Source organism: Paenibacillus lycopersici (assembly GCF_010119935.1).
In the GTDB taxonomy this organism is placed as follows: Bacteria; Bacillota; Bacilli; order Paenibacillales; family Paenibacillaceae; genus Paenibacillus_Z; species Paenibacillus_Z lycopersici.
The window spans coordinates 6,295,001-6,350,398 of record NZ_CP048209.1 but is presented as its reverse complement, the minus strand read 5'-3'; the positions used below and the strand labels follow the sequence as shown (position 1 = coordinate 6,350,398).

Below are 55,398 nucleotides of genomic sequence, written 5' to 3'. Positions count from 1 at the left end.
CAAGGCCGCACCGATTCCGAGGTGACGCCCGAAGATATCGCGCAGGTCGTCGCAAGCTGGACCGGCATCCCGGTATCCAAGCTGGCCGAGGAAGAAACGCAGCGCCTGCTCAAGATGGAAGACATCCTGCATGACCGCGTTATCGGTCAGAGCGAGGCGGTCAAAGCGGTATCCCGCGCGATCCGCAGAGCGCGCGCAGGCTTGAAGGATCCGAAGCGCCCGATGGGCTCGTTCATCTTCCTCGGTCCGACCGGGGTCGGTAAAACCGAGCTGGCCCGCGCGCTCGCGGAAGCGATGTTCGGGGACGAGAACGCGGTCATCCGCATCGACATGTCGGAATACATGGAGAAGCATTCGACGTCCAGACTCGTCGGCGCGCCTCCGGGGTATGTCGGCTATGAAGAAGGCGGCCAGCTGACGGAGAAGGTCCGCCGCAAGCCTTACTCGGTCGTCCTGCTCGACGAAATCGAGAAGGCGCATCCGGAAGTGTTCAACATCCTGCTTCAAGTGCTCGAAGACGGCCGTCTGACGGACTCCAAGGGCCGCGTCGTCGACTTCCGCAACACGCTGATCATCATGACGTCGAACGTCGGCGCCGATCAAATCAAACGCAACTCCTCGCTTGGCTTCACCGCCGCGCAGGATGCGGGCCGCGACTTCAACATCATGAAAGAGAAAGTGCTCGCCGAGCTGAAGAAGAGCTTCCGTCCGGAGTTCCTGAACCGGATCGACGAGACGATCGTGTTCCACTCGCTGGAGCAGGAGCATATCGCGCAAATCGTCACGCTGATGTCCGACGAGCTTCGCAAACGGCTGCGCGAGCAAGAGGTCGACTTCACGCTTACGGATTCCGCGAAGGCATTCCTGGCCAAAGAAGGCTTCGACCCGCAGTACGGCGCGCGTCCGCTGCGCAGGGCGATCCAGAAGCATATCGAGGATCGTCTCTCCGAGGATTTGCTGATGGGCAAGATCTCCAAAGGCCATACGCTGCTCATCGATGAGAAGGATGGCGAGCTGACGGTCACGCATGTCGACACTGCGCCTGCCGCCGAAGAACCGGCGACCAAATAAGCCGCGTTAATAAACAAGCGTTATAAGCAAGCAAACCTTTCCCTCATCCGCTGCTTTTGCAGCGGATGAGGGTGTTTTTGTGCATGGGAAAGTGAGTCGGCGATGAATTGCGCAACATAGTAAGGAATGCGGACGGCAGCCATTTCTTTGAAGGAATTTAAGGTTTAATCGCAACGATAGAAATGGTAAACTTTGAATGATACGTCTTTTGCATAAGGAGCCGCTCATGGCAAAACTTAAAACCAAGTTCGCATGCACGGAGTGCGGCAACGAATCGCCCAAATGGATGGGAAAATGCCCGGGCTGCGGGCAATGGAATACGATGGTCGAAGAGAAGGAAACGGTCGTCAAAACGCAAGGCATTATGGGATCGCCGCTCATTCAGACGAAAGAAAAGCCGCGACCGATCATACATATAGAAAGTGGTCAGGAGAAGCGGATCGAGACAACCAATAAGGAGCTCAACCGCGTGCTGGGCGGGGGCGTCGTGCCGGGGTCGCTCATTCTGGTCGGCGGGGATCCGGGGATCGGCAAGTCGACGCTGCTGCTGCAAACGTCGCATGCGCTCGCTTCGAAACGGCTGACCGTGCTCTATATTTCCGGCGAAGAATCCGTCCGTCAGACACGGCTGCGCGCCGATCGCCTCGGCGCGTTGTCGGATACGCTGTACGTATTGTGCGAAACGAACATGGAGCAGATCAACGATGCGATCGAATCGGTCAAACCCGATTTTCTCGTCATCGACTCCATTCAGACGGTGTACGATCCGCAGGTGCAATCGGCGCCGGGGAGCGTCTCCCAGGTTCGGGAGTGCACGGCGCACTTCATGCGGGTTGCGAAGATCAAAGGCATCGCGACGGTGCTGGTCGGCCATGTTACCAAAGAAGGCGCCATCGCGGGACCGAGAATGCTGGAACATATGGTGGATTGCGTGCTCTACTTCGAAGGCGAGCGTCATCATACATACCGGCTGCTCCGGGCGGTGAAGAACCGGTTCGGCTCCACGAACGAAATCGGCATTTTCGAAATGGTGGAGGACGGCTTGCGGGAAGTGAACAACCCGTCGGAGCTGTTCTTATCGGAACGGCCGATGGGCGTCTCGGGCTCGACCGTCGTCGCCAGCATGGAAGGCACGCGCCCCGTGCTTGTCGAAATGCAGGCGCTCGTGGCGACGACGAATTTTCCTTCGCCGCGGCGGATGGCGACAGGCATCGACCATAACCGGATGACGCTCATCGTGGCGGTGCTGGAGAAGCGGATGGGCATGTTCCTGCAGACGCAGGACGCCTACCTGAACGTGGCGGGAGGCATCAGGCTCGATGAGCCGGCCGTTGATCTGGCGGCGGCGGTGAGCATCGCATCCAGCTTCAAGGATGCGCCGACAAGACCGTTCGACGTCTTCTTCGGCGAAATCGGATTAACGGGCGAGGTGCGGGCGGTTTCACGCGCGGAGCAACGGGTAAGGGAAGCGCATAAGCTCGGCTTCAAACGCGTCATTATGCCTAAAAAAAGTTTAAAAGGTTGGACCCCGCCCGCGGGGATTGAGATCATCGGCGTCGAGACGGTCGCAGAAGCGCTGTCCGCGGCATTCGCATAAAGGGGGGAAGATGATGAAAGAGACGAACCAGGCAGAAATGATCAATCAGCTTCTCCAGATGGTTGCGCCCGGAATGGCATTCCGCGAAGGGCTTGACAACGTGCTGCGGGCAAAGACGGGGGCGCTCATCGTTGTCGGCTACAGCCCCGAAGTGATGGAGGTCGTCGACGGCGGATTCTCCATCAATTGCGACTTCTCCCCGAACTACTTGTATGAGCTTGCCAAGATGGACGGCGCGATCATACTGAGCGAGGACCGCAAACGGATCTTGTACGCCAATACGCAGCTCATCCCGGACAGCTCCATTTCGTCCAGCGAGACCGGCATCCGTCACCGGACGGCGGAGCGCGTGGCCAAGCAGACGGGCAAGCTGGTCGTATCCATCTCCCAGCGGAGGAATATTATCACGCTGTATCAAGGCCAGTTCCGGTATGCGCTGAAGGAAATGGGCGTTATCCTGACGAAGGCGAACCAGGCGATTCAGACGTTGGAGAAATATAAGGTGGTGCTCGGCCAATCCTTCACGAACCTGTCGGCGCTGGAGTTCGAGGAGATGGTCACGCTGCAGGAAGTGGCGCATGTCATCAAGCGCGTGGAGATGGTCATCCGCGTTAAGATGGAAATCAAACGCTATGTCAACGAGCTTGGGACGGAAGGCCGTCTGATCAGCATGCAGATGGATGAGCTGGTCGGCGGGGTAGAAGAGGAGGCCTGGTTCCTGCTCAAGGATTACGCGAAGGAACCGACCGAGGAGCGCGTCCGCGAAATCCGCGCGAATATCCGCAAATTGACGTCCGAAGAGCTGCTCGATTTGCCGCAGATCATTAAGCTGCTGGGCTACAGCGGGTTAAGCGCCGCTTCCGAAGAGATGGTCGCTCCGCGCGGCTATCGCCTGCTAAGCCGTATTCCGCGCCTGCCGGCCGGCATCATCAATAATCTGGTCGAACGGTTCGGCACGCTGCCGCATGTCCTGATGGCCACGATCGAGGAGCTGGACGCGGTAGACGGTATCGGCGAGGTTCGCGCCCGTACGATCAAGGAAGGGCTGAAACGGATTCAAGAGCAGATGTTCATTGACAGACAAATTTAAATCCCATACAATGAGGGAATGCAGACGGGAGCTGGGCACAACTTACAATTTCACACCTTGCCGAACAAGGAGCTTCTTCAAGAAGTATTGTTCTCAAGTTTGCCCACCAATACTGCGGTTCGCGGTTTTGGGGCATAGTAAAGATGAGGTGGAGCCAAATGATCACGAAGTCGATACCGAGTCTTTTTACGGTGGCGAATTTGTTTTTAGGCATAATTGCCGTTATTCTTATTTTCCCTGACAACGCCAGACCTGAGTTGGCTGCGATGATGGTCATTATCGCAATGCTGATGGATGGCGTGGACGGTCGGGTAGCGCGCGCGCTTAACGCGCAGAGCGAGTTTGGCAAAGAATTGGATTCCCTGTCGGACGTCATCTCCTTCGGCGTGGCGCCGGCCTTCATTATGTACAGCGTTGCGTTCCAAGAGCTGAACCCGGCGCCGGCATGGATTATCACGGCACTGTTCCCGATTTGCGGCGCGCTTCGCTTGGCGCGATTCAACGTTATCTCCAGCATGCCGGGCTATTTCATCGGCCTTCCGATTCCGGCAGCGGGCGGCGTCCTTGCAACGCTTGCGTTGTTCCACAAAGATATCGCCGTTTCCGTGCTCATGGCGAGCACGCTCGTGCTCTCGTTCCTGATGGTCAGCACGATTCGTTACCCCAACTTCAAGAAGCTCGGCATTCCGAAGAACGCGATATGGGTCGTGCCCATTATCGTTGTCGTCTCGGTCGCGCTCGGGATCCTATTCCCGCATCAACTGTCCAAAATCATTTTCGTGCCGCTTGTGCTTTACGCGCTGTACGGCCTAAAAAAAAACGTTGATCGGCGCATCCCAAGCAAGAAACGGAAACGCCGGCTGGAACAACAGCTTCAGGAAGAAGCTGCGCATAACGAGCATAGCGCGTAACCGCGCGGACCTAATAAAGACCGCTTAGCGGCTCCTGCGAAGGAGCACGGTAAGCGGTCTTTGTTTCGTTGCGCAATGCAGGCGACAAGCCGCGGCGGTTGACGATGGTTAAGTTGGGTTAAAGGTTAATTAGGTTAAGTTAAACAGTCCAAGCGTGCTGCACTTGTCGGACTCCCGCTTAATGACGTCCTCCAGCTGGATATCGAGCAGATTGGCCATGGCGGACATGTAGAAGAGATTGCGGCCGAGTTCGTTCTGGATCGCTTCTTTGCAGTGCTCGCATAGCTCGCCGGTGATGTGATGATGCAGCTTCCGCTTCGCCTTCTCGAGATTGAAGTCGTCCTCGTATTGCTGCTTACGGGCATTCAATTCGATGCAGCCGCACTCGGTGACGGATTTCGCCACGGCACGATTGACGGAAGCGCCGGATTGGCCGTATTTGGACAGAACGTCCAGCAAGCTGCGATGACGCAGCAGCAATTCGGAAACCTGCTGCTGGAACTGCTCCAACGTTGGTGCGTTCATCGGTTCCACCTCATTTCAGGAATGGATTGCTTTACTTTTATTATAAGCCTCTCCGCCGATCATTTCAAAACGGATTTGCGGCTTTTGTACCGCTCGCGCCCTAAGTTAATAATTTCTAATGCAATCCCGGCCCCCATACGATTAACCCGATCACAATTGGAACATAATTGTAATGGAGGTGGATTTATATGATGAAACGAATGATTCAGGGCATCGGTGTATTGTTCGGCGGCGTTATTGGGGTACAACTATTCGGCTCCGTAAACAGCGGCTTAAGCTTTATGGCATCGTCTTCGGCGAACGGTTTTATGCAGCAATCCGGGAGTTATTACATGAGTATGGTCATTGGGGCGATCTGCGGCTTCGCGTTCGCCACCGTGCTCGCGGGACCTTTGGAGAAACGAATGCGCCAGGGCGCGGAACGGGCGTCCTCCCTGCCTACGGGAGAATTGCTTGCCGGGGGTGCGGGGCTGCTCGGCGGCCTTGCGCTTGCGGCGCTGCTGTATCCGGCGCTGTCCGGCCTGGAAGGCGCGTGGATGCTGATTCCGGTCGCGCTCACCGTCTTTCTTGGCTACGCCGGCATGCAGGTCGGCTTGAGCAAGCGGGCCGAGATCGGCGAGCGGTTAACGGCGTTCATGACGGAGCGCAGCGCGAAGCCGGTGCGGCAGGATGAGGAAAGCACCTACGAGGAACATAAGATTCTCGATACAAGCGTCATTATCGATGGACGGATCGCGGATATTTGCAAGACCGGTTTTATCGAAGGCACGCTCGTCATTCCGGAATTCGTGCTGGAGGAGCTGCAGCATATCGCGGACTCGTCCGATTTGCTCAAGCGCAACCGCGGCCGCCGGGGGCTGGACATTCTGAATAAAATTCAGAAGGAGCTCGACGTCAAAGTGTTGATCTATGAAGGCGACATGGAAGACGGCGAGGTGGACAGCAAGCTGGTGAAGCTGGCGAAGGCGCTGCACGGGAAAGTGGTCACGAACGACTTCAATCTCAACAAGGTGTGCGAGCTGCAGGGCGTGTCGGTGTTGAACATCAACGATCTCGCCAATGCCGTCAAGCCTGTCGTGCTGCCGGGCGAGGAAATCGTCGTGCAGGTCATTAAGGACGGCAAGGAACACGGACAAGGCGTCGCTTATCTGGACGACGGCACGATGATCGTTGTCGAGGGCGGCCGCGACTATATCGGAACGACGATGGAAGTGCTGGTCACGAGCGTGCTGCAGACGTCCGCGGGACGAATGATTTTCGCCAAGCCGAAGCTGTTGGAAAAAGCGCAGTAACAAGGTATGATAGTGAACGGAGGCTAATCCTGCGCCTTGGCGCGCAAGGAAAGTCGAAGTTTACGGCGGGGCGGTTGAAGGCATGGCAATTGCGGATGCAAAATGGGGCGTCGTCGTCGTGGCGGCGGGCCGCGGTACGCGGATGGGAACGGCGGAGAGCAAGCAGTATTTGATGCTGCGGGACAAGCCGATTCTCGTACATACCCTGGAAACGTTTGATTCCATGGACGAGATCGCGGATATCTGTCTGGTCGTCGGGCAGCAGGACGTCGAGCGCTGCAAGGCGTTCGTCTCGGACTATGGTCTTCATAAAGTAGCATCGGTCACGGCGGGCGGGAGCGAGCGGCAGCATTCCGTACAGCTCGGGCTGAGCGCCCTGCGCGGCGGCGTCGACTGGGTGATGGTGCACGACGGCGTAAGGCCGTTCGTGACGCCCAAGGCCGTGCGCGCCTGCATGACGACGGCGATGGCGACCGGCGCAGCGGTGCTGGCCGTACCTGTCAAGGATACAATCAAGCAAGTGAACGATAGCGGCGTCATTACGGCGACACCCGAACGGCGAAGCTTGTGGGCGATTCAAACGCCGCAGGCTTTTCGCCGTTCTTTGCTGGAACGAGGGCTGGCGCAAGCCGCGGCGGACCGCTTCGTCGGCACCGACGACGCGATGGCGGTCGAACGGCTTGGCGTACCGGTATCGGTCGCCGAAGGGGATTATACGAATATCAAAATAACGACGCCTGACGATTTGCCGTATGCGGAGTTTCTGCTGGCGAATCGGGAGCGGGAGAGAGGGACGGACGAATGATTCGAGTGGGACAAGGGTTTGACGTGCATCAGCTGGCGGAGGGGCGCCCGTGCATCATCGGCGGCGTGACGATTCCGTACGAGAAGGGGCTGCTCGGCCACTCCGACGCGGACGTGCTGCTGCATGCGGTCAGCGACGCGGTGCTGGGCGCGCTGGGCCTTGGGGATATCGGCAAGCATTTTCCGGACACGGATCCGGCGTTCAAGGATGCGGACAGCCTGAAGCTGCTGCAGCATATATGGGGACTCGTCAAGGAGCGGGGCTACAAGCTGGGCAACGTCGACGCGACGATCATTGCGCAGCGCCCCAAGATGGCGCCGTACATTCTGCAGATGGCCGACGTGATCGCAGGCGCGCTCGAGGCGGAAGAGAGCTCCCAAGTGAACGTGAAAGCGACGACGACGGAGCAGCTCGGCTTCGCCGGGCGGGGCGAAGGGATAGCGGCGCAAGCGGTTGTCTGCCTCGTGAAGGTTATGCTATGATTCTCCAATACACTTGATGACGGAAGGAGTCGACTTGTCATGTCCGATACCATCAGAGTGCGTTATGCGCCGTCGCCGACGGGGCATCTGCACATCGGGAATGCCAGAACGGCCTTATTCAATTATTTGTTCGCCCGCAGCCTAGGCGGGAAATTCATCATTCGGATCGAGGATACCGACGTCAAACGGAACGTCGCGGGCGGCGAGGAAAGCCAGCTGACGTATTTGAAATGGCTGGGCATTACGTGGGACGAGAGCGTCGATATCGGGGGCGGCTACGGCCCGTACCGTCAGACGGAGCGGCTCGACATTTATCGCGGGTATTGGCAGGATCTGATCGATCGCGGACTCGCATACAAATGCTACTGCACGGAAGAAGAGCTGGAACAGGAGCGGGAAGAACAGACGGCGCGCGGCGAAATGCCCCGCTATTCCGGCAAGCACCGCAGCCTGACGGCGGAGGAGCAAGCGGCGTTCGAAGCGGAAGGCCGCATTCCGAGCGTGCGGTTCCGCGTGCCGGACAACAAGACTTATGCGTTCAACGACATGGTCAAGGGCCAAATCAGCTTCGAGTCGGAGGGCATCGGCGACTTCGTCATCGTGAAGAAGGACGGCATTCCGACCTATAACTTCGCGGTAGCGCTCGACGACCATCTGATGGCGATCAGCCACGTGCTCCGCGGCGAGGATCATATCTCCAACACGCCGCGCCAGCTGATGATTTACGAAGCGTTCGGCTGGGAGCCGCCGATCTTCGCCCATATGACGCTGATCGTCAACGAAAGCCGCAAGAAGCTGAGCAAGCGCGACGAATCCATTATTCAGTTCATCGAGCAGTACGACAAGCTAGGCTACTTACCCGAAGCGATGTTCAATTTCATCGCGCTGCTCGGCTGGTCGCCTGAGGGCGAGCAGGAAATCTTCTCGCGCGAAGAGCTGATCGCGGCGTTCAACGCGAACCGCCTGAGCAAGAGCCCGGCCGTGTTCGATACGAACAAGCTGGCATGGATGAACAACGAATATATGAAGAAAACCGAACTGTCCCGCGTCGTGAACCTGTGCATTCCGCATCTGACGGCGGCAGGCCGCATAAGCGAGGAGCTGTCCGGGGAACAGGCGGCCTGGGTCAAGGATCTCGTGGCGCTGTACCAGGATAAGCTGCGCTCCGCCTCGGAAATCGTACCGCTGACGGAATTGTTCTTCCTGCCGGAGCCGGCGGACGAAGAAGACGCGGTCGCGGTTCTTGCCGAGGAGCAGGTGCCGACGGTGCTGGCGGCGTTCCTGGAGCAGGTTGACGCGATGGACGGACTGACGGTAGACGGCATCAAAGCCGCGATCAAATCGGTGCAGCAGTCGACGGGCTTCAAAGGCAAGCAGCTATTCATGCCGATCCGCGCCGCGCTGACGGGGCAGACGCACGGGCCCGACCTGAACGCGACGATCGTCCTGCTCGGCCGGGCGAAGGTGCAGGCGCGCTTGCAGGGCCGCTTGGGCTAGCGGAGCCGGGCTCGACAGAATCGGCTCCTTGCCGGCCGATTCCGGTTGCATGGCTTATGCATAAGCTATGCATGGCCGGCGTATGGACCGCGCCCGATCACCTATAACCGGGCGGAAGGCCACTTGTCAGTTCTAGGGCTGTGGGCTATACTTGATGTAATACGCATTTGACGTTCGTATGACTTTCGAATGAGTTGATATGAATAAGGCATGGAACAGGATCGTTTATTTCGAGCGGGAATTACAGAGATGGCGACCTTTCGAAGCGGAGCCGGGCAGTGCGGGGCTTGCATTCGATTGGCTGGAAGTCGCCGATTTCCGGAGATAGACATTGCGCCTGGGAGCCGCTTCTCCGAACTGCCGCGCGCAGGGTGGGAGATGACGACCGCGTCCTCGTTACGGACGTTAAGATCGCATGCGCCTGCCAGTCAAGCGCTGCGAAGCAGAGTGGAACCGCGTTAATACGCCTCTGCAGCCCGGTACGGGCTGCGGGGGCTTTTTTAGTTTAGCATTGTCATTCCGGGGTACCGGAAGCTTGCCGCGCCGCTCGCAGACGGGGCGAGCCGATCATCATTGGTTGGCAGAGAGGGGGCTTGACTATGCTGCGCGCGATGAAGTCCGACATTCAGGCCGTTCTCGAGAATGATCCCGCCGCACGAAATACGTTTGAAGTCGTTTTTACGTACTCGGGTCTGCATGCGATTTGGGCTCACCGGATTGCGCACGCCCTGTTCAAGCGCAAATGGTTCACGCTCGCTCGCATCATCTCGCAGACGAGCCGGTTCTTCACCGGCATCGAGATTCATCCGGGCGCGCGGATCGGGGAACGGCTGTTCATCGACCACGGCATGGGCGTCGTAATCGGCGAAACCTGCGAAATCGGCGATAACGTCGTCATCTATCAAGGCGTCACGCTGGGCGGCACGGGCAAAGAGAAGGGCAAACGGCATCCGACGATCGGCAATAACGTGGTGATCTCGTCCGGCGCCAAAGTTCTAGGCTCCTTCAAGGTTGGAGACAATGTGAATATCGGCGCGAATGCCGTTGTGCTGCGCGAGGTGCCGGAGAGCAGCACGGTCGTCGGCATCCCGGGACGGATCGTCAAGCGCAACGGCGCCCGCGTCAATGACCGGCTTAATCATGCGCAGCTCCCCGATCCCGTCATCGAGATGCTCCGCGCGATGCAGAAGGAAGTGGCCGACCTGCGGGCGGAGCTGGAGCGGGAGAAGACCAAGGAAAGATATAAACAGCCAGTAGCTGGAGGAGAAACAAGACCATGACATTGCGAATCTATAACACGCTGTCGCGCGAGAAGGAAGTTTTCCAGCCCCTTGAACCGGGCAAAGTAAACATGTATGTCTGCGGACCGACCGTGTACGACTACATTCATATCGGGAATGCGCGTCCTGCGATTTTCTTCGACGTCGTGCGCCGGTATTTGGAATCGATCGGCTATGACGTGCGTTACGTGGTCAATTTCACCGATGTCGACGATAAGCTGATCCGCAAGGCGGAGCAGCTCGGCACGACGGTGCCGGAAGTGGCCGAACGGTTCATTGCCGCGTTCAAGGAGAACATCGCGGGACTCGGCATTCACCATGCCTCCGTGAATCCGCGCGTGACGGAGAATATTCCGGAAATCATCGCCTTGATCGAGGAACTCGTTGAATCCGGCCATGCTTACGAGAACGGCGGAGACGTCTTCTACAGAACGAACACGTTCCCGGATTACGGGAAGCTCTCGCACCAGAACATGGAGGAGCTGCAGCTCGGCATCCGGATCGGGGTCGATGAGCGGAAGGAGAACGGCCAGGACTTCGTGCTGTGGAAAGCGGCGAAGCCGGGCGAGATCAAATGGGATAGCCCGTGGGGAGCGGGTCGTCCGGGCTGGCATATCGAATGCTCGGCGATGGCGCGCAAATACTTGGGCGATACGCTGGACATCCACGGCGGCGGCCATGACCTGCAGTTCCCGCATCACGAGTGCGAGATCGCGCAGTCGGAGGCGGTGACGGGCAAGCCGCTCGCCAACTACTGGATGCATAACGGATTCATCAATATCAACAACGAGAAGATGTCCAAGTCGCTCGGCAACGGGATTACGGTGCAGGAATTGCTGAGCCGTTACAAGCCGGAGGTTATTCGGTACTTCATGCTGTCCGGCCATTACCGCAGTCCGCTGAACTTCAACGATGAAACGATCGAACAAGCGGAGAACAGCGTCGAACGGATCGCGAATTCGGTGGCGAACATCAAGCACCGGCTGTCCGCGGCGGTCAGCGCGCCGGGCGAGGAATTGGCGCCGCTGCAAGCGCGGATCGACGAGATCCAGGCGCAGTTCAACGCCAAAATGGACGATGATTTCAATACGCCGGATGCGATCACGGCCGTATTCGAACTGGTCAGCGAGGCGAACCTGCACCTGCAGCGTCCGGTCGTTTCGCCGGAGGCGCTGCAGCTGCTGCTCGCGGCGTTCGAATCGTTCGACCGCGTGCTCGGCTTGCTCGCGGCGGGCGAGGAGCTGCTCGATGCGGACATCGACGCGCTGATCGCCGAGCGTACCGAAGCCCGCGCAAGCAAGAACTGGAAGCGGGCCGACGAGATCCGCGATCTGCTTGCCGCGCAGGGCATCGTGCTGGAAGATACGCCGCAAGGCATCCGATGGAAACGCAAATGACGAACGTGCATGCGGAAGGACTCCATCTTTGGTTTCACGAGCCGACGAAGCCCGTCAACTTGATGAATCCGATCGTGCTCGCCTACATCGGGGATGCCGTGTACGAGGTGCTCGTGCGGCAGTATCTCATTTCGCTGCCCAACCACAAGCCGCATCATCTGCACAGGCAGGCGACCCGGTTCGTGTCGGCCAACGCGCAGTATCTCATCTTGGAGAAATGGCGGCCGTACTTGTCGGAAGCGGAGGCGGACATCGTGCGGCGGGGCCGCAACGCGAAATCAGGCACGATGCCGAAGAACGCGGATCCCGCGCATTACAAACAAGCGACGGCGCTGGAATGCCTCGTCGGTTACTTATATTACACCAAGCGGATCGACCGTCTGCGGGAGCTGATGGCGATCGCTTTCGGCGAAACGGATGAAACGCCGGCGGAAGCCGGATCGATGAAGGAGAATCATGATGAGTGAGCGCGTGCAAGAAGATGAATCGCAAGAGTGGATAGCGGGCAAGCATCCCGTGATGGAGGCGCTGCGCTCCGGACGGGAAATCAATAAAATCTGGGTAGCGGAGCAAGCGCAGAAGAGCGCCCAGTCCATCATGCTGGAAGCGAAGAAAGCGGGACTTATCGTACAGATCGTCGATAAGCGCAAGCTGGATCAGATGGTGGAGGGGATGGCCCACCAAGGCGTCGTCGCGCAAGCTGCGGCATACCGGTACTTCGAGGTGGAGGAGCTGCTCGGCCGGGCGAAAGAAAGCGGCGAACTGCCGTTCTTCCTGCTGCTGGACGAAATCGAGGATCCCCACAACCTGGGCTCGATTCTCCGTACGGCGGAATGCACCGGCGTGCACGGCGTCATTATACCGAAGCGCCGCTCGGCTTCCTTGACGGCGACGGTGACGAAGACGTCCGCGGGCGCGGTCGAGTACGTTCCCGTGGCGCGGATTACGAATATGGCGCAAACGATCGATAAGCTGAAGGATGCGGGCGTGTGGGTAGCGGGCGCGGATGTCGGCGCGGAGCGGGACTTGTTCGCCTCCGGGATGAAATTCGACATGCCTCTCGCCATCGTCATCGGCAACGAGGCGAAAGGAATCGGCAGGCTGATCCGCGAGAAATGCGATTTTCTGATCAAGCTTCCGATGCACGGCCAATTGAATTCCTTGAACGCATCCGTCGCTGCCGGCGTGCTGATGTATGAAGTGCTGCGCCAGCGCCTCGGCAAGTAGCCGTGCGCCGGCGCGACGATGTCCTGCTCGTAGACGGCTACAACATGATCGGCGCGTGGCCGGAATTGGCGTCTCTCCGGGATAAAGGATTGGAGGACGCCCGCGACCGGCTGCTGGAGATGCTGGCGGATTATCAGGGATTTACCGGGATGACGGTCGTCGTCGTATTCGATGCGCATCAGGTGCCCGGAGTCGGGTCTACCTTCAAGCAGCACCGGTTGACGGTCGTCTATACCAAAGAGAAGGAGACCGCGGATGCCTGCATCGAGCGTCTGGCTTCGGAGCTGGCGATGCGCAGCCGCAACATTCACGTCGCCACGTCCGATCTGGTGGAACAGCATGTTGCGTTCGGCAAAGGGGCGCTCCGCATATCCGCGCGGGAACTGCTCATCGAGATCAAGCAGAACCGCAAAGCGATCGAGCAGCAGGTCGATCAGAAAGGCAAAAGCCGCAATGAACTGGACGGGAATCTGAGCATGGATATCCGAATGAAACTGGAAAATTGGCGCAGGGGCAAGAGCTAGTCGATGTCATCTTTATGTAAACTTTAAGTTAAAATAATTGACGCGTGAAACCGCTTTAGCGGAGCGAAATCCCATTTCTGCTAGATAATAAGCGTTGTTTCGGGGCGATATTCATTGACGTTTAAAGGTTACGTACTGTATACTGAGTCTATGTTTTTCTGAACGGTGATTGCTGCTAGAATGCCGATTCTAGCTTACACGATCTATTTGGTATGCATTGCGGGCCGGTATAAAAGTAGTAGCTGCTGAAGTTAGGGGCATTTATGCCTTTCGAGCCGGAGGGATTGTTCGTGAGCATCGACCTCAGAGAATGGAAAACGCTGGACTTTGACTGCAAAACGGACGAAGACGTTGTCGAGCTGGTTCGCGAAGGCGACGGCGAAGCGTTGGAGTATCTGATCAATCGATATAAAAACTTCGTCCGGGCTAAAGCGCGTTCCTATTTTCTAATCGGGGCCGACCGCGAAGATATTGTCCAAGAGGGCATGATCGGACTCTACAAAGCGATTCGCGACTTCAGGGGCGAGAAACTGGCTTCGTTCAAGGCTTTCGCCGAGCTGTGCATTACGCGGCAGATCATTACGGCGATCAAGACGGCGACGCGCCAGAAGCATATCCCGCTGAATTCTTACGTTTCGCTGGACAAGCCCATCTACGACGAAGACTCCGACCGGACGCTGCTGGACGTTATTTGCGGAACGCGGGTGTCGGATCCGGAAGAATTGATCATCAACCAGGAAGAGTTTATCGGCCTTGAAGACAAGATGTCCGAAATTCTGAGCGATCTGGAGCGCAAGGTGCTGATGCTCTATCTGGATGGCAAATCCTATCAGGAAATCGCGGTCGATCTCGACCGGCACGTGAAGTCGATCGACAATGCGCTGCAGCGCGTGAAGCGGAAGCTCGAGCGTTACCTGGAGGTTCGTGACATCGGAATTTAACCTTGTCTAATTCGGAGCCGTTACGGCTCTTTTTTATTGGGAAGGGTTTGCGGCGTTTGAAACGTCTTGTCGGTGACGATACTGGATACTGACGAAGAGGGAATTTTTCGCCTGCTTTGCGCTGTAGTGCCTCGGACCAAGACGAATAATCGCCAAGCTGATAGTGAGGTGCTGCGGCACGGTTTTCCATTGACACTCCCTATTGCTTGTGATAAAGTGTTTTGGTAGCCCTAAATAGGTCTTTTTTTATTATGGGTCAATCAGGCTAGTTTCACATACAGTGCTTCAAACTTTATCTACGCTTAGTTTGGGAGGTGTCAACAATGCGGGTAATTATTACGTTGGCTTGCACAAACTGCAAACAAAGAAACTATGCTTCCAGCAAGAACAAACGGAATCACCCTGACCGTATTGAGATGAAGAAGTTTTGCAAGTATTGCAACGAGCATACTCCTCATCGCGAAACAAGATAGGTCATTTTGGAGGTGTGAACGTGGCATTTTTAGCTAAACTGAAGCAAAGCTTCGGGTCGACGTTTTCCTTCTTCACCGACAGCTTCGCGGAATTGAAGAAAGTCCGCTGGCCAAGCCGGAAAGAATTGACTAGCTACTCGCTCGTCGTGTTTTTCACGATTATAGCTATGACGATTTACTTCTGGGTGCTTGACATCGGGATTTCCGCATTGGTCGAACTGATTGTTTAAGAAGGGGCCAAGGGTGGCTTGTTATGGAAATGATGGAGAAAAGATGGTATGTTGTTCACACCTACTCGGGTTATGAGAACAAAGTGAAGACAAACCTTGAGAAGCGTGTTGAATCGATGGGCATGGAGGATAAGATTTTCCGCGTGCTCGTTCCGATGGAAGAAGAAGTGGTGGACAAGGACGGCAAGAAGAAAACCGTCATGCGTAAAGTTTACCCCGGTTACGTCCTCGTGGAAATGATTCAAACCGACGATTCTTGGTATGTCGTTCGCAACACTCCAGGCGTCACCGGATTTGTCGGTTCGACGGGCTCTGGTTCAAAACCAACTCCGCTTTTGCCTGATGAAGTGGACCAAATTTTGAAACATATGGGCATGGAAGAACCGAAACCGAAGATCGAATTCGATCTGAAGGAAACGGTACGCGTTAAGGTCGGGCCATTCGCGAACTTTGTCGGTACGGTGGAAGAGATTCTGCTCGACAAAAGCAAGCTGAAGGTTCATGTCAACATGTTCGGGAGAGAGACTCCGGTCGAGCTCGATTACGGCCAAGTGGAGAAGGTCTAATAGGCCTGGCTTTCGCCGCGAAGATGTGATTACTACGGCAAGGAGGTGTTCACAATGGCAAAAAAGGTCATCAAGTTGGTAAAACTGCAAGTTCCAGCGGGTAAAGCGAATCCGGCTCCGCCGATCGGTCCAGCGCTTGGTCAAGCAGGTGTTAACATCATGGCGTTCTGTAAAGAGTTCAACGCTCGTACAGCTGATCAAGCGGGTCTTATCATTCCGGTTGTAATCACGGTGTTCGAGGATCGTTCGTTCACTTTCGAAACGAAAACGCCGCCGGCTGCTGTTCTTCTGCGCGTTGCTGCCAAGATCGCTAAAGGATCGGGCGAGCCGAACAAGAAGAAAGTCGCTACGGTTAAACGTTCCGTCGTTCGCGAGATCGCAGAACAAAAAATGCCGGATCTCAACGCAGCTTCTGTTGAAGCGGCTATGCGTATGGTTGAAGGTACTGCACGCAGCATGGGCGTTGTCATCGAGGACTAATTCTCGATCGGCGCATGCGCTGGACACGCTAGAGTGCGTTGTCTAACCGGCGGAACGATTCGTTCTGACGGGTGGGAGGGTCTCCAGGAACAGTTGGAGGATTTCCGCTACTACCACATAAGGAGGAGATTTCTAATGGCTAAACACGGCAAGAAGTACCAAGAAGCTGCGAAGCTGATTGACGCCGAAGCAACTTACGAGTCGTTCGAAGCGATCGAACTCGTTAAGAAAGCCGCTACTGCAAAATTCGACGAAACCGTTGAAGTTGCCGTACGTCTGGGCGTTGACCCTAAGAAACAAGACCAAGCCGTTCGTGGCGTTGTTGTACTCCCGCACGGAACTGGTAAAACAAAACGCGTGCTCGTTTTTGCGAAAGGCGACAAAGCCAAAGAAGCAGAAGCGGCAGGCGCGGATTATGTCGGCGATGCTGACGTAATCGCTAAAATCCAACAAGGCTGGTTCGAGTTCGACGTTTGCGTTGCGACTCCGGACATGATGGCTGAAGTTGGTAAGCTCGGCCGTATCCTCGGCGGTAAAGGCCTCATGCCTAACCCTAAAGCGGGTACTGTAACGTTCGACGTTACGAAGGCCGTACAAGAAATCAAGGCCGGTAAGATTGAATACCGTCTTGACCGTGCAGGTCAAATCCATGCACCGATCGGTAAAGTATCGTTCGACTCCGAGAAGCTGAACGAGAACTTGAAGACGCTGATCGATGCGCTGAACCGTGCAAAACCGGCTGCAGCCAAAGGGGTTTACCTGAAAGGCATTTCCGTTTCCTCGACGATGGGACCTGGCGCTCGTTTGAACGCTGCTTCGTTCCGCTAAGAGCTCGGACGGGAATTTGAGAATCGAATATGCATACCGAAGACAGTAGGTGCTGTGACAGGCTTAATTTCCTACCGAGGTGTTATGATAAACGTGTTTGTGCGCCCGCCTTCGGGGTGGGCGAGTAACGGACCATCATGGCCTTCGCTCTGTCTGCGGGGGCCTTTCTCATGCATCGCGGGGAAGGATTCCGCTGCAACAATCGGGATGTTGACAACATAACGGGAGGTGTACATTTTGGCAAACGCAAAAATTATTCAAGGTAAAGAGCAAGCCGTTGCGGAAATCGCCGCGAAACTTCGCGAGAGCTCCAGCACCGTTGTTGCCGATTACCGTGGTCTTAACGTTGCGCAAGTAACGGAACTTCGTAAACAATTGCGCGAAGCTAACGTCGAGTTCCAAGTACTGAAAAACTCGCTCGTTCGCCGTGCGACTGCAAACACGGAACTGACTGATTTGGATGCTGTCCTGGCTGGCCCTACGGCTATTGCTTTCTCCAAAGAGGACGCAGTTGCTCCAGCCAAAATCCTGGCGGACTTCGCTAAGAAGAACGAAGCTTTGAAACTTAAAGGCGGCGTAGTAGAAGGTCAAGTATTTAGCGCGGATCAAATCAAAGCGCTGGCAGAACTGCCATCCCGCGAAGGTTTGCTCTCCATGCTCCTCAGCGTGCTCCAAGCGCCTATGCGCAACTTCGCCCTTGCGGTTAAGGCTGTCGCGGAGAAACAAGAAGCTTAAGAATGATTGGTTTGTGGAGACCTTTGGTCGACACAGCATTCATTCAAAGAATGATTGGTTTGTGGAAACCTTTGGTCGACACAGCATTCATTCAACAAACCGGCTTGCCGGATAACAGGCAATACCAAACTAAAACAAATTATTGGAGGTTTATCTCATGAGTAAAGAGCAAATCTTGGAAGCCATCAAAGGCATGAACGTTCTTGAACTGAACGACCTGGTTAAAGCAATCGAAGAAGAATTCGGCGTAACTGCTGCAGCACCTGTAGCATTCGGCGGCGGCGCAGCTGCAGCTGTAGTCGAAGAGCAATCCGAGTTCGACGTTATCTTGAACAACGCTGGCGCTTCCAAAATCAACGTTATCAAAGTCGTTCGCGAAATCACGGGTCTTGGCCTGAAAGAAGCGAAAGATCTTGTTGACGGCGCTCCTAAGCCAATCAAAGAAAAAGTATCCAAAGAGGATGCTGAAGCTGTTAAAGCAAAACTCGAAGAAGCTGGCGCTTCCGTAGAAGTGAAGTAATAACCCGCTCTTCAGCGGCGAACCCCTTGAAGCGATCGCTTCAAGGGGTTTCCTTATGAATGGGCAGGCGCCAAGGAACAGGAGGGACGGCATGTCGGATCACTATTACGCGCAATCGCCGGGAACCAAGCATGATCGCCGGCAAATCGAAACGATGCTGCGCGGCCATCAGCTGCGGTTTGTGACGGATGCGGGCGTTTTCTCGAAGACGGGCGTCGATTTTGGCAGCCGCGTGCTGCTGGATGCGCTTGAGCTTGGCGAAAGCGACCGAATCCTGGATGTCGGTTGCGGCTACGGGCCGATGGGGATCGCGGCGGCGAAGCTTGCGCCGGGCGGTCATGTGACAATGATCGACATTAATGAACGGGCCGTGGCGCTGGCGAACGAAAATATCCGTTTGAATGGCGTGAAGAACGCGACTGCGCTGCAGAGCGATCTGTACGCAGGCGTTCAAGATCGGCGATTCGATGCGATTTTGACCAATCCCCCGATCCGGGCGGGCAAAGAAGTCGTTCACCGGGTATTCGAAGAAGGAGCAGCGCTGCTCAATGCGGGCGGTTCGATGTGGGTCGTCATTCAGAAGAAGCAAGGGGCGCCTTCCGCGGAGGCGAAATTGGAGGCCGTATTCGGGAACGTCGAGGAAGTCACGAAAGAAAAAGGATACCGAATCTTTAGGGCGATGAAAGAGCAATAGGCAAGCGGAATCAATAGTTGACTTGGCTTTCCTACTGTGGTATCATTATAAAATGTCAGCATTAAAATGGGCGCATTCTCTTTAGTTGACTAAAATGTCAAGCGTGATTTTAAGCGTATAAATGAAGCGAATTTGACGTATAATGTTTACATTTTGGGTCAAAATTACTTGGTATGAGACTTTTACGGGTTGTGCCGCGTAGAGGGTTGACTGACAGAAGCATGCTCTTTTTTCGAACTTTCGATAAGGGCTTTTCTTTATTTGAATCAGAATTTGCTGCTGCACATTCTGGTTACAGCAATGTTTGTGTATACAAGGTCATTGTTCACTTTCTGTGAAGCAGACATGAGGGGTGAGGTTAAGTTGGCAGGACAACTTGTTCAGTATGGGCGTCGCACGCGTAGAAGCTATGCCCGCATCCGCGAGGTGCTCGAAGTTCCGAACCTGATTGAAATCCAACAAAAATCGTACGAGAAGTTTTTGGATAAGGACTTGCTTGAGCTTTTCCAAGACATCTCGCCGATTCAGGATTTTACGGGTAATTTGATGCTTGAGTTCATCGACTATTCGCTTGGCGAGCCTAAGTATTCCGTCGATGAGTCGAAAGAACGCGACGTGACGTATGCAGCACCGCTTCGCGTTAAAGTGCGGCTCATTAACAAGGAAACCGGCGAAGTGAAAGAGCAAGAAGTGTTCATGGGTGATTTCCCGTTGATGACCGAGACGGGAACATTTATCATCAATGGCGCGGAACGCGTCATCGTCAGCCAATTGGTTCGTTCGCCTAGCGTTTACTTTAGCACGAAAGTGGACAAAAACGGCAAGAAAAATTATACGGCTACGGTGATTCCGAACCGCGGCGCTTGGCTGGAGCTCGAAACCGATGCGAAGGACATCATTTATGTCCGTATTGATCGTACGCGTAAAATTCCGGTAACGGTGCTTCTGCGTGCGCTTGGTTTCGGAACGGATGCCGAGATTTTGGATTTGCTGGGGCATGACGAGTATATTCGGAACACGCTCGATAAAGATAACACCGATTCCACTGAAAAAGCGCTTATCGAAATTTACGAAAGACTTCGTCCGGGCGAACCGCCGACGCTGGATAACGCGAAGAGCCTGCTCGTTGCGCGTTTCTTCGATCCGAAGCGTTACGACCTGGCGAACGTCGGCCGCTACAAAATCAACAAGAAGCTGCATATCAAGAACCGTCTGTTCAACCAGCGCTTGGCAGAGACGTTGTTCGATCCGTCGACTGGCGAAATCTTGGCGGAAGCCGGACAGATGATTGACCGCCGTTTGCTGGATGAATTGATTCCGTACTTGGAGAACAATGTCGGCTTCAAGACGTATCAAGTCGCCAATGGCGTACTGGATGCGGATAGTATACCTCTGCAAACCGTGAGCGTATTCTCGCCGCTTGACGAGACCAAAGTCATCAAAGTCATTGCCAATGGCTTGATCGACAAGTCGGTTAAGCATATCACGCCTGCAGACATCATTGCTTCCATCAACTACTTCATCGATTTGCTCCATGGCGTCGGAAGCACGGACGATATCGACCACTTGGGCAACCGCCGTTTGCGTTCCGTTGGCGAGCTCCTTCAGAACCAATTCCGGATCGGCTTGTCCCGTATGGAACGCGTCGTCCGCGAACGGATGTCGATTCAAGACGCGAATGCGATTACGCCGCAGGCGCTTATTAATATTCGTCCGGTCATTGCGTCGATCAAGGAGTTCTTCGGATCTTCTCAATTGTCGCAGTTCATGGATCAGACGAACCCGCTTGCCGAGCTGACGCATAAACGCCGTCTGTCCGCGCTCGGTCCGGGCGGTTTGACGCGTGAGCGCGCGGGCTTCGAGGTTCGGGACGTTCATAACTCTCACTATGGCCGGATGTGCCCGATCGAGACGCCGGAGGGTCCGAACATCGGTTTGATCAACTCCTTGTCGACTTTTGCTCGCATCAACGAGTATGGTTTCATCGAGGCGCCTTACCGTTGGGTAGATCCGAAGACGGGCGTCGTAACGGAGCAGATCGCTTATCTGACGGCCGATGAAGAAGATAACTACGTTATCGCGCAAGCGAACGCGAAGCTCGATGAAGAAGGCAAGTTCGTCGATGAAGCGGTTATCGTTCGTTACAATAAGCAAGCCGACAATATCTTGACCATGCCGACAGATCGCGTGGACTACATGGACGTATCGCCAAAACAAGTTGTATCCGTCGCGACGGCGCTCATTCCGTTCCTCGAGAACGATGACTCCAACCGCGCGCTCATGGGATCCAACATGCAGCGGCAAGCCGTTCCGCTTCTTATTCCGAAATCGCCGCTGGTCGGCACGGGAATGGAGCATAAGTCCGCGAAGGATTCCGGGGTATGTATCGTTTCCAAGCATGACGGCATCATCGAACGCGTATCGGCCAACGAAATTTGGCTGCGCCGCGTCGAAATGGTCGATGGCAAACCGGTTACGGGCGATTTGGTGAAACATAAGCTGCACAAGTTTATGCGTTCCAACCAAGGCACGTGCATCAACCAGCGTCCGATCTGCCAAAAAGGCGACATCGTGAAGAAAGGCGATATCCTTGCAGACGGTCCTTCCACGGAAATGGGCGAATTGGCGCTCGGCCGCAACGTTGTCGTTGCGTTCATGACGTGGGAAGGCTACAACTACGAGGATGCCATCCTGCTAAGCGAGAAGCTGGTCAAAGAAGACGTGTACACGTCCATTCATATCGAGGAATATGAATCCGAGGCGCGCGACACGAAGCTGGGGCCGGAAGAAATTACGCGCGATATTCCGAACGTGGGCGAAGAAGCGCTACGGAATCTGGATGAGCGCGGCATTATCCGCGTCGGCGCCGAAATCAGCGCAGGCGACATTCTCGTCGGCAAAGTAACGCCGAAAGGCGTTACGGAATTGACGGCGGAAGAACGTTTGCTGCATGCGATCTTCGGCGAGAAGGCGCGCGAAGTGCGCGATACGAGCTTGCGCGTACCGCATGGTACCGACGGTATCGTCGTCGACGTGAAAGTGTTCACCCGCGAGAACGGCGACGAGCTGCCTCCTGGCGTGAATCAACTCGTTCGCGCATACATCGCGCAGAAACGTAAGATTTCCGAAGGCGACAAGATGGCAGGACGCCACGGTAACAAAGGGGTCATCGCGCGTATCCTTCCGGAAGAAGATATGCCGTTTCTGCCGGACGGCACGCCGGTCGAGGTCGTTCTTAACCCGCTGGGCGTACCTTCCCGGATGAACATCGGTCAAGTGCTCGAGGTTCACCTTGGCATGGCCAGCAAGCGTCTCGGCATTCATGCCGCTACGCCGGTATTCGACGGCGCGAGCGAGTATGACGTGTTCGATACGATGGAAGAAGCAGGCATGCAGCGCAACGGCAAGACGATCCTCTACGACGGGCGCTCCGGCGAGCCGTTCGAGCGCGAGGTTACCGTCGGCGTCATGTACATGATCAAACTGGCGCACATGGTTGACGATAAAATCCATGCGCGTTCCACGGGTCCTTACTCGCTCGTTACGCAGCAGCCGTTGGGCGGTAAAGCGCAGTTCGGCGGACAGCGTTTCGGCGAGATGGAGGTTTGGGCGCTCGAAGCTTACGGTGCCGCTTATACGCTGCAAGAGATTTTGACCGTCAAATCCGACGATGTCGTCGGCCGCGTCAAAACGTATGAGTCCATCGTTAAAGGCGAGAACGTGCCGGAGCCGGGCGTACCGGAGTCGTTCAAAGTTTTGATCAAAGAGCTTCAAAGCCTGGGCATGGACGTGAAAATCCTGACCGAGAACGAAGAAGAGATCGAAATGAAAGAAATCGACGACGAGGACGACGGCGCTTCGGATAAACTGAACCTCAATCTTGAAGGTGCAGAAGTCGGCGTGGAGTAACAGCTTCCATGGCCTTGAATACATGATGCCGATTCGTCTTCACGGGCGAGTCAAGCCGGTGAGCGCCTGATACGGGCGCAATCCGGCTGAACGGCATTCAGAGCAGCAAAACACAAGTGAACCAGGACGAAGGAGGGTTGCTCCTTGTTGGACGTGAACAACTTCGAGTATATGAAGATTGGATTGGCATCTCCGGATAAAATCCGATCGTGGTCCCGCGGAGAAGTAAAGAAACCGGAAACGATTAACTACAGAACATTGAAGCCGGAGAAAGAAGGTCTTTTCTGCGAGAAGATCTTCGGACCGACGAAAGACTGGGAATGCCACTGCGGCAAGTACAAACGCGTTCGTTACAAAGGCGTCGTCTGCGATCGCTGCGGCGTCGAAGTAACGCGGGCGAAAGTGCGCCGCGAACGGATGGGACACATCGAGCTTGCGGCTCCCGTATCGCATATTTGGTATTTCAAAGGCATCCCAAGCCGGATGGGGCTTGCGCTCGACATGTCGCCCCGCTCGCTGGAAGAGATCATTTACTTCGCATCTTATGTCGTGACGGATCCGGGCGATACGCCGCTTGAGAAGAAGCAGCTGCTGTCCGAGAAGGAATACCGCAGCTACCGCGAGAAGTACGGCTACGGCTTCCAGGCGGGAATGGGCGCGGAAGCGGTCAAGAAGCTGCTGCAGGACATCGACGTTGAACGCGAGCTTGAGCAGCTGAAAGAAGATTTGCGTACGGCACAAGGCCAACGCCGTAACCGTGCGATCAAGCGTCTTGAAGTCATCGAGGCGTTCCGCAACTCCGGCAATATGCCGGAATGGATGATCCTTGACGTGCTGCCGGTCATCCCGCCGGAGCTTCGCCCGATGGTGCAATTGGACGGCGGACGTTTCGCGACGTCCGACTTGAACGATCTGTACCGCCGTGTCATTAACCGTAATAATCGTCTGAAGCGTCTGCTTGATCTGGGCGCGCCGGACATTATCGTGCAGAACGAGAAGCGGATGCTGCAAGAAGCGGTAGACGCGCTGATCGATAACGGCCGCCGCGGCCGCCCTGTAACGGGTCCGGGCAACCGTCCGCTTAAATCGCTCAGCCATATGCTGAAAGGCAAACAAGGACGTTTCCGTCAGAACTTGCTCGGTAAACGGGTCGACTATTCCGGTCGTTCCGTTATCGTCGTCGGTCCTAGCCTGAAAATGTTCCAGTGCGGTTTGCCGAAAGAAATGGCGCTCGAGCTCTTCAAGCCGTTCGTCATGAAAGAGCTGGTCAACAAGAACCTGGCGCATAACATCAAGAGCGCGAAGCGCAAAGTCGAACGCGTCAGCCCTGAAGTGTGGGATGTGCTCGAAGAAGTAATCAAGGAGCACCCGGTCCTCCTGAACCGTGCCCCGACGCTTCACAGACTCGGCATCCAGGCTTTCGAGCCGATCTTGGTCGAAGGCCGCGCCATCAAGCTTCACCCGCTCGTATGTACGGCGTATAACGCCGACTTCGACGGTGACCAAATGGCCGTTCACGTACCGCTTTCCGCGGAAGCGCAAGCTGAGGCTCGTCTGCTGATGCTGGCTTCGGGCAACATTTTGAACCCGAAAGACGGCAAGCCTGTCGTTACGCCTTCGCAGGATATGGTTCTCGGCAGCTTCTACTTGACGATGGATAACAAAGAAGGCAAAGGCAGCGGCTCCGTGTTCGCGACGGTCAACGAAGCGATTTCGTCGTACCAGCGCGGTATCGTGTCATTGCATGCGCGGATCTTCATCCCTGTCAAGGTGCTGAAGAAAACGTCCTTCACGGATGCGCAGCAAAAGGCGCTCATTTGCACGACTGTCGGCAAAGTGATTTTCAACGAAATTTTCCCGGCCGATTTCCCTTACATCAACGAACCGTCCAAGGTGAACTTGCTGCAAGGCACGCCGGATAAATATTTTGTCCATGAGAAGGGCGCGGATCTCCTTCAGTTCATGGATGGCTTGTCGCAAATCGGCGGCGTAGGCAAAGAGTACCTCGGCTTAGTTATTGCGGAATGCTTCCGTCAATACCATACGACGCGTACTTCCGTCATGCTTGACGACATTAAACAACTCGGATTCACGTATTCCACGCGCGCAGGCATCACGGTTGCCGTTGCAGACGTTGTCGTGCCGGCGGAGAAGAAGGAAATCCTGCGGGAATCCGAAGATAAAGTTAAGGTCGTTACGAATCAGTACCGCCGCGGTCTGATTACGAACGAAGAACGGTATGACCGCGTTATCGAGATCTGGAGCAAAACGAAGGATCAGATTACGGATATCCTCATGAAATCGATGGACCGCTACAACTCCATCATGCTCATGGTCGACTCCAAAGCGCGGGGCAACAAATCTCAAATCACGCAGCTCGGCGGCATGCGCGGTCTGATGGCCAACCCATCCGGCCGGATCATCGAGTTGCCGATCAAATCGAACTTCCGCGAAGGCCTGACCGTCCTCGAGTACTTCATCTCGACGCACGGCGCGCGTAAAGGTCTTGCCGATACCGCCCTGCGTACAGCGGACTCGGGTTACCTCACGCGCCGTCTCGTCGACGTTGCGCAGGATGTTATCGTTCGCGAAGACGATTGCGGTACGGACAAAGGCTTCCTGGTCAGCAAGATCCAGGACGGCAAAGAAGTCATCGAGGACCTGTACGACCGTATTGAAGGCCGCTACTCGTTCGAGACCGTACGTCATCCGAAGACGGGCGAAGTCATCCTTCATCGCAATGAGCTGATCGATTCCAACAAAGCGGAAGCGATCGTAGAAGCTGGCGTCGAAAGGTTGCAGATCCGTTCCGTACTGAGCTGCCGCGCGCGTCACGGCGTATGTAAAATCTGTTACGGACGCAATCTGGCGACAGGCAAGTTCGTGGAGATCGGGGAAGCCGTCGGCATTATCGCGGCTCAATCGATCGGCGAGCCGGGCACGCAGCTCACCATGCGTACGTTCCACACCGGCGGCGTTGCCGGCGACGACATCACGCAAGGTTTGCCGCGTATCCAGGAGCTTTTCGAGGCGCGTAATCCGAAAGGTCAAGCGATCATTTCGGAGATCGACGGTGTCATCAAAGACATCCGCGAGACGAAGGACCGCCGCGAAATCGAAGTTCAGGGCGAGGCAGAGTCCAAAGTCTATTCGGTCACTTTCGGTTCCCGCATCCGCGTAGTCAAAGGCAAGCAAATCGAAGCCGGCGACGAGCTGACGGACGGTTCGATCGACCCGAAAGACATGCTGCGCATTAAGGGCATCCGCGGCGTGCAGAACTATATCCTTCAGGAAGTTCAGCGCGTATACCGGAACCAGGGCGTAGAAATCAACGACAAGCATATCGAGGTTATGGTGAAGCAGATGCTTCGCAAAATCCGCATCATCGAGGCCGGCGATACGCCGCTCCTTCCGGGCGCGTTCGTCGACATCCACGAGTACGAAGCGGCTAACCGCGAAGCGATTCTGTCCGGTAACGAGCCGGCAGTCGCGAAGCCGGTGCTGCTCGGTATTACCAAAGCATCCCTGGAGACGGATTCCTTCCTGTCCGCAGCTTCGTTCCAAGAGACGACACGTGTCTTGACCGACGCCGCGATCAAAGGAAAAGTCGACCAACTGCTCGGTCTGAAAGAGAATGTCATCATCGGCAAGCTGATTCCTGCAGGCACGGGCATGCAGCGCTATAGAAGCGTGCATGTAGCCGGCATGGACGATGACCAGCTCGACGAGCAGCAGCTTGAGGCCGAGACGGTATCCGTCGAATCTTAATTACCGGTAAGTTTAGGCATAAGGGAGAAGAGCGACCAAGGCAACTCTACCCAAGAGCGCCCGGGTTGCTCTTCATTCCGTTATGAATAGGCGATTTACTTATTTTTCATGGTATTAACGCTTCTAGATGCTTGACATTGCCCAAGCACAGATGCTAATATGTCGTAGTGTGCCTAATCGCACAACCTCTGCACTTGTCAGTTTTGATTGACTTGGAAGGTAGGTTATTATGCGATTCGTAATAGGTAGTAAGCAAACGATGAAGATGGTGGAGCAACGCAAAGCCACGCTCGTCTATGTTGCGCAAGATGCAGATCCGCGGCTGAAGAACAATATTGTTCGGCTTTGCGAGACGATGGAAGTGCCGATTACCTGGTCCGAATCCATGAAGAGCCTCGGGGAAACCTGTGGGATCGAAGTTGGTGCGGCGATGGCAGCGGTTGTGCCGGAAATCGAATAAGAACATATCGTTTTTACCGACCCGAGAGGGAAAGTAAAAACTTTCGTTTGTTTCTTTATGAACCGCCTGGATCTGTGGGCTTAAAAAGCCAATATGTCTTGAAGCTTTACTAAGTGAGGAAGGGGGATGCAACATGCCAACAATTAACCAACTAGTTCGCAAAGGCCGTGAAGCGAAAGTCGTTAAGTCGAAATCGCCAGCCTTGCAAAGAGGATTCAATGCGCTGAAGCGTGAGGAAACGAACCAAAGCTCGCCACAAAAACGCGGGGTTTGCACACGTGTAGGTACGATGACGCCTAAGAAACCAAACTCCGCCCTGCGGAAATACGCGCGTGTACGTTTGACGAACCGCGTAGAGGTTACAGCTTACATCGGCGGCATTGGCCACAACCTTCAAGAGCACAGCGTTGTACTGGTTCGCGGCGGCCGGGTAAAAGATCTTCCGGGTGTTCGTTACCACATCGTTCGCGGCGCGCTTGATACTGCCGGCGTTAACAACCGTAAACAAGCTCGTTCCAAATACGGAACGAAACGTCCGAAAGTCAAAAAATAATGAATGGATAGCCGGCAACGGTTAACCTCATCCTAAAATGTAAAACTAGAAGAAAGGGGGACTTCCACACATGCCACGCAAAGGTCCTGTAACAAAACGTGATGTTTTGCCAGATCCGATTTACAACAGCAAGCTCGTTACTCGCCTGATCAACCGTATCATGCTCGACGGTAAACGCGGTGTAGCAGCTACGATTCTGTATGATGCGTTCAAGCTCATCAACGAACGTACAGGCAAAGATCCGATGGAAGTTTTTGAAGTAGCAATTAAGAACATCATGCCAGTGCTCGAAGTTAAAGCGCGCCGTGTCGGCGGCTCGAACTATCAAGTGCCGATCGAAGTTAAACCGGAGCGCCGTACAGCGCTTGGTCTTCGTTGGTTGGTGAACTACTCGCGTAACCGTGGTGAGAAAACGATGGAGGAGCGTCTGGCTGCCGAAATCATCGATGCTTCGAACAACACGGGCTCTTCTGTTAAGAAACGCGAAGATACGCACAAAATGGCTGAAGCGAACAAAGCTTTCGCGCACTACCGTTGGTAGGATTCGCTTAAACGAGAGGAGATCGAATTATGGCAAGAGAGTTCTCCTTGAAAAATACGCGTAATATCGGGATCATGGCGCATATTGACGCTGGTAAAACGACTACGACAGAACGGATCCTGTTCTACACAGGCCGTACCCACAAAATCGGCGAGGTGCACGAAGGTGCGGCGACGATGGACTGGATGGAGCAAGAACAAGAGCGCGGTATCACGATTACGTCCGCAGCTACGACTGCTCAATGGAATGGTCACCGCATCAATATTATCGACACCCCGGGACACGTTGACTTCACGGTCGAAGTAGAACGTTCCCTGCGCGTATTGGACGGGGCCGTTGGTGTATTTAGTGCAAAAGAAGGCGTAGAGCCGCAGTCCGAGACGGTATGGCGTCAAGCTGACCGTTACGGCGTACCGCGTATCGCATACGTCAACAAAATGGATATCATCGGCGCAGACTTCCTTAACGTTGTTAAGGATATGCGCGAGCGTCTGCAAGCGAACGCGGTTGCGATTCAGCTTCCAATCGGCGCTGAGAACGACTTTGTAGGTGTAATCGACATCGTTGAACGCGTTGCTTACAAATACAAAGACGATCTTGGCAAAGATCCGGAGAAGATCGAAATTCCTGCGGACCTTAAGGACAAGGTCGAAGAGCTTCGTTTGGAACTCGTGGAGAAAGTGGCCGAGCTTGACGAAGAGCTTACGATGAAGTATCTCGAGGGCGAAGAGCTGACGATCGAAGAAATCAAAGGCGCGCTCCGCAAAGGCGTCTGCGAAGTCAAGATCTTCCCGGTTATTTGCGGATCCTCGTACCGTAACAAAGGCGTTCAACTGATGCTTGACGCCGTCGTTGACTACTTGCCAGCTCCGATCGACGTTCCGGACATCAAGGGCCACCTTGAAGACGGCACGGAGACGACTCGTAAGTCGGCCGACGACCAGCCTTTCTCGGCATTGGCGTTCAAAATCATGACTGACCCTTATGTTGGTAAATTGACGTTCTTCCGCGTATACTCCGGCGTGCTTAGCTCAGGCTCGTACGTAGTGAACGCAACGAAAAACAAACGTGAACGGATCGGCCGTATCCTTCAAATGCATGCGAACAGCCGTCAAGAGATCAGCGAAGTTTACTCCGGTGACATCGCGGCTGCAGTAGGCTTGAAAGATACGACTACCGGCGATACGCTTTGCGACGAGAAGAACCCGGTCATCCTTGAGTCGATGAACTTCCCTGAGCCGGTTATCCAGCTCGCGGTTGAGCCTAAGACGAAAGCGGACCAAGACAAAATGGGTATCGCGCTGCAAAAACTGGCTGAGGAAGATCCTACGTTCCGTGCGCACACGGACGAAGAGACCGGCCAAACGATCATCGCAGGTATGGGCGAGCTTCACCTTGAGATCCTCGTTGACCGCATGCTTCGCGAATTCAAAGTCGAAACAAACGTTGGTAAGCCGCAAGTAGCCTACCGCGAAACGTTCAAGACGGCTGCGAAGGTCGAAGGCAAATTCGTTCGTCAATCCGGCGGACGCGGTCAATTCGGCCATTGTTGGGTTGAATTCCAGCCGCTTGAGCCAGGCCAAGGCTTTATTTTCGAGAATAAAGTCGTCGGCGGCGCGATTCCTCGTGAATACATCGCTCCAGTTCAAGCCGGTATCGAAGAATCCATGAAGAACGGCGTTCTTGCCGGCTTCCCAATGGTTGACATCAAGGCGACGGTAGTCGACGGCTCCTACCACGACGTCGACTCCTCGGAGATGGCGTTCAAAATTGCCGGATCGATGGCGCTTAAAGCAGCAAAGGACAAATGTAATCCTTGCTTGCTCGAGCCGATCATGAAAGTAGAAGTAAGCGTTCCTGAAGAGTACATGGGCGACGTAATGGGCATGCTGAGCTCCCGCCGCGGTCGCATCGAAGGTTCGGACACGAAGCATGGCGCTTTGATCGTCCGCGCTAAGGTGCCTCTGGCAGAGATGTTCGGTTACTCGACAGTTCTTCGTTCCGGTACGCAAGGCCGCGGCGTATTCTCCATGGAGCTCTCGCACTATGAAGAAGTACCGCGTTCGATTTCGGAAGAGATCATCGCTAAGTCCAAAGGCGCTTCCTAGGAGCCTTTGACCATCAAGAATGGCATAAGCTGTACCTTGGCCGAATGATGGACGTCCTCGCGGCGTTCATTCGGCCGATCACATAATTCTCTAAATATTGAGGAGGAAGAGTTCAATGGCTAAGGCTAAATTTGAACGTAATAAACCGCACGTTAACATCGGTACTATCGGTCACGTCGACCATGGTAAAACTACGCTGACTGCTGCAATCACGACTGTACTCTCCAAAAAATACGGCGGTGCAGCTATCGCATTCGACCAAATCGACAAAGCGCCGGAAGAGCGCGAGCGCGGTATCACAATCTCCACAGCACACGTTGAGTACGAGACGCCTAACCGTCACTACGCACACGTTGACTGCCCAGGCCACGCCGACTATGTTAAAAACATGATCACCGGCGCAGCACAAATGGACGGCGCTATCCTGGTTGTATCCGCAGCTGACGGCCCTATGCCGCAAACGCGTGAGCACATCCTGCTGTCCCGTCAAGTAGGCGTGCCTTACATCGTCGTTTTCCTGAACAAATGCGACATGGTTGAAGACGAAGAGCTCCTCGAGCTCGTTGAGATGGAAGTTCGCGACCTTCTTAGCGAATACGAATTCCCAGGCGACGACACGCCAATCATCCGCGGTGCAGCTCGTGAAGCGCTGCAAAACCCAGATGGTCCTTGGGCTGACAAAATCGTTGAGCTGTTCGAACAAGTCGACAGCTACATCCCGACTCCGCAACGTGACACTGAGAAACCGTTCCTTATGCCAGTCGAGGACGTATTCACAATCACGGGCCGTGGTACGGTTGCTACGGGACGCGTTGAGCGTGGCGTAGTTAAAGTATCCGACGAAGTTGAAATCATCGGTATCGCTGAAGAAACTCGCAAATGCGTAGTTACAGGCGTTGAGATGTTCCGCAAATTGCTTGACTCCGCTCAAGCCGGCGACAACATCGGCGCACTGCTTCGCGGTGTTGATCGTAAAGACATCGAGCGTGGTCAAGTTCTGGCAAAGCCAGGTTCCGTTAAACCGCACACGAACTTTACGGCTCAAATCTACGTTCTGACTAAAGAAGAGGGCGGACGTCATAAGCCTTTTTTCACGGGTTACCGTCCACAGTTCTACTTCCGTACAACTGACGTTACAGGTATCATCTCCCTGCCAGAAGGCACTGAGATGGTTATGCCTGGCGACAACATCACGGTTACGGTTGAACTGATCGCTCCAATCGCGCTTGAAGAAGGTACTCGCTTCGCTATTCGCGAAGGCGGCCGTACTGTAGGCGCTGGCGCAGTTGCATCCATCCAAAAATAATAAAGCCGCGGCGTAAGCTGCGCTTTGAAGCCCTCACTTCGGTGAGGGTTTTTTTCATTCCATAACCGAACAGAATTCTCATAATTTGAGGTTTGCGGAGAAAGCGTTTTTTCAATAATAATGAGTAAGACGTTTTTGAGCGTGACAGACGAAACGGCAAGAATCATTCGAACAAGTAACCGTTCGGCGTGCCGGCGGGCATGTAGAAGATGCCAACGAAGAAATCATTGCAAACACAAGGATTTATGTTGCAATCGCCCACTGGATTAGATATAATAGTGAAGTTGGTCTGTGACGTTGCGATGATGTGAGAGGTTGCCGACACACACGGCTCCTTTGCCATGAGGAGCGTGTCGGGTTTTCTTACGGAGTATGTCCGATACTAAATTGGGCGATAGAAGGAGGGACTTATATGGCTAAGCAAAAGATTCGTATTCGCTTGAAAGCATACGATCACAGAATTCTGGATCAATCCGCAGAGAAGATTGTTGAAACTGCGAAACGTTCCGGTGCAGGCGTGTCTGGGCCGATTCCGCTTCCAACCGAGAAGCAAATCATCACCATTCTGCGTGCGGTACACAAGTACAAGGATTCTCGTGAACAATTCGAGATGCGCACACACAAGCGTTTGATCGACATTGTGAATCCAACACCGCAAACGGTTGATGCATTGATGCGTCTTGACCTGCCATCCGGTGTAGATATCGAAATCAAACTGTAAGAAACGTTATTTCAACATGGAAAGGGAATGAGGTGTCAACATGAAAGGTATCTTAGGTAGAAAACTGGGGATGACGCAAGTATTCACTGCCGACGGTAACGTAGTTCCGGTAACGGTTATCGAAGCAGGTCCTTGTGTTGTTTTGCAAAAGAAAGACCAAGAGAACGATGGATATACATCCATTCAAGTAGGTTTCGCCGACAAGAAAGAAAGCAGAACGAACAAGCCGGAAATCGGCCACGCGAAAAAAGCCGATACGGCTCCTAAGCGCTACATTCGTGAATTCCGCGGCGTAAACGGGGGATTTGAAGTTGGCCAAGAGATCAAGGCTGACCTATTCACTGCTGGCGAATTCGTTGACGTAACAGCTACGTCCAAAGGTAAGGGTTTCACGGGTACGATCAAACGTTGGAACCAAAGCCGCGGACCGATGGCTCACGGCTCGCGTTACCACCGCGGTCCAGGTTCGATGGGTTCCATCCAAGCGAACCGCGTACCGAAAGGTAAACACCTGCCAGGTCACATGGGAAGCGAAACGGTTACGATTCAAAACCTTGAAATCGTACGCGTTGACGCGGAACGTAATGTATTGCTCGTTAAAGGCTCCGTTCCAGGCGCTAAAAACAGCTTTGTAAAAGTTAAATCCACGGTGAAGAAATAATCGTTAAAGAAAGGAGGAACATGAAATGCCGAAAGTAGCACTTTATAGCGTGAACGGTTCGCAAGTGGGCGAGATCGAATTGTCCGAAGCGGTATTCGGTATCGAACCGAACGTTCACGTCCTGCATAGCGCAGTATTGCTTCAGCAAGCTTCTGAACGCAGAGGCACGCATGACACGAAGGGTCGCTCCGAAGTACGCGGCGGCGGACGTAAGCCTTGGAAACAAAAAGGCACGGGCCGCGCTCGTCAAGGTTCCATTCGTGCACCGCAATGGGTTGGCGGCGGTACGGTTTTCGGACCAACGCCTCGCAGCTACAGCTTCAAACTTCCTAAAAAAGTTCGTCGCTTGGCAATCAAATCCGCACTGTCTTCGAAAGTAATCGACAACGAAATTATCGTTCTTGATCAACTGGCGCTCGCGCAACCGAAGACGAAAGAATTCGCTGCGATCTTGAACAACCTGAAAGTGGCTCGCAAAGCACTTGTTGTTACAGCGAACTATGAGGACAATGTTGCACTGTCCGCGCGTAACATTCCTAACGTGAAGTTCGTTGCAGCCGATGGCATCAATGTTCTCGACGTTATGAAATACGACCAGCTGATCATCACGAAGGAAGCGGTCGAAAAAGTACAGGAGGTGCTTGCGTAATGAAAAATCCACGCGATATTATCAAGCGCCCGATCATTACGGAACAAACGAGCGAATTCATGGCGAACAAACGTTATGTTTTCGAAGTTGATCTTCGTGCCAACAAGACCGAGATCAAACTCGCGATCCAATCGATCTTCAAAGTAAAAGTAACGAGCGTGAACACGCTGCGCATGCCGGCGAAACCGAAGCGTTACGGAAGACACAGCGGATATACGTCCGAGTGGAAAAAAGCGATCGTTCAATTGAGCGCTGACAGCAACGAGCTTGAATTTTTCGAAACAGTTTAATTCACGCTCGGCCCTCGGGGCTGACGGGGTTGAACGAGATATTGGTTAAGGAGGGAATCTAAGTGCCTATTAAGAAGTATAAACCGACTTCTCCAGCGCGTCGTGCGATGTCCGTCTCGACTTTCGAAGAGATCACGACAAGCACACCGGAGAAATCGCTTCTTGCGCCGCTTTTCAAAAAAGCCGGTCGTAACAACCAAGGCAAAATTACGGTTCGCCATCATGGTGGCGGCCATAAACGTAAATACCGGATTATCGACTTTAAACGTAACAAGGACGGTATCGTTGGTAACGTAGCGACGATCGAATACGATCCGAACCGTACGTCCAACATCGCCCTGATCCACTACGTGGACGGCGAGAAGAGCTACATCATCGCTCCTAAAGGTTTGAAAGTTGGCGATAAGATCGTATCCGGCCCGGCAGCCGATATCAAGATCGGCAACGCATTGCCGCTTGAGAACATTCCGGTCGGTACAGTTATCCACAACATCGAGCTGAAGCCTGGCAAAGGCGGACAACTTGTTCGTGCCGCAGGCACGGAAGCTCAGCTTCTTGGTAAAGAAGAACAGTACGTTACGATTCGCTTGACGTCCGGCGAAGTTCGTCGTATCCTGAAAACTTGCCGTGCAACAATCGGTTCCGTCGGTAACGAAGATCACGAGCTCGTGAAAATCGGTAAAGCCGGCCGTTCCCGTTGGCTCGGCAAACGTCCTGAAGTCCGCGGTGTCGTCATGAACCCGAACGATCACCCGCACGGTGGTGGTGAAGGCCGCGCTCCGATCGGACGTAAATCCCCGATGTCTCCATGGGGCAAGCCTACGCTTGGTTTCAAAACACGCAAGAAGAAAAAAGCATCGAGCCAATACATCGTGCGTCGCCGCACGAAATAATAGGCGCCTTGGCGTCATCTGCGTGACGCGCAGCGTCGCGTAACGCTAGCGTGAAGGGAGGATCATCCATGGGTCGCAGTTTGAAGAAAGGTCCGTTTATCGACGGCTACCTGCTGAAAAAAGTTGAAGTGCTGAACGAAACGAACAAGAAAGTCGTTGTTAAAACTTGGTCGCGCCGTTCGACAATTTTCCCGCAATTCATCGGCCACACTTTCGCTGTTTATGACGGCAAGAAACACGTGCCGGTTTATGTGACGGAAGATATGGTTGGACACAAACTCGGTGAGTTCGCGCCAACGCGTTCGTACAAAGGTCACGGTAACGATGACAAGAAAACGGGTCGTCGTTAATCGATTGAATAAGGATTAATGATCGAGAGGAGGTTCATCCATGCCAGAAGCTAAAGCATACGCTAACCATGTCCGCATTGCTCCTCGCAAAGCGCAGCTGGTTGTGGACTTGATTCGCGGCAAGCAAGTTGGCGAAGCGATCGCAATTCTGCGTCACACGCCAAAATCGGCTTCCCCAATCGTTGAGAAGCTGCTGAATTCCGCTATCGCAAACGCGGAGCACAACTTCCAACTGGACGTTAACAAGCTTGTCATTTCGCAAGTATTCGTTAACCAAGGTCCAACCATGAAACGTTTCCGCCCGCGCGCTATGGGCCGCGCTAGCCGGATTAACAAAAGAACCAGCCACATCACTTTGGTGGTATCCGAAAAATAAGGAGGGACAACGTGTGGGACAAAAAGTAAACCCGGTCGGTCTTCGTATCGGCGTTATCCGTGATTGGGAATCCAAATGGTACGCTGGCAAAGACTTCGGCGACTTGCTTATGGAAGACGTAAAAATCCGTGAGCACCTCAAAAACAAGTTGAAAGATGCGGCTGTTTCCAAGTTCGAAATCGAACGTGCGGCAAACCGCGTTAACGTTACGATTCATACAGCTAAGCCTGGTATGGTTATTGGTAAAGGCGGCTCCGAGGTTGAAAACCTGCGTTCCGAGCTTTCCAAAATCGCTAAAGGCAAAAAAGTGCACATCAACATCTCCGAGATCAAAAATCCGGAATTGGATGCCGTACTCGTTGCGGAAAGCATCGCGCAACAACTCGAGCGTCGGATCTCGTTCCGTCGTGCAATGAAACAATCCATTCAACGTACAATCCGTGCTGGCGCAAAAGGTATCAAAACGTCCGTTAGCGGTCGTTTGGGCGGCGCTGAGATTGCTCGTCAGGAAGGCTACAGCGAAGGTACGGTTCCACTTCATACGCTGCGTGCAGACATTGATTATGGAACAGCGGAAGCTCACACGACTTACGGCCGTATCGGCGTAAAAGTCTGGATCTACCGCGGCGAAATCCTTCCGACTAAGAAGAAAGCTCCACAGGAAGGAGGCAACTAATCATGTTGGTCCCAAAACGTGTCAAACACCGTAAGCAACAACGCGGTCACATGAAAGGTCGCGCTAAAGGCGGCGTTGAAGTAGCATTCGGCGAATACGGCCTGCAAGCCCTCGAGCCTGCATGGGTGACGAACCGTCAGATCGAAGCGGCGCGTATCGCGATGACTCGTTATATCAAACGTGGCGGTAAAGTTTGGATCAAGATCTTCCCGGCGAAACCTATTACGCAGAAACCTCTGGAAGTCCGGATGGGTAGCGGTAAAGGTAACGTCGAGAAGTGGGTTGCAGTCGTGAAACCGGGCAAAATAATGTTCGAGCTTGCTGGCGTATCTGAAGAGATCGCACGCGAAGCTATGCGTCTTGCGGCACATAAACTGCCAGTTAAAACGAAGTTCGTGAAACGCGAAGAAGTGGGTGGTGAAGCAAATGAAAGCTAATGAATTCCGCAACCTTACCTCTGTTGAACTCGAACAAAAAGTCGCTGGTTTCAAAGAAGAGCTATTCAACCTTCGTTTTCAATTGGCTACCGGCCAACTGGAAAACCCAACTCGTATCCGCGATGTTCGTAAGGATATAGCTCGTGCCAAAACCGTTCTTCGTGAAAGAGAACTCGGAATCAGCAGCTAGTCTGCGATCGTCCGTAACGAATAACGAATTGTGGAAGGAGGATGAACATGAGCGAACGCAATGCCCGCAAAGTTCAAATCGGTAAAGTCGTATCTGACAAGATGGATAAAACTATCGTTGTCTCGATCGAGACATACAAGAAACACGATCTGTACCACAAACGGATTAAATACACGAAAAAATTCAAGGCTCATGACGAGAACAACCAAGCGAAGATCGGCGACATCGTCAAAGTCATGGAAACTCGCCCGTTATCGAAAGACAAACGGTTCCGCCTGGTCGAAATCGTTGAAGCTGCTGTTATTTTGTAAGAATGCTTCCCGTTAAGCATTTTCCCGAAAGGAGGACGTTGAAATGATTCAACCATTTACACGTTTGGCTGTCGCTGACAACTCCGGCGCGAAAGAACTGATGTGTATTCGTGTACTCGGTGGTACAGGACGTCGCGTAGGCCATATCGGCGATTTGATCGTCTGCTCCGTCAAACAAGCAACACCCGGTGGCGTTGTCAAAAAGGGTGATGTAGTAAAAGCGGTTATCGTTCGTACGAAGCGTGCGGTTCGCCGTAAAGACGGTTCTTACATCGCATTTGACGAGAATGCGGCTGTAATCGTGAAGGAAGACAAAAGCCCGCGCGGCACGCGTATTTTCGGACCAGTTGCTCGCGAACTTCGCGATCGTGACTTCATGAAAATCGTATCGCTTGCTCCGGAAGTTATCTAATTTAGACTTTGCGCATCGGCGCAAGCACGCAGGAGGTGTAACTCATGCCACGGTTGAAAAAAGTGTTGGAATCCCACAACAATAAATTGCACGTGAAGAAAGACGACACGGTTATGGTCATTACAGGCAAAGACAAAGGCAAGAAAGGTCGCGTCATTGCTGCGTATCCGCGTCAAAACCGCGTTCTTATCGAAGGCGTCAATATGGTGAAGAAGCATTCCCGTCCTTCGCAGGCTAACCCGCAAGGCGGCATCATCGAACAAGAAGCGGCAATTCACGTATCCAACGTTATGCACATCGATCCGAAGAGCGGTAAAGTAACTCGTATCGGTTATAAAGTGCTGGATAACGGTAAAAAAGTCCGGGTCGCTAAAAAATCCGGCGAGGTAATCGATTAATTGACCGATACGGAAAGGAGGTCCACGTTACATGGCAGTAAGAATGAAAGATCGTTTCTTGAATGAAATCACGCCTGCTTTGATGCAGAAATTCAACTATACAACGGTTATGCAAGTGCCGAAGATCGAGAAAGTCGTCATCAACATGGGTGTCGGCGAAGCAGTTTCCAACTCCAAAGTGCTGGATGCGGCTGTTGAAGACATGCGTCTGATCTCGGGTCAAAAACCGGTTGTTACTCGCTCGAAGAAATCGATTGCCGGTTTCAAACTTCGCGAGAATATGCCAATCGGGGTTAAAGTAACGCTGCGCGGCGAGCGTATGTACTACTTCCTTGATAAACTGTTCAATGTCACTCTCCCACGCGTACGCGACTTCCGCGGCGTATCGAACAAAGCGTTCGATGGTCGTGGTAACTACACACTCGGCTTGAAAGAGCAGCTGATCTTCCCGGAGATCGAGTACGATAAAGTAGATAAAGTTCGCGGTATGGACGTCGTCATCGTCACGACGGCAAAATCGGACGAAGAAGCTCGTGAACTGCTGACCCAACTGGGCATGCCGTTTACGAAGTAATCCACAGGAGGTGTAATACCAAGTGGCAAAAACTTCGATGAAGGTTAAGCAGCAACGTGCTCCTAAATTCAAAGTGCAGGCTTATACACGCTGCGAACGTTGCGGCCGTCCGCATTCCGTTTTGCAAAAGTTTAAAATTTGCCGGATTTGTTTCCGTGAATTAGCATACAAAGGCCAGATTCCTGGCGTCAAAAAAGCAAGCTGGTAATCAGCCTAGTTCGGGAAGGAGGTTTACACAATGGTTATGTCTGATCCGATCGCAGATATGCTTACACGCATTCGCAACGCAAACGTTGTGCGTCACGAGACAGTTGAAATGCCTGCTTCGAAAGTGAAGAAGCAAATCGCCGAAATTCTGAAACGCGAGGGCTTCATTCGTGATGCTGAGTATATCGAAGATAACAAACAAGGGATTATCCGTATTTTCTTGAAATACGGCCCGAACCAAGAGCGTGTAATCACGGGGCTGAAACGCATCAGCAAACCGGGTCTGCGCGTATACACGAAGAGCACTGAAGTGCCTCGCGTACTTGGCGGCCTGGGAATGGCGATTATCTCCACGTCCCAAGGCATTATGACTGATAAAGAAGCTCGCCAGCAGAAGTCCGGCGGCGAAGTAGTCTGCTACGTTTGGTAATTAACCGTCACAACGATTGGAGGTGTAACAATGTCTCGTATTGGCCGTAAACCGATCCAAGTACCCGGTGGTGTAAACATCGACTTGGACAACAGCGTCATCACAGTTAAAGGACCGAAAGGTACGCTCAGCCGCACGATTCACAAGGACATGAAAGTGGTAGTAGCGGACAGCGTCATCACGATCGAGCGTCCTTCCGACAATAAATTGCATCGTTCCCTGCACGGTACAACTCGCAGCGTCATTGCTAACATGGTTAGCGGTGTAACTGAAGGTTTCGTTAAGAACCTGGAGCTTGTAGGCGTTGGTTACCGTGCAAACAAGACTGGCGAGAAAGTCGTACTTAACGTTGGCTACTCGCACCCCGTTGAAATTACGCCTGAGAGCGGCATCGAGTTCGAAGTTCCTTCGAACACGAAAATCATCGTAAAAGGCATCGACAAAGAACTCGTTGGTGCAACTGCTGCGAAGATCCGTTCCGTTCGTGAGCCAGAGCCGTATAAAGGCAAAGGCATCAAGTACGAAGGCGAGCGCATCCTTCGTAAAGAAGGTAAAGCCGGTAAGAAAAAATAAGCAGCTTCATGCCGCTTAATGGAATAGCTTCATAAGACACCGGAAAGGAGTGTACAACGAATGATTACAAAAGGCGATAAAAACAAAGCACGTCACAAACGTCACCTGCGTGTGCGTAAGAAAGTTAACGGAACTACGCAGCGTCCGCGTCTGTCTGTATTCCGTTCCTCCAAACACATCTACGCTCAACTGATTGACGATGTTCAAGGCGTAACGCTTGCATCGGCTTCGACGATGGACAAAGAAGTTGCGGAGCAAGTTAGCAACGGCGGCAACACCGAAGCGGCTCGCAAAATCGGCGAGTTGATCGCGGTTCGCGCGAAAGCGAAAGGCGTAGAGCAAGTCGTGTTCGATCGCGGCGGCTACTTGTACCATGGACGGATTCAAGCGCTGGCTGACGCAGCTCGCGAAGCAGGACTTGAATTCTAATCGATAATACTTATGAAGGAGGTTAATCGACTTGCGTATTGATCCAAATGCGTTGGAACTTACCGAGAAGGTAGTTCAAATCAACCGCGTAGCGAAAGTAGTAAAAGGCGGACGCCGTTTTAGCTTCAGCGCGCTGGTAGTTGTAGGCGACGGCAAAGGTTACGTTGGCGCAGGGATCGGTAAAGCTGGCGAAGTACCTGACGCAATCCGCAAAGGTATTGAAGACGCCAAGAAGAACCTGATCCACATTCCACTCGTAAAAACGACAATTCCTCACCAAGTACTCGGACATTTCGGCGCTGGCCGTGTATTGTTGAAACCAGCTTCCGAAGGTACCGGAGTAATCGCAGGCGGCCCGGTTCGTGCCGTGCTCGAGCTTGCTGGCGTAGGTGACATTCTGACCAAATCGCTTGGTTCTTCGAACTCCATGAACATGGTTAACGCAACGCTGGAAGGCCTTTCCCGTCTGAAACGCGCTGAGGATGTTGCTAAACTTCGTGGAAAAACCGTGAAAGAGCTTTTGGGCTAAGGAGGAGAATACGATGGCAAAATTGCAAATTACCCTCGTTCGCAGCTTGATCGGCCGCAACGAGCAACAGCGTGCAACGGTTGCAACGCTTGGTCTTCGCAAAATTCGTCAATCGGTTGTCCACAATGACAGCCCGGCTATCCGCGGCATGGTCAACAGTGTCAGCCACTTGGTTAAAGTTGAAGAAGTACAAGCATAAATTGCCTTACAAAGCAAGCCATGCATAACAATAAGGAGGTGCAACGACGATGAAATTGCATGATCTCAAACCAGCTCCGGGTTCCCGTAAAGAGGGGTTCCGTGTTGGCCGCGGTATCGGCAGCGGCAACGGTAAAACTTCGGGTCGCGGTCACAAAGGTCAAAATGCTCGTTCCGGCGGCGGCGTTCGCCCTGGATTCGAGGGCGGTCAAAACCCATTGTACCGTCGTCTGCCTAAACGCGGCTTCAATAACCCGTTCCGTAAAGAGTATGCGATTGTGAATATCGACGAGTTGAACGGCTTCGCAGCAGGTACGGAAGTAACGCCTGAATTGCTGCTTGAGCAAGGAATCGTTAAGAACCCGCAAGCCGGCATCAAAGTGCTGGGCAACGGCGAAATCACGGTTCAACTGACGGTAAAAGCAAGCAAGTTCTCTCAATCTGCGGTAGAGAAAATCCAGGCTGCCGGCGGTAAAACCGAGGTGATCTAATTGTTCAAGACCGTGTCTAACATTTGGAAAGTGGAAGATCTTCGCAAGCGGATCCTGTTCACGCTGTTCATCTTGTTGGTTTACCGTATCGGATCCTTTATTCCGGTGCCTGGCGTCAACAAAGATGTATTCACACAGACCAATCAGGCCGGTTCTGAATTGTTCGGTTTGCTTAATACGTTTTCGGGTGGGGCGCTGTTCCAGTTCTCGATCTTCGCAATCGGGATCATGCCTTACATCACCTCATCCATTATCGTACAGCTCTTGTCGATGGACGTTATCCCTAAATTCGCGGAATGGGCGAAGGAAGGCGAGAATGGAAAACGTAAACTTGCACAAATTACTCGTTACGGTACAATTGTTCTTGGACTTGTTCAAGGCTTTGGCACCGCGATCGGGTTTAACCGGCAATATCAGTATGATATGATTCCTGGTGCAACCGTTACGGATTATATTGTAATTGCGATTATCCTGACGGCAGGAACGGCCTTCCTCATGTGGCTCGGTGAGCAAATTACGGAGAGAGGCATCGGTAACGGGATCTCGATCCTGATCTTCGCCGGTATCGTAGCAAGGCTTCCAGCGCACGTTCGCTCCATCTATTCGCAAGAATTCGTGGATTCGGATGCGCTTTTCCTGGCGATCGTGAAAGTGGTGGCAATCGTCGTCGCGGTCGCAGCGATCATTGTTGGCGTAATATTCGTTCAGCAAGGGATTCGCAAAATTCCGGTTCAATACGCCAAGCGCGTCGTTGGACGGAAGATGTATGGTGGTCAATCGACTCACATTCCGCTGAAAGTAAACGGCGCAGGCGTTATCCCGGTCATCTTCGCGGTATCGCTTCTGATGTTCCCGGTTACGATCGCGAACTTCTGGTCGACCCACAAGTGGGCACAATGGATCCAAGCGCATATGTACTACGACAAGCCGCTAGGCATGGTGTTGTACGTCATCTTGATTATTGCGTTCACCTTCTTCTACACGTTCGTGCAAATCAACCCGGTGCAGATGGCCGATCAAATGAAGAAGAACGGCGGTTACATTCCAGGCGTTCGCCCGGGCAAACCGACTTCTTCCTACATTACGCGCGTTATGTCGCGGATCACGCTGAGCGGAGCGATCTTCCTGTCGCTCATCTCGATCTTGCCGGTGTTCTTCGGAACGCTTGCCGATTTGCCGCGCGACGTGAAACTCGGCGGCACATCGCTCTTGATCGTTATCGGCGTTGCGCTGGATACGATGAAGCAAATCGAGACGCAGCTGATCAAACGCCACTACAAAGGGTTTATTAATAAATAACAATAGGTTCGCAAGCGGGATTCCGCATCTAGCCAGGTGACGGAACCCGGCCGAGCCTATTATGTTTAAAGCGAGGAACACGCTAATGAACATCTTATTCATGGGCCCTCCAGGAGCCGGTAAAGGCACGCAGGCCGAGCGCATTGTGGATACTTTCAAAGTTCCGCATATCTCGACCGGCGACGCTTTTCGTTTGGCCATGAAGCAAGGCACTCCGCTTGGCGTAAAGGCGAAAGAATTCGTGGATCAAGGTCTCTTGGTTCCGGATGAAATCACGAACGGCATCGTTCGCGAGCGCCTGCAGCTGGAGGATTGCAACAGCGGCTTCTTGCTGGACGGTTTCCCGCGCACGCTGCAGCAAGCAGAAGCACTGGACGGAATGTTGGCTGAAATGGGACGCAGTATCGATCATGTCGTTAACTTGAAGGTAGACCGCGGTTTGCTGCTTGCGCGTCTGACCGGTCGTCGCATTTGCAAGTCGTGCGGCTCCACGTACCATGTCATGTTCAACCCGCCGAAGCAAGAAGGCGTTTGTGATAAATGCGGCGGCGAGCTGTATCAGCGGTCAGACGATACGGAAGCGAAAGTAGGCACGCGTCTCGACGAATACATCTCCAAGACGGCTCCATTGCTTGATTACTACGCAAGCAAAGCGGTTTTGCGCGAAGTAGACGGCGAGAAGGAAATCGACGAAGTAACGGCGGACATCGTAAACTGCTTGCGGGGAACTGCGGAATGATCGTATGCAAGTCCGAAGCGGAATTGCAATATATGAGAGAAGCTGGACGAATTGTAGCGGATACGCATCGTTTGCTCAGAACGGCGATTCGCCCGGGCGTGACGACCAAGGAATTGGATGAAATCGCTGAATCGTACATTCGCAGCCAGGACGCATTACCTTCTTTTAAAGGGTACAATCAGTTTCCTGCCAGCATTTGCGCTTCTGTAAACAATGAGCTGGTACACGGTATTCCGGGATCACGCAAGTTGAACGATGGCGACATCATCAGCATTGATATCGGCGCGCAGTATAACGGGTATCACGGCGATTCGGCGTGGACCTACGGCGTCGGCGATATTAGTGAAGAGGCGCAGCGGCTGCTCGACATTACAGAACAATCGCTATACGCAGGACTCGCACTCGTGAAACCGGACGTTCGTTTGTTTACAATCTCGCATGCGATACAACAAGTGATCGAAGCTGCCGGCTTCTCCGTCGTTCGCGATTATTGCGGGCATGGGATCGGCGAAGATCTCCATGAGGACCCTCAAATTCCGAACTACGGGTATCCGGACCGCGGCCCTCGCCTGAGACCAGGAATGGTACTGGCGATCGAACCGATGGTAAACATCGGGGAGCGGTACGTACGAACACTGGCGGACAATTGGACAGTCGTCACCGAAGACCAGTCATGGTGCGCTCACTTCGAGCATACGGTGGCCGTGACGGAAGACGGATGCGAAATATTAACCCGTTCCAGGGAGCAGGCAGGTTGAGAACGCTTGGAGTATAAGCCGGAGGTTGGCCGAATCGTTAAGGTGCTGCGAGGGAAAGACGAAGGCTCATTCGCCGTGATCGTCCAGGTGATGGATGACCGTTTCGTCCTTGTAGCAGACGGAGACAAACGTCGCTTCGATCAATCGAAGAAGAAGAACGTACTGCATCTTCTGATGCAGCCGGAAGTCAGTCGCGAAGTGGTTGACAGCATGCTGGAAACCGGCCGTGTAACAAACGCTAAACTGCGTTATGCCATTCAGAAGGCTGTGCAAGGGAAAGGAGAATGACTATGGCCAAAGAAGACGTCATTGAAGTCGAAGGTACGGTCATCGAACCACTACCTAACGCCATGTTCAAGGTGGAACTGGAGAACGGACATCAGATTCTCGCCCATGTTTCGGGTAAGCTCAGAATGCACTTCATCCGCATTCTGACGGGAGATAAAGTAGTCATTCAGTTATCGCCTTATGATTTGTCTAGAGGACGCATTACCTATCGGAAGTAGGCCGCTGCCGGCCTGCCGACGAAAGATATCGGGAGGTAATCACAATGAAGGTTAGACCTTCGGTCAAGCCGATTTGCGAGAAATGTAAAGTCATTCGCCGCAAAGGCAATGTTATGGTAATTTGTGAAAATCCGAAACACAAACAAAAACAAGGATAAAGGAGGGATAACGGTACATGGCACGTATTGCTGGTGTAGACTTACCGCGTGATAAACGCGTTGTCATCGCTTTGACGTACATCTTCGGTATTGGCAGAACGACTGCTAATAAAATTCTGAGCACGACGGGTATTAACGAAAATACGCGCGTTCGTGATCTGACGGAAGATGAAGTCAGCCAACTTCGCGAAACGATCGATAAAACGGTTAAAGTGGAAGGCGACCTGCGTCGTGAAATTTCCCTTAACATCAAACGTCTGATCGAGATCGGCTGCTATCGCGGTGTTCGTCACCGTCGCGGTCTTCCGGTTCGCGGTCAACGGACCAAAACAAATGCTCGTACGCGTAAAGGTCCACGCCGGACTGTAGCGAACAAGAAGAAATAAGAAGGGAGGATAACCGATTATGGCTAAACCAAAAAAAGTGGTGCGCACGAAACGTCGCGACCGTAAAAATATTGATTCCGGCGTAGCGCACATCCGCTCGACGTTCAATAACACGATCGTTACGATCACCGATCCGCACGGCAATGCGATCTCCTGGGCAAGCTCCGGTAACCTCGGCTTTAAAGGTTCCCGTAAAAGCACGCCTTACGCGGCTCAAATGGCTGCGGAATCCGCAGCGAAAGCGGCAATGGAACACGGCATGAAAACGGTCGAAGTAATGGTTAAAGGTCCTGGCGCCGGTCGTGAAGCGGCAATCCGCTCCCTGCAAGCCGCAGGTCTTGAAGTTAACCTTATTAAGGATGTAACGCCGGTTCCGCATAACGGATGCCGCCCGCCAAAACGTCGTCGCGTATAGTTCCAATATTTGTGGTATCAAATTACTGCAACTTGTGAATAATGGTTGTGAAGGTTTGCCATACTACATGATTTGGCTGCAAACGCGATAATGGTAACGGAGCGACGTTTTGAGGGAGGGTACTATTAGTGATTGAGATCGAAAAGCCGAAAATCGAATCCGTAGAATTGAACGAGGATGGCACGTACGGACGTTTCGTTGTTGAACCGCTTGAACGCGGCTATGGTGCGACACTGGGGAATTCTCTTCGGAGAATCCTGCTGTCGTCGCTGCCGGGCGCAGCGGTAACTTCCGTTCAAATCGACGGTGTACTTCACGAGTTCTCTACGGTTCCAGGTGTGATGGAGGACGTAACTGAAATCATCCTGAACCTCAAGGGCCTCTCGCTGAAAATCCATTCCGACGAAGAGAAGGTATTGGAGATTGACGCAGAAGGCGATGGCAACGTTACGGCAGGCGATATTCGCGCCGACAGCGATGTCGAGATTTTAAGCCCAGATCTTCATATCGCGACGCTGGCCTCCGGTGCACGGCTCCATATGCGGGTATTTGCTAACCGCGGACGCGGTTATGTGCAAGCAGATCGCAACAAACGGGAAGATCAGCCGATCGGCGTTATTCCCGTAGACTCGATCTACACACCGATTACCCGTGTTAACTACACGGTTGAGAATACTCGTGTTGGTCAAGTGACGAACTACGATAAACTCACACTTGAAGTTTGGACCGACGGAAGCATTCGTCCGGAAGAGGCTGTCAGCCTCGGCGCCAAAATTTTGACGGAGCATCTGGATCTGTTCGTCGGTCTGACCGATGAAGCGAAAGATGCTGAGATCATGGTGGAAAAAGAAGAAGACAAGAAAGAGAAAGTACTCGAGATGACGATCGAAGAGCTCGACCTCTCGGTACGTTCTTATAACTGTCTGAAACGTGCAGGAATCAATACCGTTCAAGAGCTGATCACGAAAACGGAAGAAGACATGATGAAAGTCCGCAACCTCGGACGCAAGTCTTTGGAAGAAGTTCAGGAGAAGCTGGAAGAACTCGGTCTTGGCCTTCGCATGGAGGAATAGAGAGCAGCACAGACTAAGGTCGTTAGACTGGTTTAAGGAGGGGAAATTCGATGGCATATTCTAAATTGAGCCGTGACGCTAGCTCCCGGAAAGCATTGTTCCGCGATCTCGTCACTGACTTGTTCCTGTATGAGCGCATCCAAACGACGGAGGCGAAGGCGAAAGAGCTTCGTCCGATCGCCGAGAAGCTGATCACGCTGGCAAAGCGTGGCGATCTGCACGCACGTCGTCAAGTGGCAGCTTTCGTTCGCCGCGAGTCCATTGCAGCAGGTGAGCAGGACGCGATCCAAAAACTGTTCTCCGAGCTCGCTACCCGTTATTCGGAGCGTCCGGGCGGTTATACGCGCATTCTGAAGCTGGGTCCACGTCGCGGTGACGCGGCGCCTATGGTTTACCTGGAACTGGTAGATCGCGCGTAACAAGAAGAAACGGAAAACGACGTATTTGACGTCGTTTTAGTTTCTTCCAAGGTGAAACGAACTGTCGCCGTCTTCTCGACGGCGTGGCGCGTTTCATTCCGGAGTAATACAAAGTCTAAGTGCAAGCGGAACCTAGACATTTTTGTATGTTCGGAAAGGGTGGACCTAACGGCCACCTTTTTTTGTTGCCCGAGATCGGCTTTGTGGAGGGAGAGGCAGGACAATGCGGAATATCCGGATGGCGATCAGCTATGACGGAACGACGTATTATGGATTTCAGACGCAGCCGATCGGGAACACCGTGCAGGATGTGCTGGAAGACGCGATACGGGGGCTGACGGGCGAACAGGTCGACATTACGGCTTCCGGCCGTACGGATGCCGGCGTTCATGCTCGAAGGCAGGTCATCAATTTCGAAACCTCCTCTCCCATACCGGTTGACCGGTGGGCGCTCGCGCTCAATTCCAGACTGCCGGACGACATTATCGTCCTGCAGGCGGATGAAGCGGACCCATCGTTTCATGCGTCGTATTATGCCAAACGCAAAACGTATCGGTACGGTATCGACACCAGCAAGTTCGGCGACGTCTTCGACCGGAAGTACCGCTTGCATTATCCGATGCCGCTGCGGCTGAAGGAAATGAAAGAAGCGCTTGCCCACGTCGTGGGGAAGCATGATTTCACGTCCTTTGCATCGCGGCGGTCGACCAAACCCTCGCATGTGCGAACCATCCTGGATGCGCGCATCGAGGAAAGGGAAGGCAAGCTGGATATATTCCTGACGGGCAACGGGTTTCTGTATAACATGGTCCGAATCATCGTAGGCACGTTGTTGTGGGTGGGGGAAGGCAAGCTGAGCCCGGATGATTTCAAACGGATTCTGGAAGCGCGGGACCGAACCGCGGCGGGGCCGACCGCAATGGCGCATGGTTTAATGCTATGGGATGTGGAGTATGAGGATTAACGTGATTTTACCAACGTGAATACTCAGCGAAACCTTAGATTTAGCTTGCACTTGCTAGGTCGATGTAGTAGAATATAACTTGTGCTTTCTTAGTGGCTCTCCCACAGCCCCGACTAAGAATGGCCGCCAACAGCAGTGCTAACGAATGAACTTAACCGGATGACCGGTAACGAAACGCTATAAATGAAATTGATCGTTTGAATGAAGAAGGAGGATCTCCCATGCGCACTACCTATATGGCTAAGCCTAATGAAGTTGAACGCAAATGGTACGTCATCGACGCTGAAGGCAAAACCCTCGGCCGTCTGGCGAGCGAAGCTGCAAGCATCATCCGCGGCAAACACAAACCACAATTTACTCCGCACGTTGATACTGGCGATTTCGTCGTTATCATCAATGCAGAGAAAATCCACCTGACGGGTAAGAAGCTGCAAAACAAAATGTACTACCGTCACTCCATGTACTCCGGCGGTTTGAAAGTGACTCCGGCACAAGACATGATCAAGAACAAACCGGAGCAAGTTTTGGAGCAAGCGATCTACGGCATGCTGCCGAAGAACCGTCTGGGCGACAAAATGAAGATGAAATTGAAAGTGTATGCCGGCGCAGAACATCCACATCAAGCACAAAATCCAGAAGTTTACGAACTTCGCGGGTAAATAGAGGGAGGACAGTTTCATGGCACAAGTTCAATACTATGGAACCGGTCGTCGTAAACACTCTGTAGCACGTGTACGTCTCGTGCCGGGTGAAGGACGAATCATTATTAACAAACGCGACCTGAATGAATACTTCGGTTTGGAAACACTGAAGCTGATCGTTAAACAACCGCTTGCTCTGACTGAAACAGCAGGCAAATACGATGTTCTGGTTATTGCGCATGGCGGCGGTATTTCCGGCCAAGCGGGTGCAATCCGTCACGGCATTTCCCGTGCGCTGTTGAAAGCAGATCCGGAATTCCGTCCATCCCTGAAACGCGCTGGCTTCCTGACGCGTGACCCACGGATGAAAGAGCGTAAGAAGTACGGCTTGAAAGCCGCTCGTCGCGCGCCACAATTCTCGAAACGTTAATTATCGCACCGAATGTCTTCCCTGTTTACGGGGAAGGCATTTTTTTTATTTTTTTGGCTGATTTCAGTCATTGAACATTATGACCATTGGACGTATAATTTAATGTAGATTGATTTACTAGGAATTCGCAAACGGAGGGACTCAACCATGAACCTTTTTGAGAAAGAAGCGTTGATTACGCAGAAGGCGGTGGAACTGGAAACCGCAACCCCGCAGGAGATTTTGAAATTCGCCGTAGAAACGTTCCCGAACATTACGTTCGCTTGCAGTTTTGGCGCGGAAGATGTCGTGCTTGTCGATATGCTGCAGAAGATCAGTCCGAAGACGGATATTTTCTACCTGGATACGGACTTTCACTTTAAAGAAACGTATGAAACGCGCGATCGCATGGCCGAAATTTACGGGTTGGAGTTCGTGCAGGTGAAGCCGGCGATTACGCCGGAAGAACAAGCCGCGCAATATGGCGAAGAGCTGTGGAAGACCAATGCCAACGAATGCTGCAACATCCGTAAAGTAAATCCGCTGACGCAAATCTTGTCCAAGTACGAAGCTTGGATTACCGGCATCCGCCGCGACCAGGCGCCTACGCGCGCGAATGCGAAGAAGATCGAGTATGACACGAAGTTCGGCTTGGTCAAGTTCAATCCGATCGCGGATTGGACGTCCGAGGACGTATGGAACTACATCCGCGAGAACAACGTGTTCTACAATCCGCTCCATGACAATAACTACCCAAGCATCGGCTGCGAATACTGCACACGTCAAGTCATGCCTGGCGAAGACCCGCGCGCCGGACGTTGGTCCGGCCAAGAGAAGACGGAATGCGGTTTGCATAAATAAGACATTGAAATACACTTTAGGAGGCACTTGCATAACATGAGCAGCATTAAGCCGCATGGCGGCGTACTCGTTAACCGAATCGCCGCTGGATCTGAACGTGAAGCATTGTTAGCAGAAGCAACGTCCCTGACTTCGATTATCGTCAACAACTGGACCATCTCGGACCTGGATTTGATCGGCGTAGGCGCGTTCTCGCCGCTTACCGGGTTCTTGAACGAAGCGGATTACCGTTCGGTCGTAGAACGCATGCGTCTCGCGGACGGCACGGTATGGAGCATTCCGATCACGCTCGCGGTCGAAGAGGCGAAGGCCGCCGAGCTGTCCGCCGGCCAACGCGCGGCGCTCGTCGGCGAAGACGGCATCGTGTACGCCGTGATCGATATCGATAGCATCTACAGCGTCGACCAGAAGCATGAAGCGGTAAACGTCTTTAAAACAGCCGATGCGGAACACCCTGGCGTGGCGAAGCTCTACAGCCGTCCGTCGACGTATGTCGGCGGCGCGATCACGGTGCTGAATCGCCCGGTGCCGGAGAAGTTCAACGAGTTCTATTTCGATCCTGCGGAGACGAGACGGATTTTCGCGGAGAAGGGCTGGAAGACGGTCGTCGGCTTCCAGACGCGTAACCCGGTTCACCGCGCGCATGAGTACATTCAGAAATGCGCCATGGAAATCGTCGATGCGCTGTTCCTGAACCCGCTCGTCGGCGAGACGAAATCCGATGACGTGCCTGCCAATGTTCGGATGAAGAGCTATATCGCCCTGCTGGAGAACTACTATCCGGCCGACCGCACGTTCCTGGGCGTGTTCCCGGCCGCCATGCGCTATGCAGGCCCTCGTGAAGCGATTTTCCATGCGATGGTTCGCAAAAACTACGGCTGCACGCATTTCATCGTCGGCCGCGACCATGCCGGCGTAGGCGACTACTACGGCACGTACGAGGCGCAGGAGCTGCTTCGTTCGTTCCCGGCGGAAGACCTCGGCATTACGCCGCTGTTCTTCGAGCACAGCTTCTTCTGCACGAAATGCGGGAACATGGCATCCAGCAAAACCTGCCCGCATGATAAAGCGGACCATCTGACGCTGTCCGGTACGAAAGTGCGCGCGCTGCTGCGCGACGGCGTCTGCCCGCCGCCGGAGTTCTCGCGTCCGGAAGTGGCGAAGATTCTGATCGAAGGCATGTCCGGCCAGCCCGTATAAGCAAGGCTTCACATTAATCCAGGGATGTCCGCATAAGTGGCCGCCTCGTCCCATAAGATGATAAAGAACGCAGGACAGCCTCCTGCACGAATCATCCGATGGAGATAGGGGTGGCTTTTTGCATGCGCGGAGTTCGGAAACGGTTTGTCGTGTGGATTACATACCGGGGCGCGGTGCGGGTCGGGTTAGGCGTCGCGGCCGTGATGCTGACGGTGCTGCTGCTGACGCAGGAGGTGCCGGCATCGCGGACGTGGACCTATTGGACGCTGCCGCTTTCCGGCAAGACGATTGCCATCGACGCCGGACACGGGGGCGTGGACGGCGGGGCGGTCAGCAAGCAGGGGCTGGTCGAGAAGGACTTGAATTTGGCGATTGCGCTGCAGCTCCGGGATTTCCTGCAGCAAGCGGGCGCGATCGTGATCATGACGCGTGAAGGGGATTACGATCTCGCGGACGAAGGGACGTCCAAGATCAGCAAGCGCAAGACGCAGGATTTGGTGAAACGGGCGCAATTCGTCAAAGACAAGCATGCCTCGCTGCTGCTCAGCATCCATATGAACAGCATTCCTTCGCCGAAATGGTCGGGAGCGCAGACGTTCTTCTACCCGAATCTGCCGGAGAACGCCGTTCTGGCGTCGCTCATCCAAGACGAGATCCGCCGTAATCTGGGCAATACGGAGCGGCTGGCCTCGACGGTGAACACCGTTTATTTGTTGAAAGCGATGGACGAGGTGCCGAGCGCGCTCGTCGAAGTAGGCTTCTTATCGAACCCGGGCGAAGCGACGCGCCTCGGCGATGCGGCGTACCAGAAGAAGGTGGCCGCTTCGATCTATCAGGGCGTGCTGCGGTTTACGGCCGGGGAGAAGTGGGGGACGGGCAATACCGGGAAGACCGGAAGCTGATGGTTAAACCGGCGGCCGGAAGCCGGATCCGCCGCGCAGGGATGGCCGCATATATCCGCGCGTACCGCAACGCCGCTTGGAACGGCTCCGCCGTATTGGTATAATCGGGGGGAGTCAATCCCAACGGACAGAGGAGAGAACCGAACATGATTACCCGCGAGGAAGCATTGAAGGCCGCCGAGTCAGCGGCGGCCGCATATAACGCGGAAGGGACAATTACCTTCCGCGATGTTGTCGTTAAGGACCGTAACGTTTCGTTGACGGTCATCGGTGCGGCCGCGAGCGCGGAGCGCGCGCTTGAGGCTGCGCTGCGCGAAGCGCTGGCCGCGGCCGGCGCCGAAACCGTGCACTGCCGGTTTCGGGCTGGCGAGGCCGCTGCGGCGGGCGCGCAGGGCGCCGCGCGCGCCGCAGGCGCTGCCGGCGGCGCGGAGCAGGCTGCGCCGCCGCAGAAGGGCCAAGGCCCCGTACGCGGTCACGGGGCCGGGCTCGAGGCGCACCCGCTGCTGAGCGCGGGCAGCGGGGTGCAGTTCATCGCCGTCGCCAGCGGCAAGGGCGGCGTCGGCAAGTCCACGGTGACCGTGAATCTCGCGGTCGCCTTGGCCCGCAAGGGCAAACGCGTCGGCATTATCGACGCCGACATCTACGGCTTCAGCGTACCGGATATGATGGGGATCGAAGACCGCCCGCAAATCGTGAACGAGCGGGTCATCCCCATCGAGAAATTCGGCGTACGCGTCATGTCCATGGGCTTCTTCGTCGAAGACAACGCGCCGATCGTATGGCGCGGCCCGATGCTCGGCAAGATGCTGCGGAATTTCTTCGCCGAGATTGAATGGGGCGAGCTGGACTATATGCTGCTCGACTTGCCGCCGGGAACGGGCGATGTCGCGCTCGACGTGCATCAGCTCATTCCGCATAGCAAGGAAATCATCGTCACCACGCCGCATGCGACGGCGGCTTTCGTAGCGGCGCGCGCCGGCGCGATGGCGATCAAGACCGAGCATGAAATTCTCGGCATCATCGAGAACATGTCGTATTACGTCAGCAAGAGCGGCGAGCAGGAATATGTGTTCGGACGCGGAGGCGGAGCAAGGCTTGCGGAATCGCTGAACAGCGAGCTGCTGGCCCAGATCCCGCTCGGCGCGCCGGACAACCACATATCGGAGCCGGATTTCGCGCCGTCGGTGTACAAGGAAGATACCGACACAGGCAAGCTCTACCTGGAAATCGCCGAGAGCGTCATCGGCAAGTGCGAAGCCTGATCGGCGTCATCGCCGTCCGGCAAGCCAAGCAGCAGCTGCACCATTGTCCTTAACTGCACCGTTGCTTACGTCTGCGCCGCTGTCGTCAACGTCAACGGCGACATGCAAAAGGCCAACATCGCTCCACGGGGGATGTTGGCCTTTTAATGTTCTTTACGATGTGTCAACGCATGCGAATCAACCGCCGCCTTGCTCGCCCATGCCGCTGTCGTTTTGATCTCCGCCGCTGCCTTCGCCTTCGCCGCCGCCTTGCTCGCCTTCCTTGGACTTCGTCACTTTTTCGTCCGGCTTCGGTTTCAGCTCTTCCTGAACGGCCTTCTTCATCAAATCAAGAATCTCCAGCCGGAAGAGCGGGCTTTGCATCGATTCCTGCATGATGGTCATCACTTGCTTGCGGTACTGGGTACTCTGCAGGACGTCAAGGATCATTTTATCCATCTCTGGACTCTTCATCGCTTTGATCATGTCCTGCTGGTACGTCGGATCCTTTAACAAGTCCTTGTGGATCTGCTTGTTTTGTTTATTGACCGCTTGCGAGAACTCGCCGGCGAACCGGGGATCGGTCATCAGCTTCTCGATGACTTTGTTATATTCCGGCGAGACCAGCGTTTCCTTGACCGCCAGCCGCACTTGCTCCTGATCCTGTACCGAGAGAAGCTTGGAGGTCGCACCGTTGTTACCGGTTGAAGAGATGGCCGATTCCTGCAGCGCTTTTTGCGCGTCTTCCGTCTTCAAGATGTCGATAACCATCGACTTCATGTCTTTATAGCTCATAGGCTCACTGGCTGCACTGGATGGTTCGGATCCACAGCTTGAAAGCACGGAGGAAATAATTAGTGCGGCACCCACCCATCTGAAACGTTTGAGCATGATGTCCTGTCTCCCTTCTGGCATTAACGACATTGTCCTGGGTGTAGTATGCGACATTGTTCAACGGATTATCATGGACTCGGCGTAGCTTTTTGCAATTGACATGGTAAAATGGAAGGGAATTAGCAGCGCCGATGTTTCATTGGCAAGGAAGGCCTTCATTGGCCGCTGTACGGGCAGCAATTAATAACGATTAGGAGACATGATCGTGAACTTACGCAAATGGTTTTTCTTATTTTGGAGCACGATGGCCGTTGGCGGCGTCATTTCCGCTGTCGTCGGTACCCTGATGCAATGGATCGATCCGGATTTCGGCATACTCGGCTTGAAAGCGACGGGATTCAATCTGCTCACGATGGTGCTGGTCGGGCTTTTGTTCGGCGCCTTTAGCCAAATGGGCTTTTTCTCGTACCTGACGCTGAACTACATCGCACTGAGCGTATTGCGCAAAGGTTATCTGTGGAACGCGCTGCAGGCTTACACGACGTTGTTCGCGCTTGGCGGCGTCGGATACATGCTGTACGATAATCGAACGACGCTGGGGAATAACTGGATCTTCTGGGTGCTGCCGCTTGCGCTTCTGGCGGCATCGTGGGGCGTTTCGTACGTCAAGGCCAAGCAGACCAACAACAGCGCATTCATCCCGACCATGTTCCTGCTGATCGTCGTGACGCTGCTCGAGGCTTGGCAAAGCCTTCAAAGCAACGTGTATTCCATGACCTTCATGATCATCCCGATGTTTGCCTGCAACGCCTATCAGATCATGTGGCTGCACCGGCTGCTGCGCAAAGAACAAACGACCGGCTCCGCATCGTCGTCCAATGCGAAACCGGTCGCTTAATGAAGCCTTGCGATTCATTTAAGGGCACATCGCGCATCACTCTTCCGCGGAAGCGTCGAGCTGCTCGAACATGGCGGTTTTATCCTGCAC

71 protein-coding genes and 1 other annotated feature (2 of these 72 only partly in view) are annotated in these 55,398 nt (G+C 53.8%); of the genes, 68 read left to right on the top strand and 3 right to left on the bottom strand.

Going from position 1 to position 55,398, the window contains the following annotated elements:
- From clpC to pssA, 4 genes are all read left to right on the top strand, one after another.
- Positions 1-1,071, top strand: the 3' end of a protein-coding gene (gene clpC / locus GXP70_RS27885; protein WP_162359889.1) for an ATP-dependent protease ATP-binding subunit ClpC. Its footprint begins 1,389 nt before the window's first position; 1,071 of the gene's 2,460 nt are visible here — the last part of the coding sequence; the start codon falls outside the window, past its left edge; it ends in the stop codon at positions 1,069-1,071.
- 226 nt (positions 1,072-1,297) lie between these two features.
- Positions 1,298-2,668: a DNA repair protein RadA gene (gene radA, locus GXP70_RS27880; protein ID WP_162359887.1), complete on the top strand. Its 1,371-nt coding sequence runs from the start codon at positions 1,298-1,300 to the stop codon at positions 2,666-2,668.
- Positions 2,669-2,681: 13 nt separating this feature from the next.
- Positions 2,682-3,758 carry a DNA integrity scanning diadenylate cyclase DisA gene (gene disA, locus GXP70_RS27875; RefSeq protein WP_162359885.1) on the top strand — a complete coding sequence of 359 codons (1,077 nt, stop codon included), beginning with the start codon at positions 2,682-2,684 and terminating at the stop codon, positions 3,756-3,758.
- 158 nt (positions 3,759-3,916) lie between these two features.
- Positions 3,917-4,669, top strand: a complete 753-nt coding sequence (gene pssA, locus GXP70_RS27870) for a CDP-diacylglycerol--serine O-phosphatidyltransferase (RefSeq protein WP_162359883.1) — start codon at positions 3,917-3,919, stop codon at positions 4,667-4,669.
- A 129-nt stretch (positions 4,670-4,798) separates the two neighbouring features.
- Here pssA and GXP70_RS27865 read toward each other — a convergent pair whose 3' ends face one another.
- On the bottom strand, positions 4,799-5,194 hold the full coding sequence (locus tag GXP70_RS27865; RefSeq protein WP_162359882.1) for a nucleoside triphosphate pyrophosphohydrolase family protein: 396 nt from the start codon (positions 5,192-5,194) through the stop codon (positions 4,799-4,801).
- A gap of 188 nt (positions 5,195-5,382) precedes the next feature.
- On the opposite strand from GXP70_RS27865, the gene GXP70_RS27860 reads away from it, so the two are divergent.
- The 63 genes from GXP70_RS27860 (at position 5,383) to GXP70_RS27550 (ending at position 53,597) form a co-directional block, all read left to right on the top strand.
- Positions 5,383-6,486: a PIN/TRAM domain-containing protein gene (locus GXP70_RS27860; protein WP_162359881.1), complete on the top strand. Its 1,104-nt coding sequence runs from the start codon at positions 5,383-5,385 to the stop codon at positions 6,484-6,486.
- Between the two features lie 82 nt (positions 6,487-6,568).
- Positions 6,569-7,291 carry a 2-C-methyl-D-erythritol 4-phosphate cytidylyltransferase gene (gene ispD, locus GXP70_RS27855; RefSeq protein WP_162359879.1) on the top strand — a complete coding sequence of 241 codons (723 nt, stop codon included), beginning with the start codon at positions 6,569-6,571 and terminating at the stop codon, positions 7,289-7,291.
- Positions 7,288-7,773 carry a 2-C-methyl-D-erythritol 2,4-cyclodiphosphate synthase gene (gene ispF / locus GXP70_RS27850; RefSeq protein WP_162359877.1) on the top strand — a complete coding sequence of 162 codons (486 nt, stop codon included), beginning with the start codon at positions 7,288-7,290 and terminating at the stop codon, positions 7,771-7,773. Before ispD ends, ispF begins: the two co-directional genes overlap by 4 nt.
- Positions 7,774-7,812: 39 nt before the next feature.
- Positions 7,813-9,270: a glutamate--tRNA ligase gene (gene gltX, locus GXP70_RS27845; protein ID WP_162359875.1), complete on the top strand. Its 1,458-nt coding sequence runs from the start codon at positions 7,813-7,815 to the stop codon at positions 9,268-9,270.
- Positions 9,271-9,869: 599 nt separating this feature from the next.
- Positions 9,870-10,550, top strand: coding sequence for a serine O-acetyltransferase (gene cysE, locus GXP70_RS27840; RefSeq protein WP_162359873.1), 681 nt, complete (start codon positions 9,870-9,872; stop codon positions 10,548-10,550).
- Complete coding sequence (cysS, locus tag GXP70_RS27835; protein ID WP_162359872.1) at positions 10,547-11,947, top strand: cysteine--tRNA ligase; 1,401 nt, start codon at positions 10,547-10,549, stop codon at positions 11,945-11,947. The genes cysE and cysS overlap by 4 nt, the downstream gene beginning before the upstream one ends.
- On the top strand, positions 11,944-12,414 hold the full coding sequence (locus GXP70_RS27830; protein ID WP_162359870.1) for a Mini-ribonuclease 3: 471 nt from the start codon (positions 11,944-11,946) through the stop codon (positions 12,412-12,414). The genes cysS and GXP70_RS27830 overlap by 4 nt, the downstream gene beginning before the upstream one ends.
- A complete protein-coding gene (gene rlmB, locus GXP70_RS27825) occupies positions 12,407-13,174 on the top strand; it encodes a 23S rRNA (guanosine(2251)-2'-O)-methyltransferase RlmB (RefSeq protein WP_162359868.1) in 768 nt (255 codons plus the stop codon). The genes GXP70_RS27830 and rlmB overlap by 8 nt, the downstream gene beginning before the upstream one ends.
- A 44-nt stretch (positions 13,175-13,218) precedes the next feature.
- The gene (locus GXP70_RS27820) at positions 13,219-13,698 is read left to right on the top strand and encodes an NYN domain-containing protein (protein ID WP_263864147.1); all 480 of its coding nucleotides are present in this window, start codon (positions 13,219-13,221) and stop codon (positions 13,696-13,698) included.
- Between the two features lie 290 nt (positions 13,699-13,988).
- Positions 13,989-14,639, top strand: coding sequence for an RNA polymerase sporulation sigma factor SigH (sigH, locus tag GXP70_RS27815; RefSeq protein WP_162359864.1), 651 nt, complete (start codon positions 13,989-13,991; stop codon positions 14,637-14,639).
- A gap of 323 nt (positions 14,640-14,962) precedes the next feature.
- Entirely contained in the window at positions 14,963-15,112 is a 150-nt protein-coding gene (rpmG, locus tag GXP70_RS27810) for a 50S ribosomal protein L33 (protein ID WP_090583192.1), read from the top strand.
- Positions 15,113-15,132: 20 nt separating this feature from the next.
- Positions 15,133-15,342 (top strand): preprotein translocase subunit SecE, encoded by a 210-nt coding sequence (secE, locus tag GXP70_RS27805; protein ID WP_161705055.1) that lies wholly within the window; start codon positions 15,133-15,135, stop codon positions 15,340-15,342.
- A 32-nt stretch (positions 15,343-15,374) separates the two neighbouring features.
- A complete protein-coding gene (gene nusG / locus GXP70_RS27800; RefSeq protein WP_162360715.1) occupies positions 15,375-15,908 on the top strand; it encodes a transcription termination/antitermination protein NusG in 534 nt (177 codons plus the stop codon).
- Positions 15,909-15,962: 54 nt separating this feature from the next.
- Positions 15,963-16,388, top strand: a complete 426-nt coding sequence (rplK, locus tag GXP70_RS27795) for a 50S ribosomal protein L11 (protein WP_090583195.1) — start codon at positions 15,963-15,965, stop codon at positions 16,386-16,388.
- 135 nt (positions 16,389-16,523) lie between these two features.
- Positions 16,524-17,216, top strand: a complete 693-nt coding sequence (gene rplA, locus GXP70_RS27790) for a 50S ribosomal protein L1 (protein ID WP_162359863.1) — start codon at positions 16,524-16,526, stop codon at positions 17,214-17,216.
- Positions 17,217-17,234: 18 nt separating this feature from the next.
- Positions 17,235-17,394 (top strand) — a sequence feature (ribosomal protein L10 leader region).
- A gap of 59 nt (positions 17,395-17,453) precedes the next feature.
- Positions 17,454-17,951, top strand: a complete 498-nt coding sequence (gene rplJ, locus GXP70_RS27785; RefSeq protein WP_162359861.1) for a 50S ribosomal protein L10 — start codon at positions 17,454-17,456, stop codon at positions 17,949-17,951.
- Positions 17,952-18,108: 157 nt separating this feature from the next.
- Entirely contained in the window at positions 18,109-18,471 is a 363-nt protein-coding gene (gene rplL / locus GXP70_RS27780; RefSeq protein ID WP_162359859.1) for a 50S ribosomal protein L7/L12, read from the top strand.
- A 91-nt stretch (positions 18,472-18,562) separates the two neighbouring features.
- Positions 18,563-19,165 carry a class I SAM-dependent methyltransferase gene (locus GXP70_RS27775; RefSeq protein WP_162359857.1) on the top strand — a complete coding sequence of 201 codons (603 nt, stop codon included), beginning with the start codon at positions 18,563-18,565 and terminating at the stop codon, positions 19,163-19,165.
- A 345-nt stretch (positions 19,166-19,510) separates the two neighbouring features.
- Positions 19,511-23,074 carry a DNA-directed RNA polymerase subunit beta gene (rpoB, locus tag GXP70_RS27770; RefSeq protein ID WP_162359856.1) on the top strand — a complete coding sequence of 1,188 codons (3,564 nt, stop codon included), beginning with the start codon at positions 19,511-19,513 and terminating at the stop codon, positions 23,072-23,074.
- A gap of 171 nt (positions 23,075-23,245) precedes the next feature.
- Positions 23,246-26,842: a DNA-directed RNA polymerase subunit beta' gene (rpoC, locus tag GXP70_RS27765; protein WP_450091391.1), complete on the top strand. Its 3,597-nt coding sequence runs from the start codon at positions 23,246-23,248 to the stop codon at positions 26,840-26,842.
- A 259-nt stretch (positions 26,843-27,101) separates the two neighbouring features.
- Positions 27,102-27,302 carry a ribosomal L7Ae/L30e/S12e/Gadd45 family protein gene (locus GXP70_RS27760; RefSeq protein WP_318652394.1) on the top strand — a complete coding sequence of 67 codons (201 nt, stop codon included), beginning with the start codon at positions 27,102-27,104 and terminating at the stop codon, positions 27,300-27,302.
- A 133-nt stretch (positions 27,303-27,435) separates the two neighbouring features.
- A complete protein-coding gene (rpsL, locus tag GXP70_RS27755) occupies positions 27,436-27,855 on the top strand; it encodes a 30S ribosomal protein S12 (RefSeq protein WP_162359851.1) in 420 nt (139 codons plus the stop codon).
- 70 nt (positions 27,856-27,925) lie between these two features.
- Positions 27,926-28,396 (top strand): 30S ribosomal protein S7, encoded by a 471-nt coding sequence (rpsG, locus tag GXP70_RS27750; RefSeq protein WP_162359849.1) that lies wholly within the window; start codon positions 27,926-27,928, stop codon positions 28,394-28,396.
- Positions 28,397-28,425: 29 nt separating this feature from the next.
- Positions 28,426-30,504, top strand: coding sequence for an elongation factor G (gene fusA / locus GXP70_RS27745; protein WP_162359834.1), 2,079 nt, complete (start codon positions 28,426-28,428; stop codon positions 30,502-30,504).
- Between the two features lie 115 nt (positions 30,505-30,619).
- On the top strand, positions 30,620-31,810 hold the full coding sequence (tuf, locus tag GXP70_RS27740) for an elongation factor Tu (protein WP_162359832.1): 1,191 nt from the start codon (positions 30,620-30,622) through the stop codon (positions 31,808-31,810).
- 412 nt (positions 31,811-32,222) lie between these two features.
- The gene (gene rpsJ / locus GXP70_RS27735) at positions 32,223-32,531 is read left to right on the top strand and encodes a 30S ribosomal protein S10 (RefSeq protein ID WP_005544556.1); all 309 of its coding nucleotides are present in this window, start codon (positions 32,223-32,225) and stop codon (positions 32,529-32,531) included.
- A 40-nt stretch (positions 32,532-32,571) separates the two neighbouring features.
- A complete protein-coding gene (gene rplC / locus GXP70_RS27730) occupies positions 32,572-33,192 on the top strand; it encodes a 50S ribosomal protein L3 (RefSeq protein ID WP_162359830.1) in 621 nt (206 codons plus the stop codon).
- 25 nt (positions 33,193-33,217) lie between these two features.
- A complete protein-coding gene (gene rplD / locus GXP70_RS27725) occupies positions 33,218-33,841 on the top strand; it encodes a 50S ribosomal protein L4 (RefSeq protein WP_162359828.1) in 624 nt (207 codons plus the stop codon).
- On the top strand, positions 33,841-34,131 hold the full coding sequence (rplW, locus tag GXP70_RS27720) for a 50S ribosomal protein L23 (RefSeq protein ID WP_162359826.1): 291 nt from the start codon (positions 33,841-33,843) through the stop codon (positions 34,129-34,131). The genes rplD and rplW overlap by 1 nt, the downstream gene beginning before the upstream one ends.
- Before the next feature lie 62 nt (positions 34,132-34,193).
- Positions 34,194-35,024, top strand: a complete 831-nt coding sequence (gene rplB, locus GXP70_RS27715; RefSeq protein ID WP_162359825.1) for a 50S ribosomal protein L2 — start codon at positions 34,194-34,196, stop codon at positions 35,022-35,024.
- Positions 35,025-35,092: 68 nt separating this feature from the next.
- Positions 35,093-35,374 (top strand): 30S ribosomal protein S19, encoded by a 282-nt coding sequence (gene rpsS / locus GXP70_RS27710; RefSeq protein ID WP_162359823.1) that lies wholly within the window; start codon positions 35,093-35,095, stop codon positions 35,372-35,374.
- Between the two features lie 40 nt (positions 35,375-35,414).
- Positions 35,415-35,750: a 50S ribosomal protein L22 gene (rplV, locus tag GXP70_RS27705; RefSeq protein WP_162359821.1), complete on the top strand. Its 336-nt coding sequence runs from the start codon at positions 35,415-35,417 to the stop codon at positions 35,748-35,750.
- Between the two features lie 13 nt (positions 35,751-35,763).
- Positions 35,764-36,426, top strand: a complete 663-nt coding sequence (gene rpsC, locus GXP70_RS27700; protein ID WP_162359819.1) for a 30S ribosomal protein S3 — start codon at positions 35,764-35,766, stop codon at positions 36,424-36,426.
- Between the two features lie 2 nt (positions 36,427-36,428).
- On the top strand, positions 36,429-36,863 hold the full coding sequence (gene rplP, locus GXP70_RS27695) for a 50S ribosomal protein L16 (protein WP_162359817.1): 435 nt from the start codon (positions 36,429-36,431) through the stop codon (positions 36,861-36,863).
- On the top strand, positions 36,853-37,053 hold the full coding sequence (rpmC, locus tag GXP70_RS27690) for a 50S ribosomal protein L29 (protein ID WP_161705093.1): 201 nt from the start codon (positions 36,853-36,855) through the stop codon (positions 37,051-37,053). Before rplP ends, rpmC begins: the two co-directional genes overlap by 11 nt.
- Positions 37,054-37,100: 47 nt before the next feature.
- Entirely contained in the window at positions 37,101-37,364 is a 264-nt protein-coding gene (gene rpsQ, locus GXP70_RS27685; RefSeq protein ID WP_162359815.1) for a 30S ribosomal protein S17, read from the top strand.
- Positions 37,365-37,407: 43 nt separating this feature from the next.
- Positions 37,408-37,776 (top strand): 50S ribosomal protein L14, encoded by a 369-nt coding sequence (rplN, locus tag GXP70_RS27680; RefSeq protein ID WP_090583243.1) that lies wholly within the window; start codon positions 37,408-37,410, stop codon positions 37,774-37,776.
- Between the two features lie 44 nt (positions 37,777-37,820).
- The gene (gene rplX / locus GXP70_RS27675; RefSeq protein ID WP_225442580.1) at positions 37,821-38,174 is read left to right on the top strand and encodes a 50S ribosomal protein L24; all 354 of its coding nucleotides are present in this window, start codon (positions 37,821-37,823) and stop codon (positions 38,172-38,174) included.
- Positions 38,175-38,205: 31 nt separating this feature from the next.
- On the top strand, positions 38,206-38,748 hold the full coding sequence (gene rplE / locus GXP70_RS27670) for a 50S ribosomal protein L5 (RefSeq protein ID WP_162359813.1): 543 nt from the start codon (positions 38,206-38,208) through the stop codon (positions 38,746-38,748).
- Between the two features lie 22 nt (positions 38,749-38,770).
- Positions 38,771-38,956 (top strand): type Z 30S ribosomal protein S14, encoded by a 186-nt coding sequence (locus tag GXP70_RS27665; RefSeq protein WP_090583249.1) that lies wholly within the window; start codon positions 38,771-38,773, stop codon positions 38,954-38,956.
- Positions 38,957-38,986: 30 nt separating this feature from the next.
- Positions 38,987-39,385, top strand: a complete 399-nt coding sequence (gene rpsH, locus GXP70_RS27660; protein ID WP_161705101.1) for a 30S ribosomal protein S8 — start codon at positions 38,987-38,989, stop codon at positions 39,383-39,385.
- Between the two features lie 30 nt (positions 39,386-39,415).
- Entirely contained in the window at positions 39,416-39,958 is a 543-nt protein-coding gene (gene rplF / locus GXP70_RS27655; RefSeq protein WP_162359811.1) for a 50S ribosomal protein L6, read from the top strand.
- A 60-nt stretch (positions 39,959-40,018) separates the two neighbouring features.
- A complete protein-coding gene (gene rplR / locus GXP70_RS27650; protein ID WP_162359809.1) occupies positions 40,019-40,387 on the top strand; it encodes a 50S ribosomal protein L18 in 369 nt (122 codons plus the stop codon).
- A 31-nt stretch (positions 40,388-40,418) separates the two neighbouring features.
- Entirely contained in the window at positions 40,419-40,916 is a 498-nt protein-coding gene (gene rpsE / locus GXP70_RS27645; RefSeq protein ID WP_161705107.1) for a 30S ribosomal protein S5, read from the top strand.
- A gap of 13 nt (positions 40,917-40,929) precedes the next feature.
- Entirely contained in the window at positions 40,930-41,115 is a 186-nt protein-coding gene (gene rpmD / locus GXP70_RS27640) for a 50S ribosomal protein L30 (RefSeq protein ID WP_162359807.1), read from the top strand.
- A 49-nt stretch (positions 41,116-41,164) separates the two neighbouring features.
- Positions 41,165-41,605, top strand: a complete 441-nt coding sequence (gene rplO, locus GXP70_RS27635; RefSeq protein ID WP_162359806.1) for a 50S ribosomal protein L15 — start codon at positions 41,165-41,167, stop codon at positions 41,603-41,605.
- Entirely contained in the window at positions 41,606-42,904 is a 1,299-nt protein-coding gene (secY, locus tag GXP70_RS27630; protein ID WP_162359804.1) for a preprotein translocase subunit SecY, read from the top strand. It begins immediately after the preceding gene.
- An 85-nt stretch (positions 42,905-42,989) separates the two neighbouring features.
- Complete coding sequence (locus GXP70_RS27625) at positions 42,990-43,643, top strand: adenylate kinase (RefSeq protein WP_162359802.1); 654 nt, start codon at positions 42,990-42,992, stop codon at positions 43,641-43,643.
- The gene (map, locus tag GXP70_RS27620) at positions 43,640-44,401 is read left to right on the top strand and encodes a type I methionyl aminopeptidase (RefSeq protein ID WP_162359800.1); all 762 of its coding nucleotides are present in this window, start codon (positions 43,640-43,642) and stop codon (positions 44,399-44,401) included. Before GXP70_RS27625 ends, map begins: the two co-directional genes overlap by 4 nt.
- 6 nt (positions 44,402-44,407) lie before the next feature.
- Complete coding sequence (locus GXP70_RS27615) at positions 44,408-44,689, top strand: KOW domain-containing RNA-binding protein (protein ID WP_162359798.1); 282 nt, start codon at positions 44,408-44,410, stop codon at positions 44,687-44,689.
- A 2-nt stretch (positions 44,690-44,691) separates the two neighbouring features.
- A complete protein-coding gene (infA, locus tag GXP70_RS27610; RefSeq protein ID WP_015847200.1) occupies positions 44,692-44,907 on the top strand; it encodes a translation initiation factor IF-1 in 216 nt (71 codons plus the stop codon).
- A 44-nt stretch (positions 44,908-44,951) separates the two neighbouring features.
- The gene (rpmJ, locus tag GXP70_RS27605; RefSeq protein WP_003333770.1) at positions 44,952-45,065 is read left to right on the top strand and encodes a 50S ribosomal protein L36; all 114 of its coding nucleotides are present in this window, start codon (positions 44,952-44,954) and stop codon (positions 45,063-45,065) included.
- Positions 45,066-45,082: 17 nt separating this feature from the next.
- Positions 45,083-45,451 carry a 30S ribosomal protein S13 gene (gene rpsM, locus GXP70_RS27600; protein ID WP_162359797.1) on the top strand — a complete coding sequence of 123 codons (369 nt, stop codon included), beginning with the start codon at positions 45,083-45,085 and terminating at the stop codon, positions 45,449-45,451.
- A gap of 19 nt (positions 45,452-45,470) precedes the next feature.
- On the top strand, positions 45,471-45,866 hold the full coding sequence (gene rpsK, locus GXP70_RS27595) for a 30S ribosomal protein S11 (protein ID WP_090649131.1): 396 nt from the start codon (positions 45,471-45,473) through the stop codon (positions 45,864-45,866).
- 128 nt (positions 45,867-45,994) lie between these two features.
- Positions 45,995-46,939 carry a DNA-directed RNA polymerase subunit alpha gene (locus GXP70_RS27590; protein ID WP_161705123.1) on the top strand — a complete coding sequence of 315 codons (945 nt, stop codon included), beginning with the start codon at positions 45,995-45,997 and terminating at the stop codon, positions 46,937-46,939.
- A gap of 50 nt (positions 46,940-46,989) precedes the next feature.
- The gene (gene rplQ / locus GXP70_RS27585) at positions 46,990-47,358 is read left to right on the top strand and encodes a 50S ribosomal protein L17 (RefSeq protein WP_161705125.1); all 369 of its coding nucleotides are present in this window, start codon (positions 46,990-46,992) and stop codon (positions 47,356-47,358) included.
- 223 nt (positions 47,359-47,581) lie between these two features.
- Positions 47,582-48,322: a tRNA pseudouridine(38-40) synthase TruA gene (gene truA, locus GXP70_RS27580; protein ID WP_162359795.1), complete on the top strand. Its 741-nt coding sequence runs from the start codon at positions 47,582-47,584 to the stop codon at positions 48,320-48,322.
- Positions 48,323-48,543: 221 nt separating this feature from the next.
- Positions 48,544-48,981: a 50S ribosomal protein L13 gene (gene rplM, locus GXP70_RS27575; protein ID WP_162359793.1), complete on the top strand. Its 438-nt coding sequence runs from the start codon at positions 48,544-48,546 to the stop codon at positions 48,979-48,981.
- Between the two features lie 19 nt (positions 48,982-49,000).
- The gene (gene rpsI / locus GXP70_RS27570; protein ID WP_162359791.1) at positions 49,001-49,393 is read left to right on the top strand and encodes a 30S ribosomal protein S9; all 393 of its coding nucleotides are present in this window, start codon (positions 49,001-49,003) and stop codon (positions 49,391-49,393) included.
- Positions 49,394-49,540: 147 nt separating this feature from the next.
- Positions 49,541-50,233, top strand: coding sequence for a phosphoadenylyl-sulfate reductase (locus tag GXP70_RS27565; protein ID WP_162359790.1), 693 nt, complete (start codon positions 49,541-49,543; stop codon positions 50,231-50,233).
- A gap of 36 nt (positions 50,234-50,269) precedes the next feature.
- The gene (gene sat / locus GXP70_RS27560; protein ID WP_162359788.1) at positions 50,270-51,433 is read left to right on the top strand and encodes a sulfate adenylyltransferase; all 1,164 of its coding nucleotides are present in this window, start codon (positions 50,270-50,272) and stop codon (positions 51,431-51,433) included.
- 122 nt (positions 51,434-51,555) lie between these two features.
- On the top strand, positions 51,556-52,335 hold the full coding sequence (gene cwlD / locus GXP70_RS27555; RefSeq protein ID WP_162359786.1) for an N-acetylmuramoyl-L-alanine amidase CwlD: 780 nt from the start codon (positions 51,556-51,558) through the stop codon (positions 52,333-52,335).
- Positions 52,336-52,481: 146 nt separating this feature from the next.
- A complete protein-coding gene (locus GXP70_RS27550) occupies positions 52,482-53,597 on the top strand; it encodes an Mrp/NBP35 family ATP-binding protein (RefSeq protein WP_162359785.1) in 1,116 nt (371 codons plus the stop codon).
- Between the two features lie 177 nt (positions 53,598-53,774).
- Here GXP70_RS27550 and gerD read toward each other — a convergent pair whose 3' ends face one another.
- Positions 53,775-54,467 (bottom strand): spore germination lipoprotein GerD, encoded by a 693-nt coding sequence (gerD, locus tag GXP70_RS27545; RefSeq protein WP_162360713.1) that lies wholly within the window; start codon positions 54,465-54,467, stop codon positions 53,775-53,777.
- Positions 54,468-54,675: 208 nt separating this feature from the next.
- On the opposite strand from gerD, the gene GXP70_RS27540 reads away from it, so the two are divergent.
- Positions 54,676-55,308: a KinB-signaling pathway activation protein gene (locus tag GXP70_RS27540; protein ID WP_225442579.1), complete on the top strand. Its 633-nt coding sequence runs from the start codon at positions 54,676-54,678 to the stop codon at positions 55,306-55,308.
- 36 nt (positions 55,309-55,344) lie between these two features.
- Here the strand turns inward: GXP70_RS27540 and pdaB are convergent, their stop codons facing one another.
- Positions 55,345-55,398: the 3' portion of a polysaccharide deacetylase family sporulation protein PdaB gene (pdaB, locus tag GXP70_RS27535; RefSeq protein ID WP_162359783.1), read on the bottom strand. 750 nt of this gene lie beyond the right edge of the window; the window shows 54 of its 804 coding nt (coding positions 751-804); its start codon lies beyond the right edge, outside the window; its stop codon occupies positions 55,345-55,347.

Coding starts and splice junctions, on each gene's coding strand:
- radA (WP_162359887.1), top strand. CDS start 1,298: ATGGCAAAACTTAAAACCAAGTTCGCATGCACGGAGTGCGGCAACGAA.
- disA (WP_162359885.1), top strand. CDS start 2,682: ATGAAAGAGACGAACCAGGCAGAAATGATCAATCAGCTTCTCCAGATG.
- pssA (WP_162359883.1), top strand. CDS start 3,917: ATGATCACGAAGTCGATACCGAGTCTTTTTACGGTGGCGAATTTGTTT.
- GXP70_RS27865 (WP_162359882.1), bottom strand. CDS start 5,194: ATGAACGCACCAACGTTGGAGCAGTTCCAGCAGCAGGTTTCCGAATTG.
- GXP70_RS27860 (WP_162359881.1), top strand. CDS start 5,383: ATGATGAAACGAATGATTCAGGGCATCGGTGTATTGTTCGGCGGCGTT.
- ispD (WP_162359879.1), top strand. CDS start 6,569: ATGGCAATTGCGGATGCAAAATGGGGCGTCGTCGTCGTGGCGGCGGGC.
- ispF (WP_162359877.1), top strand. CDS start 7,288: ATGATTCGAGTGGGACAAGGGTTTGACGTGCATCAGCTGGCGGAGGGG.
- gltX (WP_162359875.1), top strand. CDS start 7,813: ATGTCCGATACCATCAGAGTGCGTTATGCGCCGTCGCCGACGGGGCAT.
- cysE (WP_162359873.1), top strand. CDS start 9,870: ATGCTGCGCGCGATGAAGTCCGACATTCAGGCCGTTCTCGAGAATGAT.
- cysS (WP_162359872.1), top strand. CDS start 10,547: ATGACATTGCGAATCTATAACACGCTGTCGCGCGAGAAGGAAGTTTTC.
- GXP70_RS27830 (WP_162359870.1), top strand. CDS start 11,944: ATGACGAACGTGCATGCGGAAGGACTCCATCTTTGGTTTCACGAGCCG.
- rlmB (WP_162359868.1), top strand. CDS start 12,407: ATGAGTGAGCGCGTGCAAGAAGATGAATCGCAAGAGTGGATAGCGGGC.
- GXP70_RS27820 (WP_263864147.1), top strand. CDS start 13,219: ATGATCGGCGCGTGGCCGGAATTGGCGTCTCTCCGGGATAAAGGATTG.
- rpmG (WP_090583192.1), top strand. CDS start 14,963: ATGCGGGTAATTATTACGTTGGCTTGCACAAACTGCAAACAAAGAAAC.
- nusG (WP_162360715.1), top strand. CDS start 15,375: ATGGAGAAAAGATGGTATGTTGTTCACACCTACTCGGGTTATGAGAAC.
- rplK (WP_090583195.1), top strand. CDS start 15,963: ATGGCAAAAAAGGTCATCAAGTTGGTAAAACTGCAAGTTCCAGCGGGT.
- rplA (WP_162359863.1), top strand. CDS start 16,524: ATGGCTAAACACGGCAAGAAGTACCAAGAAGCTGCGAAGCTGATTGAC.
- rplL (WP_162359859.1), top strand. CDS start 18,109: ATGAGTAAAGAGCAAATCTTGGAAGCCATCAAAGGCATGAACGTTCTT.
- GXP70_RS27775 (WP_162359857.1), top strand. CDS start 18,563: ATGTCGGATCACTATTACGCGCAATCGCCGGGAACCAAGCATGATCGC.
- rpoB (WP_162359856.1), top strand. CDS start 19,511: ATGAGGGGTGAGGTTAAGTTGGCAGGACAACTTGTTCAGTATGGGCGT.
- rpoC (WP_450091391.1), top strand. CDS start 23,246: ATGAAGATTGGATTGGCATCTCCGGATAAAATCCGATCGTGGTCCCGC.
- GXP70_RS27760 (WP_318652394.1), top strand. CDS start 27,102: ATGAAGATGGTGGAGCAACGCAAAGCCACGCTCGTCTATGTTGCGCAA.
- rpsL (WP_162359851.1), top strand. CDS start 27,436: ATGCCAACAATTAACCAACTAGTTCGCAAAGGCCGTGAAGCGAAAGTC.
- rpsG (WP_162359849.1), top strand. CDS start 27,926: ATGCCACGCAAAGGTCCTGTAACAAAACGTGATGTTTTGCCAGATCCG.
- fusA (WP_162359834.1), top strand. CDS start 28,426: ATGGCAAGAGAGTTCTCCTTGAAAAATACGCGTAATATCGGGATCATG.
- tuf (WP_162359832.1), top strand. CDS start 30,620: ATGGCTAAGGCTAAATTTGAACGTAATAAACCGCACGTTAACATCGGT.
- rpsJ (WP_005544556.1), top strand. CDS start 32,223: ATGGCTAAGCAAAAGATTCGTATTCGCTTGAAAGCATACGATCACAGA.
- rplC (WP_162359830.1), top strand. CDS start 32,572: ATGAAAGGTATCTTAGGTAGAAAACTGGGGATGACGCAAGTATTCACT.
- rplD (WP_162359828.1), top strand. CDS start 33,218: ATGCCGAAAGTAGCACTTTATAGCGTGAACGGTTCGCAAGTGGGCGAG.
- rplW (WP_162359826.1), top strand. CDS start 33,841: ATGAAAAATCCACGCGATATTATCAAGCGCCCGATCATTACGGAACAA.
- rpsS (WP_162359823.1), top strand. CDS start 35,093: ATGGGTCGCAGTTTGAAGAAAGGTCCGTTTATCGACGGCTACCTGCTG.
- rplV (WP_162359821.1), top strand. CDS start 35,415: ATGCCAGAAGCTAAAGCATACGCTAACCATGTCCGCATTGCTCCTCGC.
- rplP (WP_162359817.1), top strand. CDS start 36,429: ATGTTGGTCCCAAAACGTGTCAAACACCGTAAGCAACAACGCGGTCAC.
- rpmC (WP_161705093.1), top strand. CDS start 36,853: ATGAAAGCTAATGAATTCCGCAACCTTACCTCTGTTGAACTCGAACAA.
- rpsQ (WP_162359815.1), top strand. CDS start 37,101: ATGAGCGAACGCAATGCCCGCAAAGTTCAAATCGGTAAAGTCGTATCT.
- rplN (WP_090583243.1), top strand. CDS start 37,408: ATGATTCAACCATTTACACGTTTGGCTGTCGCTGACAACTCCGGCGCG.
- rplX (WP_225442580.1), top strand. CDS start 37,821: ATGCCACGGTTGAAAAAAGTGTTGGAATCCCACAACAATAAATTGCAC.
- rplE (WP_162359813.1), top strand. CDS start 38,206: ATGGCAGTAAGAATGAAAGATCGTTTCTTGAATGAAATCACGCCTGCT.
- rpsH (WP_161705101.1), top strand. CDS start 38,987: ATGGTTATGTCTGATCCGATCGCAGATATGCTTACACGCATTCGCAAC.
- rplF (WP_162359811.1), top strand. CDS start 39,416: ATGTCTCGTATTGGCCGTAAACCGATCCAAGTACCCGGTGGTGTAAAC.
- rplR (WP_162359809.1), top strand. CDS start 40,019: ATGATTACAAAAGGCGATAAAAACAAAGCACGTCACAAACGTCACCTG.
- rpmD (WP_162359807.1), top strand. CDS start 40,930: ATGGCAAAATTGCAAATTACCCTCGTTCGCAGCTTGATCGGCCGCAAC.
- rplO (WP_162359806.1), top strand. CDS start 41,165: ATGAAATTGCATGATCTCAAACCAGCTCCGGGTTCCCGTAAAGAGGGG.
- GXP70_RS27625 (WP_162359802.1), top strand. CDS start 42,990: ATGAACATCTTATTCATGGGCCCTCCAGGAGCCGGTAAAGGCACGCAG.
- map (WP_162359800.1), top strand. CDS start 43,640: ATGATCGTATGCAAGTCCGAAGCGGAATTGCAATATATGAGAGAAGCT.
- infA (WP_015847200.1), top strand. CDS start 44,692: ATGGCCAAAGAAGACGTCATTGAAGTCGAAGGTACGGTCATCGAACCA.
- rpmJ (WP_003333770.1), top strand. CDS start 44,952: ATGAAGGTTAGACCTTCGGTCAAGCCGATTTGCGAGAAATGTAAAGTC.
- rpsM (WP_162359797.1), top strand. CDS start 45,083: ATGGCACGTATTGCTGGTGTAGACTTACCGCGTGATAAACGCGTTGTC.
- rpsK (WP_090649131.1), top strand. CDS start 45,471: ATGGCTAAACCAAAAAAAGTGGTGCGCACGAAACGTCGCGACCGTAAA.
- rplQ (WP_161705125.1), top strand. CDS start 46,990: ATGGCATATTCTAAATTGAGCCGTGACGCTAGCTCCCGGAAAGCATTG.
- truA (WP_162359795.1), top strand. CDS start 47,582: ATGCGGAATATCCGGATGGCGATCAGCTATGACGGAACGACGTATTAT.
- rplM (WP_162359793.1), top strand. CDS start 48,544: ATGCGCACTACCTATATGGCTAAGCCTAATGAAGTTGAACGCAAATGG.
- rpsI (WP_162359791.1), top strand. CDS start 49,001: ATGGCACAAGTTCAATACTATGGAACCGGTCGTCGTAAACACTCTGTA.
- GXP70_RS27565 (WP_162359790.1), top strand. CDS start 49,541: ATGAACCTTTTTGAGAAAGAAGCGTTGATTACGCAGAAGGCGGTGGAA.
- sat (WP_162359788.1), top strand. CDS start 50,270: ATGAGCAGCATTAAGCCGCATGGCGGCGTACTCGTTAACCGAATCGCC.
- cwlD (WP_162359786.1), top strand. CDS start 51,556: ATGCGCGGAGTTCGGAAACGGTTTGTCGTGTGGATTACATACCGGGGC.
- GXP70_RS27550 (WP_162359785.1), top strand. CDS start 52,482: ATGATTACCCGCGAGGAAGCATTGAAGGCCGCCGAGTCAGCGGCGGCC.
- gerD (WP_162360713.1), bottom strand. CDS start 54,467: ATGCTCAAACGTTTCAGATGGGTGGGTGCCGCACTAATTATTTCCTCC.